General features: G+C 54.3%; 51 protein-coding genes (1 of these 51 running past the window's edge). 8 read left to right on the top strand and 43 right to left on the bottom strand.

What is annotated here, in order from left to right:
* On the bottom strand, nt 1-191 hold the 5' end (the start) of the coding sequence (locus U8T64_RS10830; protein WP_322183432.1) for a hypothetical protein. The gene continues 544 nt to the left of window position 1, outside the view; the window shows 191 of its 735 coding nt (coding positions 1-191); its start codon is at nt 189-191; its stop codon lies off the left edge, out of view.
* Nucleotides 192-206: 15 nt separating this feature from the next.
* Complete coding sequence (locus U8T64_RS10825; protein WP_322183431.1) at nt 207-1550, bottom strand: S-layer homology domain-containing protein; 1344 nt, start codon at nt 1548-1550, stop codon at nt 207-209.
* 176 nt (nt 1551-1726) lie between these two features.
* Between U8T64_RS10825 and U8T64_RS10820 the strand changes: the two genes are divergently transcribed.
* Nucleotides 1727-2452: a hypothetical protein gene (locus tag U8T64_RS10820; protein WP_322183430.1), complete on the top strand. Its 726-nt coding sequence runs from the start codon at nt 1727-1729 to the stop codon at nt 2450-2452.
* 365 nt (nt 2453-2817) lie between these two features.
* Here U8T64_RS10820 and U8T64_RS10815 read toward each other — a convergent pair whose 3' ends face one another.
* Together U8T64_RS10815 and U8T64_RS10810 are read right to left on the bottom strand one after the other, a co-directional pair.
* Nucleotides 2818-5403 carry an S-layer homology domain-containing protein gene (locus U8T64_RS10815; protein ID WP_322183429.1) on the bottom strand — a complete coding sequence of 862 codons (2586 nt, stop codon included), beginning with the start codon at nt 5401-5403 and terminating at the stop codon, nt 2818-2820.
* A 164-nt stretch (nt 5404-5567) separates the two neighbouring features.
* Nucleotides 5568-6776 (bottom strand): acetate/propionate family kinase, encoded by a 1209-nt coding sequence (locus U8T64_RS10810; RefSeq protein WP_322183428.1) that lies wholly within the window; start codon nt 6774-6776, stop codon nt 5568-5570.
* Between the two features lie 59 nt (nt 6777-6835).
* Here U8T64_RS10810 and U8T64_RS10805 point away from each other — a divergent pair, with 59 nt between their 5' ends.
* Together U8T64_RS10805 and U8T64_RS10800 are read left to right on the top strand one after the other, a co-directional pair.
* Nucleotides 6836-7033: a hypothetical protein gene (locus U8T64_RS10805; RefSeq protein WP_322183427.1), complete on the top strand. Its 198-nt coding sequence runs from the start codon at nt 6836-6838 to the stop codon at nt 7031-7033.
* Nucleotides 6991-8193 carry a tRNA(Met) cytidine acetate ligase gene (locus tag U8T64_RS10800; protein WP_322183426.1) on the top strand — a complete coding sequence of 401 codons (1203 nt, stop codon included), beginning with the start codon at nt 6991-6993 and terminating at the stop codon, nt 8191-8193. Before U8T64_RS10805 ends, U8T64_RS10800 begins: the two co-directional genes overlap by 43 nt.
* Nucleotides 8194-8983: 790 nt before the next feature.
* Here the strand turns inward: U8T64_RS10800 and U8T64_RS10795 are convergent.
* Entirely contained in the window at nt 8984-10309 is a 1326-nt protein-coding gene (locus U8T64_RS10795) for an RsmF rRNA methyltransferase first C-terminal domain-containing protein (RefSeq protein WP_322183425.1), read from the bottom strand.
* Nucleotides 10310-10404: 95 nt separating this feature from the next.
* Between U8T64_RS10795 and U8T64_RS10790 the strand changes: the two genes are divergently transcribed.
* Entirely contained in the window at nt 10405-10533 is a 129-nt protein-coding gene (locus U8T64_RS10790) for a hypothetical protein (RefSeq protein ID WP_322183424.1), read from the top strand.
* A gap of 215 nt (nt 10534-10748) precedes the next feature.
* Here the strand turns inward: U8T64_RS10790 and U8T64_RS10785 are convergent, their stop codons facing one another.
* The 9 genes from U8T64_RS10785 to U8T64_RS10745 all read right to left on the bottom strand — a co-directional run bounded on the left by U8T64_RS10785 (nt 10749) and on the right by U8T64_RS10745 (nt 16968).
* Nucleotides 10749-11672, bottom strand: a complete 924-nt coding sequence (locus U8T64_RS10785) for a YitT family protein (protein WP_322183423.1) — start codon at nt 11670-11672, stop codon at nt 10749-10751.
* A gap of 4 nt (nt 11673-11676) precedes the next feature.
* Entirely contained in the window at nt 11677-12081 is a 405-nt protein-coding gene (locus U8T64_RS10780; protein ID WP_322183422.1) for a Mini-ribonuclease 3, read from the bottom strand.
* Between the two features lie 12 nt (nt 12082-12093).
* The gene (gene obgE, locus U8T64_RS10775; protein ID WP_322183421.1) at nt 12094-13365 is read right to left on the bottom strand and encodes a GTPase ObgE; all 1272 of its coding nucleotides are present in this window, start codon (nt 13363-13365) and stop codon (nt 12094-12096) included.
* Between the two features lie 31 nt (nt 13366-13396).
* Nucleotides 13397-13855, bottom strand: coding sequence for a hypothetical protein (locus tag U8T64_RS10770; RefSeq protein WP_367575419.1), 459 nt, complete (start codon nt 13853-13855; stop codon nt 13397-13399).
* 163 nt (nt 13856-14018) lie between these two features.
* Nucleotides 14019-14303 carry a 50S ribosomal protein L27 gene (gene rpmA / locus U8T64_RS10765; protein WP_322183419.1) on the bottom strand — a complete coding sequence of 95 codons (285 nt, stop codon included), beginning with the start codon at nt 14301-14303 and terminating at the stop codon, nt 14019-14021.
* Between the two features lie 27 nt (nt 14304-14330).
* Nucleotides 14331-14654 (bottom strand): ribosomal-processing cysteine protease Prp, encoded by a 324-nt coding sequence (locus U8T64_RS10760; RefSeq protein ID WP_322183418.1) that lies wholly within the window; start codon nt 14652-14654, stop codon nt 14331-14333.
* 5 nt (nt 14655-14659) lie between these two features.
* Entirely contained in the window at nt 14660-14968 is a 309-nt protein-coding gene (gene rplU, locus U8T64_RS10755) for a 50S ribosomal protein L21 (RefSeq protein WP_322183417.1), read from the bottom strand.
* A 737-nt stretch (nt 14969-15705) separates the two neighbouring features.
* Nucleotides 15706-16395: a class I SAM-dependent methyltransferase gene (locus U8T64_RS10750; RefSeq protein ID WP_322183416.1), complete on the bottom strand. Its 690-nt coding sequence runs from the start codon at nt 16393-16395 to the stop codon at nt 15706-15708.
* A 3-nt stretch (nt 16396-16398) separates the two neighbouring features.
* Nucleotides 16399-16968 carry a TetR/AcrR family transcriptional regulator gene (locus U8T64_RS10745; RefSeq protein ID WP_322183415.1) on the bottom strand — a complete coding sequence of 190 codons (570 nt, stop codon included), beginning with the start codon at nt 16966-16968 and terminating at the stop codon, nt 16399-16401.
* Nucleotides 16969-17217: 249 nt separating this feature from the next.
* Between U8T64_RS10745 and csaB the strand changes: the two genes are divergently transcribed.
* Nucleotides 17218-19452, top strand: coding sequence for a polysaccharide pyruvyl transferase CsaB (gene csaB / locus U8T64_RS10740; protein ID WP_322183414.1), 2235 nt, complete (start codon nt 17218-17220; stop codon nt 19450-19452).
* 593 nt (nt 19453-20045) lie between these two features.
* Here csaB and U8T64_RS10735 read toward each other — a convergent pair.
* The 24 genes from U8T64_RS10735 to U8T64_RS10620 form a co-directional block, all read right to left on the bottom strand.
* Entirely contained in the window at nt 20046-20729 is a 684-nt protein-coding gene (locus tag U8T64_RS10735) for a class I SAM-dependent methyltransferase (protein ID WP_322183413.1), read from the bottom strand.
* Nucleotides 20726-21049, bottom strand: a complete 324-nt coding sequence (hisE, locus tag U8T64_RS10730; protein WP_322183412.1) for a phosphoribosyl-ATP diphosphatase — start codon at nt 21047-21049, stop codon at nt 20726-20728. Before hisE ends, U8T64_RS10735 begins: the two co-directional genes overlap by 4 nt.
* On the bottom strand, nt 21046-22146 hold the full coding sequence (gene hisA / locus U8T64_RS10725) for a 1-(5-phosphoribosyl)-5-[(5-phosphoribosylamino)methylideneamino]imidazole-4-carboxamide isomerase (protein ID WP_322183411.1): 1101 nt from the start codon (nt 22144-22146) through the stop codon (nt 21046-21048). Before hisA ends, hisE begins: the two co-directional genes overlap by 4 nt.
* 19 nt (nt 22147-22165) lie before the next feature.
* Nucleotides 22166-22750 carry an imidazoleglycerol-phosphate dehydratase HisB gene (hisB, locus tag U8T64_RS10720; protein ID WP_322183410.1) on the bottom strand — a complete coding sequence of 195 codons (585 nt, stop codon included), beginning with the start codon at nt 22748-22750 and terminating at the stop codon, nt 22166-22168.
* Nucleotides 22751-22770: 20 nt separating this feature from the next.
* Nucleotides 22771-23823 carry a pyridoxal phosphate-dependent aminotransferase gene (locus tag U8T64_RS10715; RefSeq protein ID WP_322183409.1) on the bottom strand — a complete coding sequence of 351 codons (1053 nt, stop codon included), beginning with the start codon at nt 23821-23823 and terminating at the stop codon, nt 22771-22773.
* Nucleotides 23824-23839: 16 nt separating this feature from the next.
* Nucleotides 23840-25132 carry a histidinol dehydrogenase gene (gene hisD, locus U8T64_RS10710; protein ID WP_322183408.1) on the bottom strand — a complete coding sequence of 431 codons (1293 nt, stop codon included), beginning with the start codon at nt 25130-25132 and terminating at the stop codon, nt 23840-23842.
* The gene (gene hisG / locus U8T64_RS10705) at nt 25129-25788 is read right to left on the bottom strand and encodes an ATP phosphoribosyltransferase (protein ID WP_322183407.1); all 660 of its coding nucleotides are present in this window, start codon (nt 25786-25788) and stop codon (nt 25129-25131) included. Before hisG ends, hisD begins: the two co-directional genes overlap by 4 nt.
* Complete coding sequence (gene hisZ / locus U8T64_RS10700) at nt 25785-26990, bottom strand: ATP phosphoribosyltransferase regulatory subunit (protein ID WP_322183406.1); 1206 nt, start codon at nt 26988-26990, stop codon at nt 25785-25787. Before hisZ ends, hisG begins: the two co-directional genes overlap by 4 nt.
* Nucleotides 26991-27443: 453 nt before the next feature.
* On the bottom strand, nt 27444-28460 hold the full coding sequence (locus U8T64_RS10695; protein WP_322183405.1) for a S66 family peptidase: 1017 nt from the start codon (nt 28458-28460) through the stop codon (nt 27444-27446).
* A 31-nt stretch (nt 28461-28491) separates the two neighbouring features.
* The gene (locus U8T64_RS10690; RefSeq protein ID WP_322183404.1) at nt 28492-32841 is read right to left on the bottom strand and encodes a PolC-type DNA polymerase III; all 4350 of its coding nucleotides are present in this window, start codon (nt 32839-32841) and stop codon (nt 28492-28494) included.
* Between the two features lie 42 nt (nt 32842-32883).
* Nucleotides 32884-33936: a flavodoxin-dependent (E)-4-hydroxy-3-methylbut-2-enyl-diphosphate synthase gene (gene ispG / locus U8T64_RS10685; RefSeq protein ID WP_322183403.1), complete on the bottom strand. Its 1053-nt coding sequence runs from the start codon at nt 33934-33936 to the stop codon at nt 32884-32886.
* 64 nt (nt 33937-34000) lie between these two features.
* On the bottom strand, nt 34001-35068 hold the full coding sequence (locus U8T64_RS10680) for a M50 family metallopeptidase (RefSeq protein ID WP_322183402.1): 1068 nt from the start codon (nt 35066-35068) through the stop codon (nt 34001-34003).
* Nucleotides 35069-35079: 11 nt separating this feature from the next.
* Complete coding sequence (locus U8T64_RS10675; protein ID WP_322183401.1) at nt 35080-35445, bottom strand: hypothetical protein; 366 nt, start codon at nt 35443-35445, stop codon at nt 35080-35082.
* A 15-nt stretch (nt 35446-35460) separates the two neighbouring features.
* Nucleotides 35461-36618, bottom strand: a complete 1158-nt coding sequence (locus U8T64_RS10670) for a 1-deoxy-D-xylulose-5-phosphate reductoisomerase (RefSeq protein WP_322183400.1) — start codon at nt 36616-36618, stop codon at nt 35461-35463.
* Between the two features lie 190 nt (nt 36619-36808).
* Nucleotides 36809-37630 (bottom strand): phosphatidate cytidylyltransferase, encoded by an 822-nt coding sequence (locus U8T64_RS10665; RefSeq protein ID WP_322183399.1) that lies wholly within the window; start codon nt 37628-37630, stop codon nt 36809-36811.
* Between the two features lie 48 nt (nt 37631-37678).
* Nucleotides 37679-38422 (bottom strand): undecaprenyl pyrophosphate synthase, encoded by a 744-nt coding sequence (uppS, locus tag U8T64_RS10660; protein WP_322183398.1) that lies wholly within the window; start codon nt 38420-38422, stop codon nt 37679-37681.
* Nucleotides 38423-38477: 55 nt separating this feature from the next.
* A complete protein-coding gene (gene frr, locus U8T64_RS10655) occupies nt 38478-39032 on the bottom strand; it encodes a ribosome recycling factor (protein ID WP_322183539.1) in 555 nt (184 codons plus the stop codon).
* Nucleotides 39033-39087: 55 nt separating this feature from the next.
* The gene (pyrH, locus tag U8T64_RS10650) at nt 39088-39792 is read right to left on the bottom strand and encodes a UMP kinase (RefSeq protein WP_322183397.1); all 705 of its coding nucleotides are present in this window, start codon (nt 39790-39792) and stop codon (nt 39088-39090) included.
* Between the two features lie 256 nt (nt 39793-40048).
* The gene (locus tag U8T64_RS10645) at nt 40049-40195 is read right to left on the bottom strand and encodes a hypothetical protein (protein WP_322183396.1); all 147 of its coding nucleotides are present in this window, start codon (nt 40193-40195) and stop codon (nt 40049-40051) included.
* Between the two features lie 78 nt (nt 40196-40273).
* On the bottom strand, nt 40274-42067 hold the full coding sequence (locus U8T64_RS10640; protein ID WP_322183395.1) for a vWA domain-containing protein: 1794 nt from the start codon (nt 42065-42067) through the stop codon (nt 40274-40276).
* 1122 nt (nt 42068-43189) lie between these two features.
* Nucleotides 43190-43657: a hypothetical protein gene (locus tag U8T64_RS10635; protein ID WP_322183394.1), complete on the bottom strand. Its 468-nt coding sequence runs from the start codon at nt 43655-43657 to the stop codon at nt 43190-43192.
* 68 nt (nt 43658-43725) lie between these two features.
* Nucleotides 43726-44310, bottom strand: a complete 585-nt coding sequence (locus U8T64_RS10630) for a hypothetical protein (RefSeq protein WP_322183393.1) — start codon at nt 44308-44310, stop codon at nt 43726-43728.
* A gap of 73 nt (nt 44311-44383) precedes the next feature.
* On the bottom strand, nt 44384-45607 hold the full coding sequence (locus U8T64_RS10625; RefSeq protein ID WP_322183392.1) for a hypothetical protein: 1224 nt from the start codon (nt 45605-45607) through the stop codon (nt 44384-44386).
* Between the two features lie 53 nt (nt 45608-45660).
* Nucleotides 45661-47580, bottom strand: a complete 1920-nt coding sequence (locus tag U8T64_RS10620) for an S-layer homology domain-containing protein (protein WP_322183391.1) — start codon at nt 47578-47580, stop codon at nt 45661-45663.
* A 331-nt stretch (nt 47581-47911) separates the two neighbouring features.
* Here U8T64_RS10620 and U8T64_RS10615 point away from each other — a divergent pair, with 331 nt between their 5' ends.
* Nucleotides 47912-49513, top strand: coding sequence for a peptide chain release factor 3 (locus U8T64_RS10615; protein ID WP_322183390.1), 1602 nt, complete (start codon nt 47912-47914; stop codon nt 49511-49513).
* Nucleotides 49514-50147: 634 nt separating this feature from the next.
* Here U8T64_RS10615 and U8T64_RS10610 read toward each other — a convergent pair.
* From U8T64_RS10610 to U8T64_RS10590, 5 genes are all read right to left on the bottom strand, one after another.
* Nucleotides 50148-51389, bottom strand: coding sequence for a hypothetical protein (locus tag U8T64_RS10610; protein WP_322183389.1), 1242 nt, complete (start codon nt 51387-51389; stop codon nt 50148-50150).
* A gap of 1 nt (nt 51390) precedes the next feature.
* A complete protein-coding gene (locus U8T64_RS10605) occupies nt 51391-52497 on the bottom strand; it encodes a DUF58 domain-containing protein (protein ID WP_322183388.1) in 1107 nt (368 codons plus the stop codon).
* Nucleotides 52497-53435 (bottom strand): AAA family ATPase, encoded by a 939-nt coding sequence (locus U8T64_RS10600; protein WP_322183387.1) that lies wholly within the window; start codon nt 53433-53435, stop codon nt 52497-52499. The genes U8T64_RS10605 and U8T64_RS10600 overlap by 1 nt, the downstream gene beginning before the upstream one ends.
* Nucleotides 53436-53599: 164 nt before the next feature.
* A complete protein-coding gene (locus U8T64_RS10595) occupies nt 53600-54163 on the bottom strand; it encodes a dipicolinate synthase subunit B (RefSeq protein ID WP_322183386.1) in 564 nt (187 codons plus the stop codon).
* A 198-nt stretch (nt 54164-54361) separates the two neighbouring features.
* On the bottom strand, nt 54362-55219 hold the full coding sequence (locus U8T64_RS10590) for a dipicolinate synthase subunit DpsA (RefSeq protein ID WP_322183385.1): 858 nt from the start codon (nt 55217-55219) through the stop codon (nt 54362-54364).
* A gap of 249 nt (nt 55220-55468) precedes the next feature.
* Here U8T64_RS10590 and murC point away from each other — a divergent pair, with 249 nt between their 5' ends.
* Entirely contained in the window at nt 55469-56857 is a 1389-nt protein-coding gene (gene murC / locus U8T64_RS10585) for a UDP-N-acetylmuramate--L-alanine ligase (protein WP_322183384.1), read from the top strand.
* Between the two features lie 72 nt (nt 56858-56929).
* A complete protein-coding gene (locus tag U8T64_RS10580) occupies nt 56930-57304 on the top strand; it encodes a DUF6483 family protein (protein ID WP_322183537.1) in 375 nt (124 codons plus the stop codon).
* The last annotated feature ends 367 nt before the right edge of the window (nt 57305-57671 follow it).

Here is a 57671-nt window from a genome sequence, read left to right as displayed (position 1 = left end):
ATAGCATACTCACCGAGGTCTGGATCTTCTGTATCAAAGGAAGTATCACAAACTGTTTTATAGGACTGTGCGGCAACTTGAAAAGCTTTCATGGTATCGGTTTCTGCGCCATTGGCAGAAAATATTGCAACAGAAATACAAATTGAAAAAACAAGAATTAAACTAATTGTAAGTAATATTTTCTTTTTCATAATAATCCACCTCTCTTAATTAAGTGTTACAGATGCTCCCTTTCCATAATACTGTCCGGAAGTCCATGTTATAGTGGCAGTAACATAATTTTCGTTATCGAAGCCCGCTGCCCTGCCTGCGGTATTAAATAGGTAAAGTATATTAGCAGCCATATCCAACATACTGTGAGATATGTCATCGTAATCATACTCTCCCGTATTATCGGCTTTCCAGTCATAATAATCCTTCAAATAAATCTTTACCTTCGCCGTATACCTTGTTCCAGATTTAGTGATACTCGTTGTTTGGGTGGCAACGCGAGTATTGCCAAGTGAACGAAATATGTCTTCATCCATATATCTTGTTGTAAAGGAGTGCTCATAGCTTAGTGAAAAAGTTTTTCCAGCTCCATAACACTGAGCAGCAAGGATAATGTCGTTGATTAAGTAATTGTAATTTGTTTTTGCCTTGCCTGGATCATCGTCATTCAGAGAATTTAAAACTGTTTTCACAGGAAAAGTGGTATACTTTTTGCCAGAGTTACCTAAATAGTGACCAAGCAGTTTCGCGGCATTAGGCCAATCTTTAGATTTAGCAGCAACACCCGCCTGTGCCATAACGTACAATCTATTTAAATCACTTTCCATAGCTGCTTTCTGTACAGGAGACATGGAGTTGTGTTTTTTCATAAATGCTTCTTTGTTTGCTTTTGCCGTGCTCTCCATCGTTGTAATAAATACCCCGCTTCCAAACCGCTTTAGGGCATAAATTTTGCACAGCACAGTAGCGACCTGTGCTCTTGTCAATGGATTTGTGGGATTAAATTTATTATTATCCCCCAGCATTATGCCAGCGCGTCCCAGTCTTTCAACGGCGGCTAAGTAAGTTGATCCAATGGAGGATTTGTCGCTATAATATGGGGTAGGAAGGTTATTGGGTATCTTGGAGCTAAGATACTTGTTTAAATATCTGTAAACAATAACCGCAAATTGTTGCCTGGTAACTGCTTTGTCTGGAGAAAAAGTAGTACTGCTTGTCCCGTTGACAAAGCCATTATTCACTGCCCATGCCACATAGCCGGTATAATATCGCCCGGAGGACACATCTGTGAATTTAGTGCTTACATTGTTATTGACGGTAATTCCTTGTAAACGACCTAAAAATACAACCACTTGTGCTCGTGTTGTATTGGTGTTTGGAGAAAACTTTGTGGGACTCGTACCAGAGATAATGCCAGCATCTGTCATTCGGTTAATGTAATACTCACCCCAGTGACCGGATATATCAGAAAAATTTGCGGCAGATGCGGTTATGGTAGCTGTACTAGAAAAGAGAATGCATACCACAAGTAGAACGGCTAGAAATTTCTTCTTTTTCATAATAACACCCTTTCACTTAAATGTTTTTGCCGAAATCTAAGAGCAATACATCCTAGATTATTTATAATGATACAGTAAAAACTACAGAATGTCAAAAACATCTTTGTGTTTTCTTGTTGACGTGGCCAAATTTCTTTGCTATACTTTATTTGTTTTTGGGGAAAGGAGCAATACGCATGGAAAAGAAGCGGGATTGGGTGGCTGTACTGTGGGAAGCTATCTGCTGGATCGCACTGATAGGCGCTGAATTTTTCTTTTTTTTCAGCTTTCTTCCTTGGAAATTTTTATGGATATTTCTGTTCCAGACGCTGTTTGTCCTTGCCTTTGCATTGGCCAGACGCAAACTGTCAAGGAAAAAGTTTTTTCTGCGCATAGCAGGCGCTATTCTAGCGGCCTTTACGTTAGCTACAGGTTGGATCTGCTTCTCCGATGCCTCTCTAGCATTTGGAAATTTATGGTGTACTGAAGACCTTGCCCACTATGATCACTTGAAAGGGGGACCCTTTCCTACAGAGGAAAGCAAGTGGGATATTTTCCCTTACCCAATCCCGGAATATGCTTCCGAAATTAAATTTCAACACAGCCCTCATATTTTGCAAGGTGGCAGTATACTTTCTTTAGAGTTCCGTGCTCCCCGGAAAGAGATAGAAAAATGGGAATCTTTTTTTAAGGAAAAGGCAGACTATCCCGGCTCTTATCTAAATCAAGGACTTACGGCCCATGATATGACAATTTCGCTCAGGTTCCCCTCCGAGTACAAAACCTATGTGATTTATGCCCAATATCCTCTTGGGGGCGACAACCCGCCTTTAGATGGTTATCCCTGGAATCACGGACAGATTTATTATGGGGCAATCAATCCAGTTACAAATCGAGTGTATTTTTACGAATCCAACTGGTAACTGTTCAGTAAAGCTTCATTTTTATCCTTCTGTACCCGAAAAAACAACTGACTTTCAGGTGTTGTGAGACTGGTTTTTTGTGTCCCAGCTTCCAAGTGTTGATAAATAGATTTGCAAAGCTGGGCCCACATAATCATTGACGATTTTTTGTCTTTCTTCCCAAGCGTTTGTGGCGGTATCAATGTTACCAACCTTCATCAATTTCGGAAGCATACTATAGGCGGATTTTAATCTTATAGAAAAGCAGGACAGAAAGCAACTTTGCTTCCTGTCCTGCTTTTCTAATACTTTGATGTAGATAGGCTTTAGATTACTTCCCAATCCGGCCTTGGGTTCCTAGCCCCGCTTCCTCTTTCTTTTCCGCTTTATTCGTACCGTTTGCAGCAATCCGGGTACACAAAGCCATAGGTGTTATCTCCATAATTGGAGCTGGAATGGTATGCGTCCGCATAATTGCCGAAGAAGAACACCTTGCATTCCGCCAAGCGGCGGGTCAAAAGGCCATAGATACAGGTGCTTCCGGATTTGTGCCATTGCAGGAAGTTATTGGAAAGGGTGGCGGCATCGGCATAGGCTAAGTCCCTGGTCAATCCGGTAGCGCTGAGCGTCACCTTACCGGCAGGCATCCAGCCGGTTTGACTGCCGTACTTCACCTGATACCAGGCCTGTTTTTTCTCAGGAACAAGCTTGTGGCCGACCACACTGACAGATGCTCCGTCACTCACCTTTGTAAGAACCGCACTGGATAGGTTAGCGTCTTTGTAAACGGCGGAGGAGCCCACATTTAATTTGCCGGTATAAGGTCTTCCCGCTGATAAATCGGAAGGCGGAACCACCGCGTTCAGCATGACCTTGGGCGTGTCGTACTCGCTGGGATCCAGGGTGCCGGTGCCGCAGTTCCAAACAAAGCTCAAAAGCGCGTCAAACTGCGCCTGGCTCATTTTGACGCCGTTATTTCTCAGGAACCGGTTCACACCGCCGGTATAACCGCCGTTATTTGCTTTATCCACCAGCATGGCAAAGGCTTCCGACTTGGTCAGGTTATTGTAGAAGGCCGTGTTTTTCGGCACCACATAGCCATAGCCCACGGTAGGATTACCGGAAGCGATGGCATCGTCTTCGATTTCAGGCACATAGCCCTCAAAATTGGCGATGACATTCAAGCCCTCCGTGCTTCCCCGGCGCTCACCGGAAACGGAAGCGGTCGCGCTTTCTTCCGCGGAGCGCACAAACACTTCAAAATCCTGGAAATCAGAGGCTCCGGCCGCGACAGCCCGAACGGTATAAGTGCCCGCCGCCTGGAAGGCCACGGATTTTTTGAACACTCTGACTGTGTTGGCAGGCAGGCCGTAGCCGGAATTTCTGGATTCCGTGGTATAGCTGTTGGTGGTGTAGGCACCCTTGGCGGGCCCAGCGGTAATGGTAAAAGTCACGGAGCTTCGGCTGGGGTCTGTGACGGCCACCAGATCAAAGCTTTTGCCCTTTACCGCTGAATTTTCACCGGCATAGGCATAACGGACCGATTCCGGCGCGGTGACAGTGACCGTACAGGAAGCCTTGTTCTGCCCGCTTGCGTCGGAGAAGGTCAAGGTAGCGGTGCCGGGCTTTTTGCCGTATACCATAGCGCCGTGCTCCCGGCTGCCATAGCTGACGGTATAGCCTACCACAGCCACAGAGGGATCAGAGCTGGACCAGCTCATGGCGTTCATACCGGAAGAAACAGAAGCGTCCAGTCGGGCCGTTTGATACTGGTGCAGGGAAAGACTGGAAGCGGAAAGCTTCGCCCCGGAAGCCGCGCCGGGCGTATAGACCACCACATAGGGATCATCGGAAGAACCGGAGTGCACAAACCCGGAGGTTCCATTGGCTGTTTTTACCCCCAGCCAGGGCAGCCCGGAAATATCTGTAACGGTCAGGATCGTGCCCGAGGTCAAAACCGTGATCACGGAAGAATCCGTATTGCTTTGAGAGCGGAGATTCAGCCCGCCGCTGGCTACTACCTGTACCGACTGCCCCACCGCAAAGTCAGTGGGACCCGGCGCGGGAGATGGCGAGGGCGAGGGAGGATCTCCCGCCACCGGCTCAGCCGCTTCCGTGATCTGCAAATAAGCCCAGTGATTTTTTGGGACATCCCGGAATTTCTGAGTCTCCCGGTCCGCGGCAAAGCCGTCTCCTGTACGGCCCAAGGCAAAATTCATCACAGTTACCGCCTCGCAGCGTTTGATGGGATCGTTGGGGCGAAAACGGCCTGTGCCGGTATCGCCATGGATCCAGCCCATGGAGGAAGCGGCAATGATATATTTTTCCGCCCAATGATTCGCCGTATCGGAGAAAGGGGCTTCTCCGCCGTTGTCTTTTATGGAAAAGCACTGTGCAAGCGCCGTGACAAATTCTGCCCTGGTAATGGTTTTATTCGGGAGGAAAGTCCCGTCCTTATAGCCTGCCAGAACCCCCGCCTTTGCCAGGGAATTGACCGCCGTGCCATACCACCTGCTGAGTACCACGTCACTGAATTGCGATTCTGTTACGGCAGGCTTTGAGGCCAGCAAATTATACAGCATCTGTGCCACCTCAGCCCGGATCATATAGGCCTCAGGCTTGAACAGCGCGCCTTTATAGCCGTTCATATAGGTCTTATGCCCTCCCAGCACCAGCAGAGAACCGGCCGCGGCCTGTGTTTCTTCATTTTCCTCCAGACCGGCTTCTCCTTCCTTCTCTTCCTTTTCCGCGGGAGCCTCTGAAGGAACCGGCGTTATAGAAGGCTCCGGAGAAGGTTCTTCCGGCGCAGGAAGTTCTTCCTCCGGCAAAGAAGAAAGCAATTCGCCCTCCTCCGGGAAGGACGAAACCTCCCCTTCCTCCGCAAAAGCGCCTACCGGAACAACAAGGCATAAAAGAAGAGAAAACAGCAGTGCCATCGCTTTTTTTCCGAATTGTTTCAGGAATCGTTTCACAGTATCCCTCCAAAAAATCATAGACGTTTACATAAAACATAGTTATTATACAGGAACTATGACAAAATTGCAATCTTTTCCCGGAATTTCACAAAAAAAGGAAGACCCAAAGCCAAAAGAGAACTTCTTTAGGCTTCGGGTCTTTCCATCAGCTTATTGGGAAATTACATTTTTTCAACAAGCGCCTTGGTATCTCTGGCAATGACCAGTTCTTCGTTGGTGGGGATCACATAAACCTCAATGGAGGAATCGGGAGTGGAGATCTTGCCTTCCTTCCCGTGGATCATTTCCTCGTTGAGCTTTTCATCGAGCTTTACGCCCATAAAGCCCAGCGCCTTGCCTACGGCAGAGCGATGGCGGGGCTGGTTTTCACCGATCCCGGCGGTAAAGACGATGGCGTCGCAGCCGCCCAGGGTAACAAGATAGCTGCCCACAAACTTGGAGATCTGATATTCCAGAATATCCTGGGCCAGCTTCGCCCTGGGGTTGCCGGAATTCGCCGCCTCCGTCACGTCGCGGTCGTCGCTGGAAACACCGGAAACGCCCAGCAGGCCGGATTTCTTATTGAGCACCTGATCCATCTCGGCGGGAGAAAGATGCTCCTTCTCCATGATAAAGGTGACCACAGAGGGGTCCAGCGCGCCGGTGCGGGTACCCATCATAAAGCCGTCCAGCGGGGTAAGGCCCATGCTGGTATCCACGCACTTGCCGTGATCCACGGCGGAAATGGAAGAGCCGTTGCCCAGGTGGCAGGTGATGATCTTCAGCTCCTGGGGCTTTTTTCCCATCAGCTCCGCACAGCGGGCGCTCACATAGCGGTGAGAGGTGCCATGGGCTCCATAGCGGCGCACGCCGTATTTTTCATAGTACTCATAGGGAACATTGAACATAAAGGCCTTGGGGGGCATGGTGGAATGGAAAGAGGTGTCGAACACCACCGCTTCCGGCACCTTATCGCCAAACAGGTTCCGGCAGGCGCGAATGCCCTGCACGTGGGCCTTGTTGTGCAGCGGCGCCAGGGGGATCAGGCTTTCGATGCCCTCGATCACCTTTTCGTCTACCAGCACGGACTCGCTGAACAGCGCCCCGCCCTGCACCACGCGGTGGCCGATGGCGGATACCTCGTCCAGGCTTTTCAGCACGCCGTACTGAGGATCGATCAAAGCGTCCTTGACCTGCTGGAAGGCGGCGGTATGATCCTGCATATCCACGTCCTTATGCAACTCTCTGCCGTCCTCCGTTTTGTGGGTGAACACACCCGCCTCCATGCCGATCCTTTCACAGTTTCCCTTGCACAGCATCTTTTCGGTATCCATATCGATCAGCTGATACTTCAGAGAAGAGCTGCCTGCGTTGATTACGAGAATTTTCATGTCCTGCCTCTTCCTTTCCAAAATCATAGCCGGGCTTTTCTCCCGGAAGGATCAAATTTTTGCGCGATCCCTTGCCATTGGGGACCGATTGCGGTAAGATAGCTGATAAGGAACGCTCTTTTTCAGCGTTACCCCCCGGCATTTTCCGGGTTTTGGAAAACGCCGTGTTTATTTTAGTACATTTCAAAGCCAAATTCAAGGAGTTTCCGGGAAAATGCCAGAGAAAACAGGAAAAAAACAGAGAATTGCCGCCGTGATCTGCGAATTGAACCCCCTCCACTTCGGGCACGAGGCGCTGTTCCGGCAGGCAAAGCGGCACGCCCAGGGGCTGGTGTGTATTCTCAGCGGCAATTTTGTACAGCGGGGAGAACCCGCCGTTTTGGATAAATGGGCCCGCTGCCGCCTGGCGCTGGGGGCTGGGGCTGATCTGGTGCTGGAGCTTCCCCTGCCCTGGGCCTGCGCCAGGGCGGAGCGCTTTGCCGCCGGAGGCGTTCATTTGGCCGCCGCCCTGGGAAATGTAGACTTTCTTGTGTTCGGCAGTGAACTTGACGATGGGCCTATGCTGAAACGAATCGCGGAAATGCTGCTTTCCCCGGAATTTTCGCAGGGGCTTTCCGCCCTGCCCGACAGGGGCGAGCCCTTTGCCCGCCGCCGGGAAATGGTTCTCACCGATCTGCTGGGGCCGGAGGTTCTGCCGTTTCTCCGCTCTCCCAACGCTGTGCTCGGCATTGAATATCAAAAGGCACTGCTGCGGGAAAAAAGTGAGATCAAGCCTCTGATTTTTCCCAGGCAGGGCGCGGGACACGATCGGGAAGGGCGGGAAGGAGAATTCTTTTCCGCCGGCCAGCTGCGGGAGCTGCTGCGGGCCGGAAAAGAGCTAACCGGTCTTGTTCCCGATCACACCGCCGATCTGTTGCGGGAGCAAGAGGCCCTGGGCCTTTGCCCTCTTCGGCCGGAGCTTTTGGAGCGTTCTGTTTTATGTAAACTTCGCTCCATGAGACGAGAGGAGTTTTCCCTGCTGCCGGATCTCAGCGAGGGCTTGGAAAACCGGCTGTTTGAAGCCTCTCGCCGGGCCGGAAGCCTGGAAGAGCTTTACAGCCTGGTAAAATCGAAGCGATATTCTCACGCCCGGATCCGCCGTCTGGTTTTGTCCGCTTTTTTAGGGATCACAAACGACCTTCCGGCCCTTCCCCCTTATCTGCGGGTATTGGGCATGAAGAAAGCCGGGGAAGGGATCTTAAAGGAAGCCTCCCTCACGCTTCCCCTTGCAGCGCGCCCCGCCGAGTTTCAAAAAACAGGCGGCGACGCCCTGCGGCTGTTTCAGCTGGAAGCCGCGGCAGACGACCTTTGCGGCCTTGCGGCCCCCACCCTCTGGCCCTGCGGCAGGGACTATACGGAGAAGGTTTTGAAGCTGTGAACAAGAGCGGAGGAGGCAATGAGCAATGAAGAGCAAGCCTAGCCTTCGGCAGGAAGGCTAGGCTTGCTTTGTTTTTGTTCAGTAATGATAATTGGAAGCAGGCGAGAAAGGCAAGGGGTTACTGCTGTTCGTTAATTGGGATAAATTGCGGTTCGGCGGTGTCCTTAGGCTCCACTTATTTATAAGGGGAGCTGTCACGGCGAAGCCGTGACTGAGGGGATTGTAACTGGCAGCTCTATGGCAGTTTCTGCGTGCGCCCGATCCCTTCCACCGCCATACGGCGGTCCTCCTCCCCTTGTGAAACAAGGGGAGGCTAAGAGTTTGCACAGAATTTGCGGTTTAGCACTTACCTCTTGGCTCCCCTGAAAGGGGTGCTGGTCTCCGATGGAGACCAGCACCGACCGGAGCGAAGCGGAGAAAGCTGTCACGGCTTCGCCGCGCTGCCGAAATCTGCTCAAAGAGCAGATTTTCCCCTTCTCAGGGGTGAGCGCGTCCCGGTGGGGGGGAAGGTCTCCAGTGGAGAACTCAGCTGTCGCTTCAGACATTGCTGAACGTGCCCCACCGGGGCACAGCAACCGCTCTGACCCGTTCTCGTTTGTCAACTCGGTCGTTGCTGGACGTGTGCCACCGGCACACAGCAACCGAGCCGACAGGCGAGAAAGCCAAGGGGTTTCTGCTGTTTGTTGGCCCGCCCAATTTCAATTTATTGAACTGGGACTTTCGCCCTTAATTGCTCATTGCTCATTCCTAATTTCTCATTATCCTTACACTCTTTTTCGGTATCCGGCAGCTAGGGCGTGTTCCTCAGCCCCTTTGGGTAGCGGTTTTTCAGTTTGCCGCCGGAGGCTTTACCGAAACCAGTGACTACGCCGTTGATACATACCGCCGTGTAGCCGGTTTCTTCACAGTCAATTTCTTCGCCTCTCAGGAAGGCCGCGAGGGTCGGGCTGTCAGATGGGAAATCGAGACTGCGGCGGCATTCCTCCTTTTTGCGGCTCATAAAGAGGCCATGGGCGGGCTCGATCCGTTTTCCCCTCTGCTCTCCCAGTTCCACCCCTGCCCGAAGGACTCCCAAGCCGCCGAGCGCCGGAAGCTCCTCCGGCAGGAGTAAGAGCTTTTCTCCAAAGGAAGCAAGCCTCTGGGGGCACGGCCCGAAAAACAGACTTTCAAAAAATTCCTCCGCCTGCTTTTTCTCCCGAAGCGCGGAAAAAGAGGCCGCCTTTACCCGGCAGGGATTTTCCCCGGTTCTCCGAAGCTTCGCGACAAAATGGCCTTCCCCACCGTCCATGGGAAAAATTCGGCGGGCGGAAGAGCCATCCAACGCGGGCCTGCCGAACTCCGCTTCTATGGGAACCGGTTCAAATTCCGGGTGATGCTCCAAAAAAGCCTGTACCGTGCCTTCGTTTTCCTCCGTGGAAAAGGTGCAGGTAGAGTAGACTAAGATGCCGCCCTCCCGGACAGCCAGCGCAGCGGAATCCAAAATCGCCTGCTGGCGCTGGGCACAGGCTGCGGGGCTTTCCGGAGTCCATTCCCCCACGGCGGCGGGATCTCTGCGGAACATACCCTCCCCAGAGCAGGGGGCGTCCACCAGCACACGGTCAAAATATCCCCGCAGCGCTTCACAGAGCTTTTGGGGGTAGCAGGAGGAGATCACGGCGTTTTGCGCGCCCATGCGCTCCAGGTTGGAAAGCAGGATCATCGCCCTGCTTTTCACAATTTCATTGGCCCAAAGCAGCCCTCTGCCCTGCAGAAGCCCTGCGATCTGCGTGGATTTCCCCCCGGGAGCGGCGCAGAGATCCAATATTTTTTCTCCCGGTTGAGGATCCAGGGCGGTGACCGCCGAGGAAGCGGAAGGCTCCTGAGAATAGAACATGCCCGCATGGTGCGCCGGAAGCAGGCCGGGCTTTTCGAGCCCCTCGCCGTAACGGCAAAGAGGGGAAAACGGCGTGGGAGAAAGCTTGCAGGAGAGACTTTTTTCCAAAATATCCCAATTACATTTTAGCGAATTTAGGCGTATCCCCTTTTTTGCCGGTCGATCCATACAGGCAAGAAAGGCTTCGTATTCTTTTCCCAGCATCGCTTTCATTCTATCTAAAAAGCTTTGAGGCAATTCCATGCTTTTCCGCTCTCCTTTCCAAAAAGCTGAAAAATTTTTCTGCATAATCGTCTGCTTTCCGCCCACACTAAAGAACGGAAAGGAGCGATAAGCTTATGTGCAACAATCAAAACAACCAGAACAATCAGCAGAACCAGAATTCTCAGAAGAACCAGAAAAACCAGAAGCAGAACAATTCTCAGAATTCTAAGAACAACAAGAACCAGCAGGAGCAGCAGTTCTAAAAACCGCCGTACCTTCTGCGGAACGGCCCGGTAAGCCTTCTCGGTTTACCGGGCCGTTTTCCTTTTCCGGTCAAAAAAGCGTTGTCTCGCAGCCTGCGTATGGCCCCCTCCGACACTTCTTGAAGGGCAAGACGGCATTTTAAGTCTTTGCCGGGATTTGCGAGGTACTGCCTAAAGGCAATACCACACAAGTTGTTGTATTGAGAGGGGCTGCCTTAGGCATTTTTTCGATTCTTCAAGCCCTGCAAAAGCTCTTTTAGCGGCTTATCATCGGAACGCACCGGGCGAAAGCCCTCGCCGGTGATCTCTCCGGCGTCGCCCACGATCACAAAGGCGTCCCGATCCTCTTCCCGAATGATGCTCTGGATCTGATACACCTCAAAGCGGCGAACCGCGCAGATCATGGTCTCTCCCGGCTCCTTGGTATAGCCGCCGTGAGAATCCAGATAGGTCACGGTGCGATCCAGCTCCTTGATAATGCGGTCTCCCATGGAGCGTACCTTGGGAGACATGACGAAAAACAGCTTGCCGGTACCGGAATCCGTGCCGTACAGGATCGCATCGATGATCTTAGTGGAAACAAAAATCACGATGCAGGCGTACATGGCATTTTCAATGCTTCCGTAGACAAAGGCGGAAATCACCACGATTACCCCGTCAATAACAAGCATCAGCTTTCCCATGGACAAGTGGGGCAGCCTGCGGCCCAAAAGCCTTGCCAGCATATCTGTACCGCCGGTGGTGGCGCCCCGAATAAAGGTCAGGGAAAGCCCCACGCCCTCGCAAATTCCGGCAAACAGGGCTACCAAAAGCATATCTCCCCGATAAGCGGGAATGAAGTAGGAAAACAAATCGATCATCAAGGAGGAAACTACGATCGCTATCATGGTTTTTATTACCAGCTTATAGCCAATCTCCAAGATGGCCCAGAGAATGATGGGAATATTGATGAAAAAAGCCATCAGTCCAATCGGTGTTCCAAACACATAATTGATCAGTGTAGATAAGCCTGTAACACCGCCTGGGGCAATACGGTTGGGGGAGGTAAAGGCATTGACGGAAAGGGCGTAGACCACAGACCCGGCCAAAATAAAAAGAAAATCCAGCAGCGCCTCTTTTACCTTTTTTCTTTTTTCCAAAAAATCACCCTATCCCTTCTAAAATCACGGCAAACAGCTCTCGAAGCCGCTCGATCTCTCCCTTGAGATACAAATAGCCAAACAGTGTTTCCAGCGCTGTGGCCCCATGGTAATCGGACACCTCCGCGTTTTTCGGCACGTGGCCCACATGGGCGTTGCGCCCCCGCAAGGCCGCGGCCTGCTCCTCTTCTGTTAAAAGAGGCCACAGCTTTTCCGAAAGGGCCCGGGCCTGGGCCTCGCACCGCACCAGCTCCACCGCCCTGCTGTGGAGCTTTTTCACCGGGCAGCTTCCCTTGTTTACCAGGTATTCCCGAACAAACAACTCATATACGCCGTCCCCGAGAAATGCCAGGGTCAAGGGGCTCATTTCCTTCAGGGGAGGCGCTTCCCCGCCGTATAACCGTTCCAAGGGCCTCGCTCCTTACTCAATAAAGTCAAATTCCAGATCGTACAGGTCCACCGTATCTCCCTCCTGCACGCCGGCTTCCCGCAAAGCGTCGATCACGCCGGTCTGGATCAGCACGCGCTGGAAATACTGGAGAGAATCGGTCTCGTCAAAATTCACGGTATTCATGATCTTCAGCAGCCAAGGCGCCTTTACGAAGTACACACCGTCCTCGCAGGTGATCTCCACCTTGCCGCGGCTCAAGGCTTCCACAGGCTCCAGCACAGGCGGCTCCGCCTCATACCGAAGAATGGGCGGAAGCTGGGAAAGCCGGGCCAAAACCGCGTTCATCAGCTCGTCTACGCCCTGGCGAATAGGGGCCATAATGGGGAAAAACTCATACCCCTGCTCTTCTGTAAACCGGCGGAACGTCTCGATCTGCTCCTCTGTAGCGAGATCGCATTTATTGCCCGCCACCAGCATGGGCCGCCGCGCCAGCTCCGGATTAAATTTCTGAAGCTCTTCGTTGATGACCCGGAAATCCTCCTCGGGCTCTCTGCCCTCGCTGCCCGCCACATCTACTATATGCACCAATAGGCGGCAGCGCTCTACATGGCGCAAAAACTGGTGCCCCAGCCCCACGCCCTGCCAGGCCCCTTCGATCAGGCCGGGAATGTCTGCCATCACAAAAGATTTCCCCTCCTGCATGCGCACCACGCCCAGCACCGGGGTTAGGGTGGTAAAATGGTAATTGGCAATATTGGGCTTTGCCTCACTGACCACGGAAACCAGCGTGGATTTTCCCACATTGGGAAAGCCTACCAGACCCACGTCTGCCAAAAGCTTTAATTCCAGCTGGATCTCCAGCTCTTCGCCGGGGGTGCCAGGCTTCGCGAACCGGGGCGTCTGCCTGGTAGGCGTGGCAAAATGGGAATTTCCCCAGCCGCCTCTGCCACCCTTGGCGATCACCTGGGGCTCGTCCCCGGAAAGATCCGCCAGCACCCGGCCTGTTTCCGCATCCTTGATCAGGGTTCCTCTGGGAACCTTAACTACCAGATCGGGCGCGCTTTTTCCAAAGCAGCGGTTTCCCCGGCCGTTTTCCCCACGCTGGGCCACATATTTCCGCTTGTAGCGAAAATCCGCCAGGGTAGACAGATTATCGTCCACCTGGAAGACCACGCTGCCGCCCCGGCCGCCATCACCGCCGTCCGGCCCGCCGGAGGCCACATACTTTTCCCGGTGGAATGCCACGGCGCCATCGCCGCCGTCCCCGGCCTTTACCTTGATTTTCGCAATATCGATAAACATAAGAAAGCTCCTTTTCAGGCAATGCAGCCTGCTAATAGACCTCGATCACACCGGGATATTTTTTCGCCCGCTCCAGAAGCGGCCCCTTCGCGCCCATGGTAAAGGCAATATTGCTGCTGCGAATGGAAAGCAGCTCCATTCCCGGAGTCAGCTCAAGAACCGCCAGCATCTTTTCTGTCAGACGGATACTCCCTGTTTCCGAAATACTCACCCAGCAATATTTTCTTCCCTTATAGGCCGAAAATTCCCCCTCCGGCCGGGTAAACTCCCGCAGGTCGGGAGATTCCCACAGAATATTTCCAAGCCGGGAGGGAAGCAGAAGGCCCCTTCTGGTCACGCAAAAGCCGCCGGTGGCCCTTGCCCCCGTAAACAGATAAACCCTTCCCTCAGAGCAAGCAGCATATTCCCGAACCGCCTGGGGAGGGAACTGAAGCTGCAGATCCTCACGAATCAGAGATTTTCCAAAGATGAATTTTCCGCCTTTATTCATTTGCGGCACAGCATTCTCCCCCTCATCCAATCGACCAAAACAAAAAACTTCCTCAGACGCTGCCCGAGGAAGTTTTTGCTTTACTTTCTATTTCGGGACAACCGGGGAGAACGCCTACCGCAACCGGCAGCGTTTCCTTAAAGTATCCCCATCTTTTGGAAGATTACTGCTCGATGGCATAAACGCTGACCTTCTTGCGGTCCGCGCCCATGCGCTCGAACTTTACATGACCGTCGATCAGGGCGAACAGGGTATCGTCAGAGCCGCGGCCCACATTGGTGCCGGGGTGGATCTTGGTGCCCCGCTGCTTGACCAGAATGTTGCCGGCCAGCACAAACTGACCGTCAGCCCGCTTCACACCCAGGCGCTTCGATTCGGAATCGCGGCCGTTCTTGGTGGAACCCATTCCTTTTTTATGAGCGAAAAGCTGGATATTTACCTTCAGCATGAAAACCTCTCCTTTTTGAAATCGGTGTTAAACTTCCAGATATTCCACCCGAAGGCAGCCGGAATATTGTTCCTCCAGCTGTGTCAGGTGGAGCTTCAGCCCTGCCAGAAGCTCCCGGCAGGCAGGTTCGTCTTTCTGCTCGATTCGAAAGAACAGCTCTCCTTCCTCTACCCGCAGCGCCAGCGGCGCCACATGGAGAAACTCGGTAATGGTGTTTACCGTGAGATAGGCGGCGGAAGAAACTGCCGCGCATACAATGTCCTCTCCCTCTTCCCCGTATCCGGCATGGCCCTCCATGGAAAAACCCAGAAGTCCGCCGCTGGGAAGCGTCAGAAAGTCGATTCGGATCATATGCCTCAGCCCTTTACCGCCTCGATCTGCACCTTGGTGTAGGGCTGGCGGTGGCCCAGCTTACGCTTGGAATTCTTCTTGGGCTTATAGGTGAACACAGTGATCTTTTTGGCTTTGCCGGACTTTACGACCTTGCCGGTCACGGAAGCGCCCTTCACATAGGGAGCGCCCACCTTGGTCTCCCCCTCGCCGAACAAAGCGATTACAGGGAATTCCACGGTCTCATTGTCGGCGGCGTTCAGCTTTTCCACGTAGATCACATCGCCGTACTGAACCTTGTACTGCTTTCCGCCGGTCTCAATTACTGCAAACATTTCTTTTCCTGCCTTTACTATAGTCTCGCTACGAATACAGGTGAAGCGTTTCCGCTTACTTCCGCGAAAAGGGCATACCACCCCGCAACCTGCCATATGCGGCTTTCTTACTATACCACAGAGGAAGGAAAAAAGTCAAGAAAAAAATCCGGGCAGGCGATTCACTTCCCATCTGTCATTCTGAGCCGCAGGCGGAGAATCTCGTCTTCCATTTCCTGAGTGAAAGGGAAATGGACGAGATTCTTCGTCACTTCGTTCCTCAGAATGACAAAGGAGGGAGCTTGTTCTTCTCCAACGGCTAGTTCGTTAAATTATAATTTAGCGATGATCCGCTCACTTCCCACCTGTCATCCTGAGCAGAAAGCAAAGCGAGCTTTGCTTTCTCAGCGAAGGATCTCGTCCTTGACCTTTTCCAGAGAATGAAGAGCGAGATTCTTCGTCAAGAAAGCTATGGCTTTCTGCGTTCCTCAGAATGACAGAAGGACGGTTAGTACGCTGAATTCATCTCAACTAACAAACAGTAGTAACCTCTTGCCTCCCCTTGTTCCACAAGAGGAGGTGGCATGCGTAAGCATGCCGGAAGGGATCTAGCACACGCAGAGACTACCATAGAATCGCCAGCTCCTGATCCCCTCAGTCAGCCTATCGGCGACAGCTCCCCTTGCTTTGCAAGGGGAGCCTAAGGGCGTTGCTAAACCATAATTTACCGCTTGCCCTTCTTTCTAAATTTCTAATTGCTAATTACTAATTGCTTTTTTCGCTGTCAGCACCACGGTGCTTTCCTTTCGCCAGACCTCTTTTACTTCCCGGAAGCCGGCGGCCAGCAGCATTTTCTTTTGGTTTTCCACCGTACAGGGGGTGTCGTAGTGATATTCCTTTTCCCTGTCCAGGCCCTGCTCCCGCTTTAAGCGCTCATATTCCGCGAAGAAGAAATCCTCTGTGCCCTGGGGGTCCTCCACCTCTTCCGCCGGGATCATATAATCGCATTCCACATAGACGCCGCCCGGCTTTAAGGAGCGAAGGATCCGGCGGTACAGCTCTGTTTTCACCTGGTGGGTATAGTGGTGCAGCGTCATCACCGTAAGAGCGCCGTCGTACCGGTTTTCTCCCATGTCGAAATCAAAGTAGCTCATCCGGTGTAAAAGAAGCTTCTTATCGGGGTATTTCTTTCGGAGCAGGCCCAGCATTTCCCCGGAAAGATCGATCCCCGTTACCCGCACCTCGGGGAAACGCTGAAAGACAGTTTCCAGCTCCAATCCCGTACCGATCCCCAGATCCAGGAGCTCCTTACACCCCTCCGGCAGATACAGCGCCGGAACGTGTTTGCTTTCCAGTCCGCCGCCGATATGCCCGGTGTGCACCTCGTCATAGCTTTTACTGCGGGCGTCGAAAAATGCTCCCATTTCTTCCAGTCTCTGCTCTTCCATACTCTATTCCTTTTCCTTTCTTTCCTGTGCGAGAAAAGCCGCGAAGGCCTTTCTCAGCAGCTCCTCCGCCTTCTCCCGCGGCAGATCTATTTCATTTGATAAGACCTGGGAAGCGATCCCGTGAGAATACAGCCAGAAATTCAGGAAAAGGTTTTCGGCCCCTTCCTCCGGCAGCCCGGTGACCCGCCCGGCGTTTTCTATGGTTTCCCTGTTCCATTCCGCCCGGGCGATATCCTTCAGGCTGCTTCCCGCCATATTGCGAACCAGAAACAGCGCCCGAAACACCTCTTTTTCCGCCCTCGCGAATTCCACATAGGCCATTCCCTGAGTGAGAAGCCGGTTTTCCGGCTTCATTCTGGCGTTCATAAACTCATCGTACACCCGGTCCATGGCAAGCCGCAATTCCTGCTTCAGGGCCTCCATATTTTCATACAGGCGAAACAGCGGCTGGGTGGAGCGCCCCAGCTTTTTGGCGAGAGTCCGGGCATTCACGCCCTCTATTCCCTGCTCCCGCACCAATGCCAGCGCCGCTTCCATGACCTGCTCCCGTGTGATCTTCGACTTCGGCGGCATAGCGAGCCCTCCTTTTTTAAAATAACATTCGTTACGTAACTTATGTTATTTATTATAACTGCGTTTCTTCCCTTTGTCAAGGTAAACTCTGCCCAGTTAAAAAAGGTTGGAAGACACTGCTTCGGGAGCCTTTGAAACGCAGGGCTTTTCAGAGGTCTGTTTTAGATTTTCGCAGGAAAAGCGCCCCCTTTCTTGACCCTGAGCGAAAGAATGGATATAATAAAAAGAAAAACGGTTTGGAGCGGCTTTATGAAAGTGATCCATTTGATCGGCGGCGGGGATTCCGGCGGCGCAAAGACCCACGTGCTCAATCTGCTGAGAGAGCTGAACAATTTCATCGACGCGCGGCTGGTGTGCTTTCGGAAGGGAGATTTTTCCGAGGACGCGGAGCGTATGGGAATTCCCATCGATGTGATCGAATCCGGCAACCCCGTTGTGGGCCTGCGGGAGCTGAAAAAGCTGATCGGCAAGGAAAAAATCGATATTATCCACTGCCACGGCGCCAGGGGGAACCTGATGGGGAACCTGATCAAAAAGCACCTGGGAGCTCCGGTGGTCACCACGGTACACAGCGACTACCGTCTGGACTATTTGGGCCGGCCGGTGGCCAGGCTTTCCTATGGCACCACCAACATGCTGGCTTTGCGCCGGGTAAATTACTATATCGGCGTATCCGACCCCATGACGGATATTCTCATTGAGCGGGATTTTCCCGCCGACCGCATTTACACCATTTATAACGGCATCGATTTCAAAACGCCGATTTCCACCGTGCCGAAGGAGGAGTATCTGCGCTCTTTGGGGGTGGATTACCGGGAAGGCGATGTGGTAGCGGGCATTGCCGCCCGGCTGAACCCCGTGAAGGATTACCCCACCCTTTTGCGGGCCATGAAGCTTGCCATCGCCAAAAACCCCCATCTTCGCCTGGTGGCCGCCGGAGACGGCGAGGACCTGGAAACGCTCACAAAGCTGGCGGAAGCCTTGGGAATCAAGGACCGGGTGTGCTTTGCCGGATGGGTAAAGGACATGAATTCCTTTTACCACGCCATCGATATCAACCTTCTGACCTCCCTCTCCGAGACCTTCCCCTATGCGCTGACAGAGGGAGCCAGAATGCACCGGGCCACCATCGCCTCCCGGGTAGGCGGTGTTCCGGTGCTGATCGACGATGGAAAAAACGGGCTGATCTTCACCCCCGGCGACGAAAACCAGCTGGCAAGCTGCCTCATTCAGCTGGCAAATGACAAGGCTCTCCGGGATGAAATGGGAGAGCGGCTGTATCAAAAGGCCTCCACTGAATTTTCCATTGACCGCATGGTAGAGCACCAGCTGGAGATCTATGAAAGCATCTTGGAGAGGGAACAGAGAAAGCGGGAAATGCAGGGAAAGCGGGACGGCGTGATCATCTGCGGCGCATACGGCCACGGAAACGCCGGAGACGACGCCATTTTGAAATCCATTATCCAATCGGTGCAAAGACTGGACCGGCATATTCCCATTACCGTGCTGGCAAAAAATACAGAAAGCATTAAAAAGCGTTACCGGGTCGATTCCATTCACACGCTGAATGTACCGAAAATGCTGCTTGCCATGCGAAAATCGAGACTCTATATCAACGGCGGCGGTACTCTGATCCAAAACGCCACCAGCCACCGAAGCCTGTGGTACTACCTTTTCACCCTGCGGGCGGCAAAGCTTTTGGGGAACAGGGTGGATATGTACGGCTGCGGCATTGGCCCTGTTACCGGGAAAAAGGATATTACCCTGGTCAAAAAGGTGCTGGAGCGCTCTGCCGACATTATCACCCTGCGGGAGCGGGATTCCATGGAGGAGCTGCAAAGCTTCGGCGTGAAAAATCCCGAGATCCTTTTGAGCTCCGATCCCGCCCTGGCACTGGATCAGTGCTCCCCGGAGGACACGGAGCTTTACCTGAAAAAGCATGGCTTGACCTCTCAGGGACATTATCTCTGCTTTATGCTGCGCACCTGGTACGGCTTTGCGGAAAAGGCGGAGGCCTTCGCGAAATGCGCCCAGTACGCCTATGATCTGTACGGCCTGACCCCCGTGTTCCTTTCCCTGAATATCTACCACGACACCGCCGCTGCGTTACAGGTGATCGAACATTTGGGCTGTCCCTATCATATTCTGGACGACGGCACGGAGCCGGAAATGCTGATCTCCGCCCTTTCCCACATGGACGTGGTGGTCTCCATGCGGCTGCACGGGCTGATCCTTTCCTCCCTGAGCGGGATCCCGCTGGTGGGCGTTTCCTATGATCCGAAAATCGGCTCCTTCCTGAAATATTTGGGCTATGGAAGCTGTACCCAGCTTTCTGAGGTGACGGAGGAGGGCCTGCTTGCCGATTTGGACGAGGCGGTAAAGCAGATCCCGCAAAAGGAAGATCTGCGAAAGCATGCCGCCCGGCTGCAGGCAGTGGAAAAGAGAAACAGTGAGGCCGTTGAGAAGCTTTTGAACAACGAGTAAGCTATAAAGATACTGAACAGTAGTGACGCCTTCGGTGCAATGAAGGAAGGACGAGATTCTTCCAAAAAACAAAGCTTGCTTTGTTTTTTTGTTCAGGCAATGACAGGTGGAGAGTAAACGAGAGACCACTAAATTATAGTTTAGGGGTTTCCGCTATTCGTCAGCCCGCCAAATTCCAATTTGCCGCACAGTTCCCTCGTGTCATCCTGAGGAACGAAGAATCTCGACCTGAAAGCCCTTAAAAAAGATTCAAAGGGCAAGATTCTTCGCGGCAGCAAAGCTTGCTTTGCCAGAAAAGCGAGGCTGGCTTCGCTTTTTGCTCAGGAATGACAGACGGAGAGTGAGTACCTCGCCGTTGGTCGGGTCGGAAACCAGTCTCCTGCACCAAACAGCTTCTCGAGTGGGTGCAGCGGCACAAGCGTTGTAACCAACGCTGCAAATTCCTATTTACCGGCTGTTTCTCTTTTCTCTTCCTCGCGCCACTATGTGGTATTTTCGCTGTCTGGCATCTACTATCCAATATTCTGGCTTTCAAGGAATATAAAACAAAGAAAAAGCCCGCCGCCTTCGGAAATGAACCAAAGCGGCGGGTCTTATTTCTTTTTTGCGATGATCAGGAAATGGTGCTCTGTATTTTCCGCAAAACCACGTTTCTGAAGTTCCTCTTCGTACCAGTGAAAATCGCTTTCCATACGATCCGAAAAACTTCCGAAACGCTTTTTTGCATAGCCCCGCAATGCTTCCTCTGAGAAAAAGCGCACATTAGGATACGCCTGGTTCCGATACATGATCCGAAACCCGGCCTTCGAAAATTTCGGCGCCTGGTTTTCCAGGTTCCAGTCTATTCTGATATCACTTTCCCCCGGCAGCAGGCGCCGGCGCAGAAGGGCGCTGTCTTGTCCGCCTCTTTGCTGAGTGAGAAAAAAACCGCTTTTTTTCAGCACCCTGTGCACTTCCGACAGTTCATAAGGCCCGCCGTTATCAAGAAGCAGATCAAAGCTGTTATCGGGAAACGGCAAAGAAGCAGGATTTTCCTGCCGCTTTACTTTCACGCCGGAAGAAACCAGCCGTTTTATCGCATCTTCCGGCTGCCCCTGCCCACACGCCGCAAAGCAAAGCTCTCGGGGGTGGCGCAGAGACAACAGGAATTCACCATCGCCTGGCGACAGATCCAGCAGGTGATCCCCCGGCTTCAGAAAATCCAATACCTTTTCCCGCCAGCTCCAAGGCAGCGGCTCCTGTTTCCAGGAGGATACGTTCCAAGAAAGATCGCTCATGTGTTTTTGTCCACCTGATGAAAGGTTTTCAGGTTGCCCTGCTTTTGGCTTCGGCGGGCAAGCTCCGCTTCCACAGCCTCCAAGGGAATATTTTCATTCACCATCAGCACGGTAAGGTGATAGAGCAGGTCGCTGAGCTCCAGCACCGTTTCCTTGGGGTCGCCGTTTTTGGCAGCAATGATGGTTTCGCTGCATTCCTCGCCGCATTTCTTCAAAATCTTATCCAGCCCCTGCTCAAACAGGTAGCAAGTGTAGGAGCCCTCTGCTTTTTCCGATTTCCGGGAAAGGACGGTCTCATATAATTCCCGCAATACGTTCATACGCTCTGTTCCTCTTTTCGTTCGGGGTCCGGGGTAAGCCGCTGGAAGAAGCAGCTGTGGTTCCCGGTATGACAGGCCGCGCCGGTTTGCTTGACCCGCAGCAGCAGAGTATCGTCGTCGCAGTCGGTATAGGCGCTGACGATCTTTTGAATATGGCCGGAGGTTTCTCCCTTGTGCCACAGCTGCTTTCGGCTGCGGCTGTAGAACCAGGTTTCTCCCGTCTCGAAGGATCTTTTCAGGGATTCCCGGTTCATATAGGCCAGCATCAGCACCTCATCGGTTTCGTCCTCCTGCACGATCACCGGCAGCAGCTCGGATTTTTGAAAGTAGCGGTCGATTTCATCGTCTACGGCGGAAGCCGTTTTCGGGCGCTTCTGGGAAACCTTGTGGCAGGCAATGATCGCCGCCCGCAGATCCAGAGCGCCGTTATAGACAGAGCGCCCGGCAATGGCGCCGTAAAGTCCCAGGTCGTGCAGCGCCACAAGATCCAGCAGGCTGCTGACGCCGCCGCTGGCAATGATATTGCAGCTTACCGCCTGGTTCAGCTTATCCAGCATGACCAGGTTCGGGCCGTTCATCATGCCATCATGAGAAATATCAGTAAAGATGATATAGGAAACGCCCGCGTCCTCCATGCGTCTGGCAAGCTCCAGATATCCAATTTCGCTTTGCTCCGTCCAGCCCTCGGCGGCAGCTTTTCCGTCCAGGGCGTCGATCCCCACGGCGATCCTTTTCCCATAGGCCTTTACCGCTTCCCGCACAAAGCTTGGGTCCCGCAGGGCCACAGAGCCCAGCACCACCCGGCTGACTCCCTGCTCCAGATACCGCTCCACCGTTTCCCGGGTCCGAATGCCTCCACCCACTTGAATGTGAACGTCGGTATTTTGCAGCACCTGTAAGATGGAATCCGTGTTTTTGGGCTTTCCGTCCTTCGCGCCGTCCAGGTCCACCATGTGGATCCAGTGAGCGCCCTGCTCCTGGAACCGGCAGGCGGTGGAAACGGGATCGGGCGCCACCACTTCAGCGGTACTGTAATCTCCCTGATACAGCCGGACGCATTTTCCGTCCTTCAGATCAATGGCCGGTAACACGATCATAGCTTCTCCCCCCCTTTTTTTACAAAACGCCCTTGGACGACAGAACCGCGCTTTGATCCCCGGACAGGCTGATGGCGTCCTTCAGGGCATGGGCCGCGGCTTTAAACAGCGCTTCGATCATGTGATGGGAGTTTTTGCCGTATTTGCACTCCAAATGCAGGGTAAGCCCCGCGTTTACGGCAAAGGCGCGGAAAAACTCCTCTGTCATACAGGTATCGAAATCTCCCACCCTTTCCTGGGGGAACTCGCCCCGGAATACCAGGTAGGACCTGCCGCTGAAGTCCGCCGCCGCGAAGGCCAGCGCCTCGTCCATGGGGATAAAGGCGCTGCCGTACCGGCAGATCCCCTGCTTGTTTCCGAGAGCCGCCCTAAAGGCCTGCCCCAGCACAATGCCGGTATCTTCAATGGTATGGTGGCAGTCCACCGCCCAATCGCCCACCGTCTTCACGGTAAGGCCCAGACCGCCGTGAACCGCCAAGGCGGTGAGCATATGGTCAAAAAAACCTACTCCCGTGGAAATTTTGCTTTCGCCGCCGTCTAAGGACAGCGTAACGGAAACCTCGGTTTCCTTTGTTTCCCGGTGAAGCTCCGCATACCGTTCCATACCGGTTTCCTTCTTTCTGTTTATTTTTGCAGCCAGCGCTCCAGCGCGGCACAAAAGGCCTTGTTTTCTTCCGTTTTACCGCAGGTGACCCGCAAAAGGCCCCCTGTGTACCGCACGGCAATGCCCTGCTCCCACAAAAAGCGGTACAGGGCCTCCCCCTCCAGCAGTACAAGCGCTGCGAAATTCGTTTCTCCCGGCAGCAAGCGGAAACGGCCCGAAAACCGCTTTTCCAGCTGCTTCAGATCCGATACCAGCGCATTTTGAGAGCGCAGGATCTCCCGCCGCGCCCGCTTTAAAGCGTCCTTCCGGCGGAGAACGGCGGTTCCCAAAAGCTGAGAGACCGTATTCACATTATAGGGGGATTTTACCGCCCGCACCGCGCTTATCAGCTCTTTCCGGGCCACGGCAAAGCCCAGCCGCAGCGCCGCCATGCCGATGGCCTTGGAGCAGGTGCGAAGGATCACCAGGTTCTCGTATTCCTGAACCTCCGGCAGCAGGCTTTGGCCGGAAAAATCCATATAGGCCTCGTCCAGCACCACCAGTGCCTTTACGCCCCGCACCAGCCGCCTGAGCTCCTCCCTGGGGCATACCACTGAGGTGGGATTGCAGGGATTGCTGAAGATCAAAAGCTTTACTTCTTCATTGTTGCAGGTTTCAATGAGCTTGTCAATATCCAGCTGAAAATCCGCTGTTTTTTGAAGGGCAACATGGCGGGCCTCCTGCACGAAGCCGTTGAAGGAATACATGGAAAAATCCGGCTCCACGGTGGCGTAGGCCTCTCCCTTTTGCAGAAAGCCGGAAAAAAGCACGGTGATAAGCTCATCGGAGCCGTTTCCCGCCGCCACACATTCCGCCGGGACCCCGTAATATTCCGCGAAGGCCTTACACAGCTCCTTCGCCGCGGGATCGGGATAGCGGTTGAATTCCACCCGGCTCAAGGCCTCCCCCACCTCCCGCAGGGCGTCCTCCGGCAGGGGCAGGAAGGATTCGTTGGCGTCCAGGCGGATCATTCCCTCCGCCTCCGCCGGGGCATAGGGCGTGAGCGCTTTCAGCTTTTCATTGAATTCGTACATAGAACAGCCTCCGATCCTATTGCTTTTCCAGCCTGACCTTGATGGAATTGGCGTGGGCGGTCAACTCCTCTGTTTCCGCCAGCCGGATAATGTGGTCGGCGGCCTTCAGCAGCTCTTCCCTGGGATAGTAGATAAAGCTGGATTTCTTGATAAAATCGTCTACGGACAAGGGGGAGAAAAACCGGGCCGTACCCCCTGTAGGCAGCACATGATTGGCCCCGGCAAAATAATCTCCCAGGGGCTCCGGGGAGTAGTTTCCCAAAAAGACAGAGCCGGCGTTATCCAGCCTTCCGAGATATCCGAAGGGGTTTTCACAGCAGACCTCCAAATGCTCCGGGGCAAGGTCGTTGGCAAACTGTATCGCCTCCTTCATGGTATCACAGACGATCACCGCGCCGAAGCTGTCTAAAGACTTTTCGATGATCTCCTTCCGGGAAAGCCCTTCCAGCTGGCGGTACAGGGCGCTTACCGTGCGCTCCGCCAGGGACTGGGAATCGGTAATGAGGATCGCGGAGGCCATGGGATCGTGCTCCGCCTGGCTCATCAGATCCGCCGCCAGGTACTCCGGGTCGGCGGTATTGTCGGCAAGGATCAGAATTTCACTGGGCCCGGCGATCATATCGATATCCACCACGCCGTAAAGCTGCTTTTTGGCCGTGGCTACAAAGATATTGCCCGGGCCTACGATCTTATCCACCCTGGGCACCGTTTCCGTGCCATAGGCCAGCGCCGCCACAGCCTGAGCGCCTCCCATCAAAAACACCCTGTCCACCCCGGCGATGAGCGCGGCGGCAAGGATATTGGCGTCCGGTCTTCCAGCCCGGCCGGGAGGCGTGGCCATGACGATCTCCCCCACCTCCGCCACCTTGGCGGGAATCACATTCATCAGCACCGAGGAGGGGTAGCCCGCCGTGCCGCCGGGAACATACACGCCCACCCGGTGCAGCCCCCGCACCCGCTGGCCGGTGATCACGCCGTTTGCCATGGGATCGATACGGCTCTGCTGCTTCTGGCGCAGATGGAAAGCCCGAATATTTTCCGCCGCCAGCTTCAGCGAATCCAAAAAAGCCGGGTCGCACTCCTTGGAGAGCTTCTCCATTTCCGGGCGGGTCAGCTCCAGGGCTTCCGGCGTCCAGCCATCGAACTTTCTGGAATATTCCTTGACAGCTTCCTCCCCCCGCTGCCGCACCGCTTCCACAATTTCCGCCACAGACTGCTCCACAGCAGGGCTTGCCTGACCCGCCCGCCGCTTCAGCTCCTCCAAAAAGGCCATGCAGGCTTCCCTGCCGCCTGTTACTGTTTTGATCATCGCTTTGCTTCCTCCCTTGCTTTTTCCCGTTCCAAACGGGCGGCCAGCTCTTCTATTTCCCCTTTCCGCAGCTTCATGGCGGCGGGGTTGACAATCAGCCGGGCGGAGATCTCCGAAATGCGCTCCACCACCTCCAGGCCGTTTTCCCGAAGGGTAGCTCCCGTTTCCACAATATCCACGATCCCGTCCGCCAGGCCCAAAAGGGGCGCAAGCTCCACAGAGCCTTCGATCTTGATGATGCGCACGTCCATGGCCTTGCTTTCAAAAAAGCGCCTTGCCACATTGGGATATTTTGTGGCAACGGTCTTGCTTTGATACCCGTGAAAAAAGTCCGCCCCCCTGGGGCAGGCCAAGGCAAAGCCGCACCTGCCGAAGCCCAGGTCCAAAATTTCAAAAAAGCGGCCTCCATGCTCCTGGATCACATCTTTTCCCACCACGCCCAGCTCGCAGACCCCATGCTCCACATAGGTCAGCACATCGGGAGCCTTGGAGAGGACCACCTCCAGCTCCGGGACGCTTTCCGGCCCGCCCACCGGCAGGATCAGCCTTCTGCCCTTTTCCCGCAGACTGCCGCAGTTCATGCCGGAGGCTTCCAGCAGCGCTACCGTGGCCTGCTCCAGCCTGCCCTTTGTCAGGGCCATTCGCAGCGGCTTCATGGCTTTCTCCCCTTTCCCACCGGCAGCTCCCGTGTGGTTTCTCCCACACAGAGCACCTTTGCAATGCCGGTTTTTTCCGCATAGTCCACGGCTTCCTCCAGTGTATCGAACACAGAGCACTCGCAGGGTATGCCCTGGGAAAGGAAGGAATCCGCCAGCTGCAACGCCGTTATCTCATAGCCTGCTTCCCCGTGAATCAACACTTCGGGCGGCTGAGCTTCCCCCTGAAACTCCGGCAGCAGGGCAGCGGCCGCGTCCAGATCCAGGGCAAAGCCCACCGCCGGCATGGGCATGCCGAATTTCCCACAGAGCTCATCGTACCGGCCGCCGGAAAGAATGGCGTCCCCATGCTCCTGCACATAGGCGCTGAACACCGCCCCGGTGTAATAATCCCGGGACTGTACCAGGCCCAGATCCACCATCAGCCTGTCTCCCAGCCCCAGCTCCTTCAGGGAAGCGTACAGGGCTTTGAGAGAGCTCAGGGTTTCCCGGCTTTCCGCGTCGGTGCACCAGCGCTCCGCCTCCCGCAAAACCTCTTCCCCGCCGAAAAGCCGGGGCAATCGCTTCATGCTCTCCACCGCGGGGCTGTCTCCCAGGGGATCCAGCAGGGCGCTGAGCATTCCGTAATTTTTGGACTCGATGGCGTCCCGCAGCTCTTCCCGCTTTTCCTCCGGCAGGGGCAGCCTGCTTGCCAGGGCCGGAAACAGCCTGGCGTGACCGATCTCCACCCGAAAATCCCTCACGCAGGTGGAAAGGGCCGCCACCGCCAGGGAAATGGCCTCCAGATCGGCCCGAAGGCCGGAGGCCCCCAGCAGTTCAATGCCCATTTGAGTGCATTCATCGCTGCGCCCGGAAAGATCGGGGCGGTTGCGGTAGATCCGCTGGCTGTAAAACAGCCGCAGGGGCCTGGGGCTGTTTTGCAGCCGGGAAGCGGCCATTCTGGCAATGGGCAGAGTGGAATCGGGCCGCACCACCAAAAGCCTGCCGTGATTATCCGTGGTCTTATACATTTCCTGCTGGGACAGCGCCGCCCCGGGCAAGCGAAACACATCGTAATATTCCAGCCCGGGCGTGAGCACCTCGTGATAGCCCCGCAGCGTAAAAACCCGGGAGACCCGCCTCTGTACCTCCCGCTGAGCCCGGCATTCTCCCAAAAGAATATCCCGGGTCCCCTCCGGCGTGAGCTTGCTGTAGGTTTTCATGGGCGCCCTCCTTCTGCTTTAGCATGCTACTATAATAAATCGCCGGAGCCTATTTGTCAAGCCCCGGCAAACAAATTGTAGTAAGAGCCTATCCTGAAATAAGATGTTCGCAGATTGCGCCGTCAGATTTTCAGCCAGACAAGGCAGTTTTTTGCGGACGGGCTATCGCCCGGCTAGGAAAACCAACGATGTATGGTTGAAAATATGCAAGCAAGATGTGCAGCTTCACTTAACAGGGGGAAACACGGTTTTGCGGGAACACCTCCTGCTCCCGCAAAACTCCTTCGGACCTCAGGGGACCTCAAAGGGTGTGATGGCAAGGCTGCAATCCGCAGGGGGGCTGTCGCCCGGCAAGGACGAAAACGTGCCAGCGCGCCCTTTGAGGCCCCATGAGGCGTGTTTACCCTTGTCAAGTGAAGCTACCGATTATTTTTGGAAGAGGCTCTAAAACTATCAGGCTGTACCGCTCTCCAATATGGCAAAGGCGGCTTTTTCGCAGTTTATCTCCGCCAGGGCGCCCAAGGGCAGCACCGTCATTGGCGTGCGGTGCCCAAAATCCACATTGGTCAGCACAGGCAGCTCCTCCCGGTGAACCTCAAATTTCAGCACCTTCAGAAGGATCTCTTTTTCCTCCTCGTTCATGGCCGTGGTGACGATGCCGGCACATTTTTCCAGCGCGCCGCAAGCTGCCAGCGCCCGCCAGCCGTGAAGCCCGGCCAAAGCGCTTCCGTAGGGAGAGCCGTTTTCCAGAAAGAGAATGCAGCCTTCCCAGTCCTCCGCTTTCGGAAAAACTTTTGTACCCATGATCTGCTGCAAGGGGCCCAAGCAGCCGCCCAGCAGCCTTCCCGTAACGCTTCCCTGTCCCTGAAGAAGCTGATAGCCGGGATTTTCCTGCCAAACGATCTCTGTTTCCGGTTTATTCCGCCATTCGATCTGTGTATAGCGGGAGCAGGGCTCTACCGGCCCGATCGGTTCACCGGAAAACAGCGCCTTGCGAATGGCGGCCTCGGTATAGCGATCCAGACTGCCCGGCTGAGCCACAGGCGTGAGCACATTCGGGCCGTAATAGCTCATCACACCCGCCTGAGTAAAGCATGCGCAGGTGGTCGTGATATCTGAATAGCCAAGAAATACTTTTGGGTTATCGTGTATTGCCTGAAGGTCGAGATAGGGCAGCAGCCGGTAAGAATCGTCACCGCCCATATTAGCGATGATCCCTTTTATCCGCGGGTTTTTCAGGGCCCAGAGCAAGTCCTCCGCGCGGGCTTCGGGGTTTTGGTACAGATAGTCGCTGCCCGCAAGGGCATGAGGGGTTTCCACCACATGCAGGCCAAAGCACTCCTCCAGGCGCTTTTTCCCCAATTCATAGCGCCAGCGCATATCCTCGTCTCCGGCGCGACCGCCGGAAACAGAGATAGCCGCTACGGTATCTCCCTGCCGCAGCCTTGCGGGTTTGATCAATTCCGTCATGGAAGCACCTCAATTCTTATCAGGATCGCCGTTAAAACAGCGTTGTCTGGCTGCTTTCCGGCATGCCGCTCAAAGCCCCTACGCTGCGCAGAGTTTCAATGACAGCGCTGGACACCTTAGCCCGGGACTGCAGGTCGTCGATGGAAATATACTCTCCCCCGGTTTTTCTCGCTTCCATCAGGCTGATGGCTGCCGCGCCTCCTACGCCGCCCAGAGAAGAGAAGGGAAGCCGGATCTTTCCGTCCTCCACCAGAAATTTCGTGGCGTCGGACCGATAGAGATCCACAGGAAGCAGTTCGATCTTTCTGGCCAGCATTTCATTGATGATCTGCAGAGTGCCGAATTCGCCCTCTTCCTTGGCGCTGGCCTCCCGGTTTTTGATCTTTGTATCCAGCTCCCGCATTTTACGGGAAACGGCGTCCTTGCCCCCGATGGCGGAAACGCCGTCAAAATCATCGCTGCGCACGGTAAAATACGCGGCGTAAAATTCCAGGGGCCTGTGCACCTTATACCACCCCAGCCGCAAAGCCGCGATCATGTAGGCCGCGGCGTGGGCCTTGGGGAACATGTATTTGATCTTAAAGCAGGAATCGATATACCACTGAGGCACATTGTGCTCCTTCATGGCGGCAATATGCTCTTCTGTCAATAGCTTCGTGGCCTTGCCCTTTCGGACGATCTCCATAATCTTAAAGGCCATTTTGGGGTCCAGCCCCTTATTGAGCAGATAGACCATGATCTGGTCGCGTGTTCCGATCACCTCGGAAATGGTGCAAGTGCCGTCACGGATCAGCTCCTGAGCGTTTCCGAGCCACACGTCCGTGCCGTGAGACAAGCCGGAGATCTGCAAAAAGTCGGAGAACCTGGTGGGCTTGCACTCCTCCAGCATGCCGCGCACAAAGGGAGTTCCCAGCTCCGGCAGGGACAGGGTGCCTGTACGCACGCCGCCCAGGTCCTCTGGGGTAACACCCAGGGCCTTGGGAGACTCGAACAGGCTCATCACCTCCGGATCGCTCATGGAAACCTTCATGACCGGAATGCCGGTATAATCCTCCAAATAGCGGTAGATGGTAGGCACATCATGGCCCAGCTCGTCCAGCTTGCACACGTTGTCGTGAATGGAGTGGAAATCGAAGTGGGTGGTGATGTTGTCGGATTTCTGGTCGTTTGCGGGGTGCTGTACCGGGCAGAAATCGTAAACCTCCATACCCCGGGGAATGACGATCATGCCGCCGGGGTGCTGGCCTGTGGTGCGCTTGATACCCGTACAGCCCAAAGCCAGCCGTTTTTCCTCCGCCTTGTGGAAGGTCATGTTCCGTTCCTCGGCGTATTTTCGCACATAGCCGATGGCGGTTTTATCCGCCACGGTGGCAATGGTACCGGCTTTGAACACATTGTCTCTGCCGAACAGCTCTTCCGTATAGCGGTGGGAATCGCTCTGGTATTCGCCGGAAAAATTCAGGTCGATATCGGGCACCTTGTCCCCATCGAAGCCCAGGAAGGTTTCAAAAGGAATGGTGTGGCCGTCCCGCTCCATGGCCGTACCGCAGTGGGGACAATCCTTGGGCGGCAGATCGAAGCCGGAATCATAGCTGCCGTCCGTAATAAACTCGCTGTACTTGCAGCTTGGGCAGACATAGTGGGGCTCCAGGGGATTTACCTCAGAAATACCGGACATGCTGGCTACAAAGGAAGAGCCCACCGATCCACGGGAGCCAACCAGATAGCCGTGAGCCTCAGAATTCGCCACCAGCTTTTGGGCGGTCATGTAGAGCACGGAGAAACCGTGCTTATTGATGGAGCCCAGCTCCTTTTCCAGCCGCTTTTCCACGATCTCGGGCAAGGGATCGCCGTATTTCTCCTTGGCCCGCTGCCAGGTGATGGAATTCAGCTGTTCCTCGGCGCCATCGATAAAGGGCGGGAAATTCCCCATGGGAACCGGGCGGATATAATCGATCATATCCGCGATCTTACTGGGGTTTGTGACCACTACCTCAAAGGCCTTTTCTTCACCTAAATAGGAAAATTCCTTCAGCATTTCCGCCGTGGTACGCATATACAGCGGGGCCTGATCCTCCGCGTCAGTAAAGCCCCGGCCCGCCATGAGGATCTTACGGAAATCCGCGTCTCTGGGGTCCTTAAAATGCACATCACAGGTAGCTACCACCGGCTTTTTGAGCTTTTCGCCGAGCTTTACCACCATGCGGTTATATTCCTTCAGCCCCTCCAGATCCGTTTTGCCTTCCCGCACCAGAAACATATTGTTGCCGGTTGGCTGGATCTCCAGATAATCGTAATATTCGGCAATTTTGCAGAGGTTTTCAAAAGGTTCTCCCCGCACGATGGCTCGAAACAGCTCGCCCGCCTCACAGGCGCTGCCGATGATCAGACCCTCCCGGTACTTGTTCAAAAGGCTTTTGGGCGTGCGCGGATTTCGATAAAAATAGCGCAGGTGTCCTTCTGAAATCAACCGGTACAGGTTTTTCAGGCCCGTGTGATTTTTGACCAGAATGATCTGATGATAGGCAGGAAGCTTTTTGGGGTCGCTGCCCGCCAGGGCGGTGTTGATATCCGCTACCTTTTCCGCACCGCAGTCCTCCTTCAGGCGGCTGATGAGGTTCAGGAAGATCTCTCCCAGCACTGCGGCATCGTCGTCCGCCCGGTGGTGCTGGAAGGGCTTGAGCTTCAAATAATCCGCCACCGTATCCAGCTTGCAATTTTTGATATCCTTCAAAAGAGAACGGCAGATGGGCACGGAATCGATATACGGGTGAGAAAAGGGAATGCCCGTCCGCTCTCCCGCCGCCCGGAGGAAGGAGGTATCAAAGCCCGCGTTGTGGGCCACCAGCACGATCTCGCTGTCTCCGCAGAACTCGTAAAAGGCCTTTAGGGCCTCCGCTTCCTTTGGCGCGCCCGCCACCATTTCATCGGTAATACTGGTGAGCTCTGTGATCTTTTGGGGAATGGGCCGCTCCGGGTCTACAAAGGTATCGAAGTGATCTGTCACCTCACCGCCCCGAATTCTCACAGCGCCGATCTCCGTAATGCGGTCCTTTGCCGCGGAAAGGCCGGTAGTTTCCAAGTCGAAGCAGATAAAATCCTCGCTGAGGGAACGGCCGCTTTCCCCTGTTACCGCCGGAACAAGGTCGTTTACAAAATAGGCCTCCATGCCGTAGATCACCTTGAACTCCGGGTCCTCCTTGCGAATGGATTCCACCGTGTTCATGGCTTCCGGGAAGGCCTGGGCTACGCCGTGGTCGGTAATGGCCACCGCCTTTTGGCCCCATTTGTAGGCCTGACGGATCAACTGAGCCGGGGGCGTCATGCCGTCCATATCGGACATGCTGGTATGTAAATGCAGCTCCACCCGCTTTTGCGGCGCGTCGTCCACGATCTCCACCTGATCCACCGTGGCGATGGCCCTGGGGCGCATGACGTTTTCCCTATCGTATTTATCGTATTCCAAAGCGCCGCGCACCAAAAGGGATTGCCCGGCCTTCAGCTTGTCCAGCTCCTTGCATTCCCCGATGTTTTGCAGCAGCTTTAAGGTGACGGAACCGCTGTAATCGGTGATATCAATGCTGTAAATTTTTCGGGCCTTGTCCCTGGTCTCCTTGGATTCCACGGAGAAGATCTCGCCCCAGACCACGATATTTCCCAAATCGATGGCAGCCTCCCGCAGGGGGGTAAGCTTTCCCTTGGGCACCGTGCCCAGCACCGGCCTTGCCGTTTCGGGAATGATGGTGGGCAGAAGGGTTTCTCCTTCCCGAATGCTGAGCTTTCTGCGGCTGGCCCGCTCCTGCAGGGCTTCCTCATATTCCTCCATTTCCTGAATGGCCGCTTCCCGCCGGCGCTTGGTCTCTTCCGTGCGCACCTGCTCCAGCAGGGAGCCCTCCCCCTCCTTGACCGCAAGCTTTCCGGTGAATTCCACGGCGCAATCAACGCCGAACCATTCCCGCACCAGCTCCTTGAGCTTCAGGTCGGTATTGTGGGCCGCCAGCAGATCATAACCACCGTGGGCCAGGCGAATGGAAAGCTTCCCTTCCCGGTATTCCGCCTCCGCCTGCTTGAAGGTGCCGTTCAAGGTGGCGTCCAGCTCCTTCAGCGCCAGCACCAGAGAGGTGACGCATTTCGCGGAAAAGGCTTCTCCCGGAAACCGGGGCAGAAGCTTTACGGTGCTCAGCCCAAAGGCCGGGCCCTCCAGCGCCTCGGAAAGACGCAGCAGCTCCGCGTACTCCACAAACTCCGAAAACCGGGCGGATATTTTCACCGCCCGGTCTCCCCGGTTCACAGAGAAATTTGTGATCTCTCCGTCCAGCAAAACAGTGGGAAAGGTTTTGCCCTCCAGTTCTTTTTGAAAAAATTTCCCCAGCGTGTTCAAGTGACTTCCCCTTTCCCTTTCCGATATAGAGCAACTGTCCGGCTAGTCCAGCTTGTCCACCTCCAGAAGCAACTCTTCCAGCAAGCGGCTTTCCGGAACCTTTCGCAAAATTTTCCCCTTCTTAAAAAGCAGGCCCTCTCCCTGGCCGCCCGCTATGCCGAGATCCGCCTCCCTGGCTTCTCCCGGCCCGTTGACCGCGCAGCCCATAACGGCCACGGTGATATTTTTTTTACAGCCCGCCAAAGCGGCTTCCGCTCGATTGGCCAAAGAGATCAAATCGATGCGGGTGCGCCCGCAGGTAGGGCAGGAAACGAGCTTCACCCCGCCCCGCATCTCTAAGGCGTGGAGCAGGTCGAGCCCGGCTTTGACCTCCTCCACCGGGTCGGCGGTAAGAGAGACCCGTATCGTATCACCGATCCCCCTTTGCAAAAGGCTGCCGATGCCGACAGCGGACTTCATCAGCCCCATGCGGAGAGTTCCCGCTTCCGTTACCCCCAAATGCAGCGGGTAGGGGCACCGCTCCGCCACCAGCTCATAAGCACGGATCATGGTATCCACAGAGGAAGCCTTCAGGGAAATGACAAGATCGGTAAAATCGAATTTTTCCAAAAGCCCCACATGATACAAAGCGCTTTCGCAGAGAGCCTCCGGCGTGGGGCCGCCGTACTTTGCCAGGATATGCTTTTCCACCGAGCCGGAATTCACCCCCACGCGAATGGGGATCTTCCGGGCGCGGCAGGCATCCGCCACGGCCTTTACATGGGATTCCTCTCCGATATTTCCGGGATTGATGCGGATCTTGTCGATCCCGGCGGCCGCCGCCTCCAAGGCCAGTTTATAATCGAAATGGATATCCGCCACCAGCGGGAGCTTTACCTGCTTTTTGATGGCGGGGATCAGCTTTATGGCGGCCATATCGGGAATGGCTGCGCGCAGGATCTCACAGCCCGCCTGCTCCAAACGCACCGCCTGCCGCACGCTGCCCTCCACATCGGTAGAGGGCACGCTGAGCATAGACTGCACCGTGACCGGCGCGTTTCCGCCTATGGGAACGTTTCCCGCCATAACACGAACCGATTCTCTTCTTTTCTCCATTCCCGCTCTCCTTTTACACTTTCCCCGTTTTCCGCTTCGCAACAGGCCCTTTTCAGCCCTGTTTTCAGCCCCGTATGATCCGCAGGATATCGCTGAAGGTGATCACCGCCATCAACCCCATCAGCAGGAAAAAGCCTGCCGCGTGAACATAGCCCTCATATTTTTGGGGCACCGGCTTCCGAGTGATCCCCTCCCACAGAAGGAACAGCAGCCTGCCGCCGTCCAGCGCGGGCAGGGGCAGAAGGTTCACAACACCCAGGTTCACGGTGATCATAATGATCATCAGCACAATGTTGTTTACCGCCGGCAGAAAGCCCTGCTGAAGCCCCGCTCCCGCCGCCTGGGAAATGGCCTGGGCGGTGCCTACCGGGCCCGCCACATCGTTTAAGCCGAACCTTCCGGTCACGATCCCCTTCAGGCTTTCTATGACCATACGGGCCATGGAAAAGGTATCCGCCGCCGAGCGGCCCACAAGCCCCAGAAAGGTACGCCGCTCCGGCTGTACCCAAAAATCCATGGATACCACTCGCTTGCCGCCTTCGATCTCCTGGGCGTTCAGCATAAACGTTCCAAGATCCACCCTTTGGCCCTCCCGCTCCACCTTCATGGAAACGGAATCCGGGTCAGCTAAAGCCAGAGCAAAGGAAAGATCTCTGTCCGTGTAAATAGCGTAGCCGTCAATTTCGGTGATCTTATCCCCCACCTGGGCCCCGGCAAGCTCCAGCCGGGAATTTTCCGCGAATTTCGCGATCTCGGTGGTGGCGTAGGTATCCTGCTGGCCCAACACGAGCAGCATCAGGAAGAAGCCCAGAATGATGTTAAAGAGCCCGCCGGCGATCACCACTAAGATTCGCCGCCATACCGGCTTATTGGAAAAAGCGCGCTCATCGGCGCTTTCCTCGTCTTCCCCCTCCATGGCGCAATACCCTCCAATGGGAAACAGCCGCAGGGAATACCGGGTCTCTCCTCTTCCGAAGCTCAACAGCTTCGGCCCCATGCCCAAGGCAAATTCATTGACCCGGATCCCGGAGGCCTTCGCCATAAGAAAATGGCCCAGTTCGTGAAAAAAGATCATAAACCCGAACAGCAGAACTCCTATGATAATAAGCAAAGCAACTGTCAGCGCGTGCAAAAAATCATCTCCTAAAAGAATGCCTGCCGCTCAGGCGGCGGTTGTTCTGACGGGATAGTAACAGCTTTTCCAAATTCCCTCTCAGTTAGCCAGACGGCATGAATTTGAACCACGGTTTTGCCGGGCGTATTTTCGTCCGCCCATCGATTAGAAATACAACGCTTTTGCCCAAGTCGGACAAAAATCCACTCCGGAAAAACTTCTTCAAACTGAAAACTGGTGAGATATTGTCGATTTTCGGTACGAAAAGCTTGCTTCGCAAGCTCCGGACGACAGCAGACGAATGCTTCGCTTGTGGAACATTCGCGCCTTTTGCCTGGGACGATAAGCCGAAAAGCGGCAATATATCGCTTGCTGCCACTATTCAGCGGGTTCAAATTTGAACCTGCTGGCTAACAACAGCTCTCCACAAACTGCCTTGCCCGGAGATCCGCCTCCAGCACCGCCTCCAGAGAAGCCGCCGGAGCGTCCGGCTGGTTTTCCACTGCGGCGAAAACCAGCTGCCCGATCTCCAAAAAGGATATTTTTTTCGATAAAAACAGCTCCACCGCCTTTTCATTTGCCCCGTTGGCGGCGGCAGGGGCCAGCCCCCCGCGCTTCAAGGCGCCAATGCACACGGGCAGGCAGCGAAAGGTTTCCAGATCCGGCGGGAAAAAGGTCAGATTTCCCTGCTTCCACAGCTCCAGCCGCTTTACCGGCGAGGGAAACCTTTGCGGATAGGTCAGGGCGTACTGAATAGGAATGCGCATATCCGGCTGGCCCAGCTGGGCCAGCACGGAATGATCCCGATATTCGATCAGGGAATGAACGATGCTCTCCCGGTGGACCACCACCTCGATCTGCTCCGGCGGCACCCCGAACAGCCAGGAGGCCTCGATTACCTCCAGCCCCTTGTTCATCAGGGTGGCGGAATCGATGGTGACCTTTGCCCCCATCTCCCAATTCGGATGGCGCAGGGCCTGCTCCGGCGTGATCTCCCGCAGCTCTTCCCGGCTTTTCCCGAAAAAGGGACCGCCGGAAGCGGTAAGGATCAGCCGGTTCAGCGCCTCGGGGCTGGGACAGCCCTGAAGGCACTGGAAAATGGCGGAATGCTCGCTGTCTACCGGAAGAATTTTCACACCGTTTTCCCGGGCCGCCTCCATCACAAGGCTTCCCCCCGCCACCAGGGTCTCCTTATTGGCAAGGGCCAGTGTTTTTTTGGCGCTGATGGCCGCCAGTGTAGGCCGCAGCCCCACCATGCCCACCACGGCGTTCAATGTGATATCTGCCGTTTCCCAGGCCGCCGCCTCACACAGGCCATCCATACCCTCCAGCACGGTGATATCCAGATCCCGCACGCGGGTCCGCAGCTCCCGGGCCGCATCAGGATCGAATACAGCTGCTGCTGCGGGGCGGAACTCCCGGATCTGCTCCTCCAGCAGCCGGATATTGGAACGAGCCGCCAGCACTTCGATTTTAACGGGACACCGGGACTTTTCCAGCCCACGAACCACCTCAAGAGTCTGGGTGCCGATGGAGCCGGTAGAGCCCAGCAAAGCCAAACGCTTCATATTTATGACCCTTTTCCTTTCTTTAGGGCAATACTGCATAATTCTAAGTGGCATATGACGAAAAAATAGCCCGTCAGATGCCCTTAAGGCGAGAGCCGTGAATTGTGCAGTGTTGCCCTAAAGCCTTTTTCCTCTTTCAACGTGTGTGGCGAGAGGTAAAACCAGCTCTCAGAACTGCCAAAGCCCTTCTTCAGCCCGTTACCAGCGGCAGCCAGCGCACCAGCAGATAGACAAAGGGCGCTGTGAAGATCACGCTGTCGAACCGGTCCAGGATCCCGCCGTGACCAGGGATCACCGAGCCGAAATCCTTAATGTGGCAGCTTCGCTTGATCAGGGAAAAGCTAAGGTCCCCCAAGATGGAAATGGGAGAGCCGAAAAAGCCGATCAAAAACAGGGGCAGGTAATGGGCCTGCACCTGTCCGTGATACATGCCCTGCGAAAGCGCCAAGCCACTGAGCAGCATAAAGGCCACGTTGACGACCATGCCGCCAATGGCCCCTTCCACCGTCTTTTTGGGACTGATCTCCGGGCAAAGCTTGTGCTTCCCAAAAAAGGTGCCCGCGAAATACGCGCCCGCATCCGCCACCCAGGCGGAAAACACCGCAATGAGCACATAATACATACCATGGGCGGGGTTTAAGTCCCGCAGGGCCACCAGGCACTGCAAGCCGGAGGGAATGAGCACCGCCATGCTGTACAGCACCCCCACCTCCTTGAAGGTGGTCTCCTGATGATACAGGATCATGGCGGAGAACACCAACGCCGTGAAAAGGCAGTATACAAGAAGCTGCAGGTCTCCATCGGTAAAGGGCACCGCCGCTCCCACCGCCAGGGAGGGAAGGCACAAAAACCATTTTTTCTGAAGCCCCATGGCCTTTATGATCTCGTGCATGGCGATCACGGAAATCAAGGCCACAGCAATATTCAACGCCAGTGGGAAAGAGGTGTTGAACACAATGATTGCCGCGCAAAACAACACCAGCACGGCACCGGACAAAACACGCTGCTTCATTTCTATACTTCCTTTGTTTTCTTCATAAATTTCCTTGGAAGGAGCCCCTTATACACCGCCGAACCGCCTCTGACGCCGGGAATAGATCTGAATCGCCTCATCAAGATCCCGTGGCTTAAAATCGGGCCACAGGATATCGAAATAGACAAACTCCGCGTAAGCGCTCTGCCACAGCAGGAAATTGGAGATCCGCTCTTCCCCGCTGGGGCGAATGATCAAGTCGGGGTCGGGCTGGCCCGCCGTGTAGAAATACCGGGAAAACCCCTCCTCCGAAAGCTCCTCTGGAACAGCTTTTCCCTCCAACGCTTCGCGGGCATACCGCCGGGCCGCGCGGACGATCTCCGCCCGGCCGCCGTAATTCATGGCAAGGTTCAGCACCATACCGGTTTTCGGGGCGGAGGCCTCCTCCACCTCGTGGATCAGGGCCTGAAGCTCCGGAGAAAAAGCGGAAATATCACCGATAAAGCGAACCCGGATATTTTCTTCCATGAAATCCCGCAGGGCTTCCTCCAGATAGTCGTGAAAAAGGCCCATGAGGGCATTCACTTCCTCCGCGGGCCTGGACCAGTTTTCGGTGGAAAAGGCATACAGCGTCAGATATTTTATCCCCACCTTCTTCGCGTAGCGGGTAATAGTGCGGAAATTTTCCGCACCGGCCTTATGCCCGGCAGAACGAGGCAGACGGCGCTGCTTCGCCCACCTGCCGTTGCCGTCCATAATGATCCCCACATGGGCGGGGATCACCGCCGCCCCGGGGAATTCTTTTAACGCCTTCTTTTTTCGGAAAAACATAGCCGCTCCTTCCGGAAACAGGATCGCAAAACTCTTTGCAGAACATCAGCCAGGATCAGATCTCCATGATCTCCTTTTCCTTGCGCTGGAAACTCGCATCCACGTTCTTTACATACTTATCCGTCAGATCCTGAATTTTCTTTTCTCCCTGCTTCTGGTCGTCCTCGGTGATATCGCCGTTTTTCTTCATATCCTTCAGCTTTTCAATGGCGTCCCGACGAATGGCGCGCACCGCCACCTTGGCCTCCTCCGCCATTTTGCTGATCTCCTTGGCCAGCTCCCGGCGGCGCTCCTCATTGAGGGGAGGGAACACCAGGCGAATAATCTTACCATCGTTTTGCGGGTTCACACCCAGATCGGAGGTTTGAATGGCCTTTTCAATGCCCCGCAGCACGGAAACATCCCAGGGCTGAATGGTAAGCACCCTGGCTTCCGACACCGCCACCGCCGCCAGCTGATTGATAGGCGTGGGGGTATCGTAATAATCAACCATGATCTTATCCAGCACGGCGGGGTTGGCGCGGCCTGCGCGCACAGCGGCGTACTCCTCTTCCAAATGCTCTATGGACTTGCCCATTTTACGCTCTGCTTTTTCAAATACTTCCTTCATTTCTGCCATGTGAATATCTTCCTTTCTGATCGCTTCTTCAGCGGTTTGCTTTTATTTATTGAACCAGCGTGCCCACATTCTCCCCTGTCACTGCCCGAACGATATTCTGCGGGTCTTCAATGCTGAATACCAGGAAGGGAATATCCCTGTCCTTGCAGAAGGAGGCCGCCGTCATATCCATCACGCCCAGGTTCTGGTTCAACACATCCATGTAGGAAAGCGCCTCGTATTTTACAGCCTCCGGATTTTTCTTGGGGTCGCTGTCGTACACGCCGTCTACCATAGTGGCCTTCAGGATCACGTCTGCGTCGATCTCGGCGGCCCGCAGGGCGGCACCGGTATCTGTGGAAAAGAAGGGATTTCCCGTGCCGCAGCCAAATACCACCACCCGGCCCTTTTCCAGGTGGCGCACCGCCCGGTTGCGAATGTAGGGCTCCGCCACCTCCTGCATGGCAATGGCCGTTTGCACCCGCACGTCCAGGCCCAGCTGCTCCAGACCGTCCGCCACGCCCAGGGCGTTGATGACAGTGGCCAGCATACCCATGTGGTCGGCTCTGGTACGGTCCATCTGCCCGCTGCTGCGGCCCCGCCAGAAATTGCCGCCGCCCACTACAATGGCCACCTCCGCGCCCATATCCACACACTGTTTCACGGGCTTGCAGATCTCCATCACGGTATCAAAATCAATGCCGTGCCCCTGCTTTCCCGCCAACGATTCCCCGCTGAGCTTTAGCAGGACTCTCTTATATTTCGGTACCATTTTTATCGCTCCGTTCCCGGAAGCCGGGCATACCCGCAAAAACAGCCTATGCGGTCTGCGCGGCATCCTTTTTTATACTTGCCTCTATTTTACATGATATCCCAATCTTTGTAAAGGCGAAAATCCCCTTCTTCGGAAAGAAAAGGGAAACTCTTTCTCTTTGGTCTGGAAAAGGCCGGAAGGGATTTTTCACTCTCCTTCCGGCCTTTTGCTTTTCAAATTAATCTTTCTGAAAGCTATTACCGCAGTTTGCAGCCTAAAGCTTATCCACCGGGCTTTTTTCTTTTTCTTTCCCGCGGCTTCGTCGGCTTCCCCGCAGTGCTAAAAGCCAGCAGATCCCCACCGTCAATATCACATAGGCCAAAATGATCGCAAGATACATAGCGTTCCCTTCCTCAAGCATCCGATACTTTCTCCTTCTGATCGGCGGCAGCTGACTTCAGGCGCCGCCTCATAAATTTTACTGTTTTCCTCTTTGTCCCTATGAATGATTTTTCCGGGAGTCTTTCCAAAACGACGCACGCTTCAGGGTAAAGTGTACCTGGGCTTCTGCGCGGTCCGTGCTTATGGTATCGTCCTCCTCCCATACGCCCAGTCGGCAGACCTGAAAGCTTTCCGTGCATTCCAGTCCATTTCCGAACGTGGGGATCACAGTATATACGCCGAAGGGCAGACCGGAAAGCTCCCCCTCCAGAGACAGCTTTCCTCCCTCCGGATCCGCTTCCAGAAAAGCGGTGCGGTAAAAGGTTTCCCCGGTGTCACGCTCCAGCCGAAACTGCATGGAGGAATTTCTGTCCAGCTCCACATCGGTTCCCGCCCGGGCCTTGATCCGTATTTTCCCCGTTTTCAGTTTTACGCGGTATAGGGCGGCTTTTTCCGTGACCTTCACCGGAGAACCGGCGGAAAGCACCCCTTCCGAATAAGGGTGATAGGTCACCTTCAGGCGGTAAACCGTGTCAGACGCGGGCCGCAACGTGTTTAACTGCTTCAGGGAGCCGATGGGGCTCCCCTCTTCTGTTTCCCAGAAATAAGAAAAGCTGCCTGTTTTTCCCTTTCCAAACCAGGCAGGCTGAGGGGAGGCCGTCAGGGCTTCCTCCACACTTTTCCCCTGATACCAGGTTTTGACCTTTTCTCCGGAAAAAAGCTCAGTTTCCAAGTCGGCCAACACTAAAGAAAGAGGCACATTCACAGTGGTTCGGGTCAGCGGGGCGATCTCTTCGCCCGCACGGTAGATACCGCTGCCTTCCCCATCTGTCACGATATCATTGCCGCCGGGAAACTCCTCTCTGGCCTGAAAGGTCAGGGCAGCCGTCCAGGCGGAGCTTTTATTTCGGGGCAGCGGCACCTCCCAGGAGATTTCCCAGGCGCCGTCCGGCCCGGCCAGCAGATGAGCTCCTTCTTCCCGAAGCCTTTTCTGCTCTGTTTCACTCAGGGTAAACCGGGGATCCAGCCGCTGAACCACCTCCACCGAAAGCACCGCCGCGATATCCCGCTGGATCTGCTTCAAATATCCGCCGGGCTCTCCCGCGCTTACATAGTGGTGGGTGGAAAGAGGCGCCGAAGACATGGACTGCCAAAATTCTTCCGCTGTCTCAGGCGGGTCGCCGCACAGGGAAACAGTGTAGCTCCGCGCCCCGCTCTTGCGAAGCTCCTGGAGTTGTGCCAGCGCCTCTGTTCCTTCCTCCGCCCAATCTCCGGCAGTCACCGTGACCAGATACAGTGGGCGATCATTCTGCTTTCTCCCGGCCTCCGCCATAGCCTGAGCCCGTTCCAGAGCCTCCGCATATTCCAGCGTTTCCGTGTTGGAAGCTTTTTGCTCCGCTACGGCTTCCCGCAGCGCTTTTCGGCCCAGACTGTTCAAGGCTGTCAGCTCCGTCTGCCCCTTACCGCCTCCGAAAAACACCAGGCCCGCCCGGGAATTTGGAGAAAGCTCTCCCAGCCCCTCCAAAAACTCCGCCGCATCTGCCCGCAGCCGCTCCAGCCGGGTCTCGTTTCCCTTTTGGACGGACGCTGTTTCTTTCATTCGGGAGGAGTATTCCAGCAGCAGGATCACATCACAGGGCGCGGCCTCCCGGCCTACCCAATCCTCCGACCACACCTGATATTCCATTTGAAAGGATCTTACTGTTTCCTTCCGCGCCGAAACGCTTTTGCTGCTCCTGACCCCGGATTCATAGTCCAGCGCTTTTCCGGGGGCCCCGCCCCCAAAAAGAAACCCTGCCGCCAACAAAAGCAGGGCCGCGCCTTTTTTCAGCCAATTTCGCTTCGCCTTCATACCGGCCTCCTTTCCCCTGTTTCCTCCAGTATACTCCGGGAAAAACCGGAATTCTGTCAAAGCATGGGCAGAAGAAGGAGTCTTTTTCACAGGAAGGCTTTTCGAGTGGCAATGAGGAATGAGAAATTAGCAATGAGCATTTATTTGAGATCAAGAGCGAAAAGACTGCAAGCAGCATCTTCGCTGTTTGCAGCCTTTTCTAAATTGGGATTTATCTACCCTCAGCCTCCCCTTGTTTACAAGGGGAGGTGGCATGCGTAAGCATGACGGAAGGGATCGGGCTTACGCAGAAAGCCTCATCAAATCGCTGGCTTCCCATCCTCTCAGTCAGCCTTCGGCTGACAGCTCCCCTTGCAAGCAAGGGGAGCCTAAGGACGATAAACTATAATTTAGCGGTTACCTGCTCACTTTCCGTCTGTCATTACTGAACAGAAAGCAAGGAAGCCTTGCTTTCTCGGTGAAGAATCTCGCCCTTGACCTTTTTCAGGGAATTAAGGGCGAGATTCTTCGTCAAGAAAGCTATAGCTTTCTTGACGAAGAATGACAAAGAAGGGAGCTTATTCTTCTCTAACGACTAATGGCTAACAACTAACGACTGATATGCTAAACTATAATTTACCACTCTGCCCTTTCATTGCTAATTGCACATTCCTCATTGCATCTAGCACCTAAAAACCGCTGTACTGCCAAGGTCGCCAGCAGCGCGCAAATCAGAACGCTCCAGGGAGACAGGGGCTTTGTCCAGAAAAATGTGCCCACAAAAGCGGAAACGGTACAGAGAACCCCCAAAACGCAGGTCAGCCGTTTTAAGGCTTTACGGCGCCGCAATCGCAGGAGAGTAAGCGCAAGCCAAATCACAGAGGTGACTGACGCAATCAGAGCGGGAAAACAAGCATACGCCAAATGATATCTCAAAGAAAACCACGACAATCTCCAAAGCAGCAGCCGCGCGCCGTCCGGTGAAACAAAAGTATAAAGGCAACAGAGCGCGGCATACCGCCAAAGGGAAAAGCTCTTTTTACTGCCGGAGTTGCAATTCAGTGATTTTTCTTTCATGCGCTTCTCCTTTGTTCCGGGAGCCTTTTGCAAATTTTCCTGACCTCCCCGCACCGTTTAGAAACTTTATTCAAAATACCCTTCAATTTTAGCATAGTACCCTTCAACAAGAAATTGCTCCTGTACCCACCCGTAGCACTCCCTGGTCATGCTTTGCTCCGCAAAGCATGCGGCTATTTCTATGTTTTTCAGAAGTCCGCTGCTTTTCGCCCAGGAAACATATCTGCTGTAAAACCGTTCCCCGGCTGTCTGCGGAAGCTTTTTCCCGGAAACGCTTTCGTGAACGCGACCCAAAATTGTGATTATTTCCCCCCAGGTGATCTTTCGATCCGGAGAAACGGTAGATTCAGAAGTGCCGAACAAAAGGGAGTGCTTCACCGCGCATATCAAATATTCTGTGTAACACCCGCTCTGGGAGAATCCAATATCGGTAAATCGGTAGACGCTTCCATGGGTGCGCTCTGTCCCAAAACCGCAGAGCAGAACGCTGACGCACAACAAAATTCCGAAAAAACGGTATGACAGCTTTTTCATAAGGTTCCTCCAAACGAGGGGCTCCGCATACTGTAAAATAAAATGAAAGTTGATAATCCGGCAGCCATCTAGAATTCTTTCATCTCTAAAGTACCATTCTGATTTTCAATCAGTACCTTTTGCTCAGCATGCCCTTTCAGCTTTTGCTGGGTTGCTTCCTCCCCGGAACCGACTGTAACCTCAAAGTCAAGATTTTCTCCTTCCAGTATGATACTTGTTCCTTCAAGCCTGATATTTTTTAAGCCTCCGCTTGCAATGCGGATATGTCTGTCAGAATCAATAAGGGAAAACTGAAAGCGCTCACCGAATCCTGAAGCTTCTATTTCAAAAATTTCACTAAAGGAAACCGTAACCAAAAGCCGCGCCGCGTATTGCGCGCCGCCCACAAGAAACTGCCGCTTTTCTATTTCCATGGTACCGGTCAATTCGCCGTGCTCTATATCCCAGGAAGCAGTCTCGCCATGCTCATTTTGAATGGTGAACCGTTCCGGAATATCCAACAGGAAAGTACTGTACGTTTCCTTACGAGAAGCACAGGATGTCCCGATACTCCCAACCCCTTTCGGGGAAAAAGCGATACTTCCCGCCGCACTTCCCGAAAAAGTGAGCAATATAGTAATCAGCAAAACCAGTATTGCAAAACGAGCCTTCATTTTCGATGGTCCTCCGTTGAAAAAGCAAAGATTTTTGAAAGTTTTTCTCCCCTCCCCGCACTGTTTAGAAATCTTATTCAAAATACCCAGTAGTGGGAACAATATACTCTTGCACCCAGTGGTACGGCTCCAAAGTTCCCTGGGTCACCGTTTTGGGAACGGCTACCAGATAGAGATCACGTATGTGGCAAGGATAAACGTAATCATTATAATGCTCTTCCTGTGCAGAATTCGAAACAGAAATCATTTTTACGGTATTCTCCGAGATTTCGCAGGCAAGTTCTCCCTGTTGGCCATAATAACCTCCCGTATTAAACAAAACCGCCGCTATATTGCAGCTTTCAAAAAAATGTTCGTCTATTACCAGAGGAGCACCCTCCACTTCCTGCTCTGCATACACAATGCGCTTTCCCTCCCCGTTCAAAAACGGATAATACTTCTTCCCGTCTTCCCTGATCTCAGGCTTCGGCAGCATATTTAAATATTCGCCGTACTCCTGAAAGCTGGTAAAGAAAACAACTTTTCCAGCAGGAGTAAGTGGCAGCCATTTCTCAAATGTCGTGTAATAATCACCGTCCAGATAGAACGAGTATTTTACACGCCGGGTTTCCCGATCTATGGGACAGATCAGCTTTTGGTAAAAGCGCACCAGCATACCCACGGCCTCCTGCCGGGTAACAGGCATTTGAGGGAACACTTCCTTCCACTCGCCATAAGGATTCAGGACATCAAAAACCTGAAAGCCTTCCAGCCGCCCAATAGCCGCCGCAGCGATCGGGGACGCTTCACCTAGATCACGGTAAACGGTTTCGGAACGGACGGGAAATTCCCGCCAAAGCCCAAAACAGTCCAGGTAATTACAAATCAGTATGGCCGTTTGCTCCCTGGTTACGCTTTGCTCCGCCAGGTCGGCGGTTGCCTCAATATTTTTCAGAAGCCCGCTGCTTTTCGCCCAGGAAACATACCGACTGTAAAACCGTTTCCCGGCTGTCTGCGGAAGCTTTTTCCTGGAAACGCTTTCGTGAACGCGGCCCAGAATTGTGATCATTTCCCCCCAGGTGATCCTTCGATCCGGTGAAAAAACAAATTCAGAAGTGCCGAACACAAAGGCATGCTCCAGCGCGTAATCCAGATACTCTGTATACGCCCCGCCCAAATCATAGCCAATATCTGTAAATTGATTGATTTTTTTCGATGCCCCGCGGGCGGGCTCCGCCGTAAAACCGCAGAGCAGAACGCTGACGCACAACAAAATTCCAAAAAAAGGTATGATGGCTTTTTCATAAGGTTCCTCCAACCGGGATTTTCTATCGGATAAAGGGAAATACCTCCTCAAACAAGGGAAAGTATTTACTGCAAAAGCTCAAAAATGGGAACCGTTTCTTCCCCACGGACTTCCGAGGCGTCAGCCACCTGTTCCGCCTTCACAGATCCTTCACAGGTATCTATGCTTCGCACCGTGTATTCCCCGGTAAGCCCTTCGGCTTTTATTTCGTTTTCCCCATATTCCACTTTGACTTTTTCTGTTCCGCTGCCCTCCAGCGTAAACAGAATCGATGAATCCTGAGCCAAGGAGCCCATTGGCAGATAGGCCGCTCCAAAATCCAGCTGCTCTCCTTCCAATTCGATCACACCGTCCGCCTTCAGAACCGCTTTTTCCAGTCCGCTGCCGCTGATACGGGCATAGCGCAAGGAATCCGATACAGAAAACCAAACCTTTTCTGAAGATTTGGTTTCAAAAGTGAAATTTTCAGACGCTGGAACATACAGCAGCATTTCAGCGGGAGCAGACTCGCCGTTGGCAATCATTACAGAATCAAGAATCGGCATTGTTCCGTTCAAGCCGGATTCATTCCAGGACAAATACTGATTTTCGGAATTCCATATGGTATAGTTTCCTGCTAATTTTATCTCTAACACAGAACAGGGCTCCGAAAAGAAAGGTTCAGCGGAATACTCTTCTTTGGCTTTAACCTGAGAGGCCGCGTAGCTATATCCCGAGTCAACATTCGTCTCCCCGTCAATATCCACATTCTTATATTCGTCTTTAGGAAATATGCTCTTTGCCGCCAACTCTGCCAATGTAATCTTTCCTGTGGGAGTTGTAAGAACCCGGGCTGAATTCAGGGTCATAGTCTGCTCTGCCGTAGCATTCGGATTTATCACTTTCAGTGTATAAACCCCATTAGATAGTGTGCAGGAATTCACAACCACTGTATGCCCATGCCTAACAGTTTTCCCGCCTGTTATCTCGTTCCACCAATAGCTGAACAGAATTGGGCCTTCTGCGTTTCTACAAATGTCCATCACGCTGGACACAGAGGTTCCTGACGTTCCATATTTGAGATAGCGTTGGCAATCATGATAGTAATTGATGGCACTTTCCCGGGCAGTTCCCCCCAAAGCAGTAACTCCATACATGGTATTTGAAGTAAAATAGTTTTCATTAAACGCTATTTTACCGAGCTTATCTAAAATTGCCACGGTTGACATGCCGTAGCAGGAGCCTCCCCATCGTTGTGCCGTATTATTGATTCTATCCGCTAAGCCAGCAGCAAGCTCGGGTTTATCGCAATTATACTTATAGGCGTTGCTCAATTTTGAATAATGGCTGGAAGTCATAAAATATTTTGTCGTTGTAAAATTGGAAGAAGAATTGGTGAACCCCAAATTATCACGTTTGGCAATAATTCTCTCCACGTTGGAGCCAAAGTTCGTGATCGATACCGCCAGCCCCTCTCGGGTCATGGGGCTTTTCGGGTACAGCTTCCCGGCTATGGTACTGAGCACCTTATTTCCTATCGCCCACCTCATCGCGTCTTGCGCGTAACCGGAAACGCTTCCGTAATCAGAATAACCGGTTATGGTTGCCATTTTGCTTGAATAAGTTTTCGTTGTTTTGGAATACCGGTACAAAAAGCACATGCCATCCTGCCGGATCACGTTTGAGTTAGGAGAAAAAGTGGTAGCGCTGGTTCCGCTAACGATCCCGTTTTGAGTAGCCCAGCTGACTGCCCTCGCATAATAAGAGTTGGAGGGCACATCTGTAAAAGTATTGGTAAGGGAAACTGAAGGCGAGCCTGCTTTCCGATACAGTACTGCTACCACCATGGCTCGGGTCAAAGAATCAGTTGGACCGAAACGGGTAGCACTCGTTCCTACCATAATGTTATTATCCGAAACATAATTCACTGCGTCGATATTACCATAGGTAGATGGGATATCAGAAAAACCGATTGCTTCAGCAGGAAGTGAAACCATGCTGATCATAAGCGCTGCTACTAGCTGCTACTAAAAATACTGCCAGAAAATTCCTCCACTTTTTCATTCCGGTCCTCTCGCTTTCACAAAATATTTCAATCTCTATATTGAAATTTATACATACAATATCTCAATTCCTTTTAAATGTCAATAAAACTTCCCAATTCATTCACATTCGCAAGACATTTGTTTTTGCGGAAATTCCAAGGACTGTCTGCTTGCTTAAAAAGCGGGGGTATGCTATAATGGCGAAGTTGTCTTTTCAAAAATATACCCGCGGCCTGAATTTTGGGCGGGCAGGCGTACTTTGCTATGAAAAATTCACAAGGAGCTGACTTTTTTGGCTGACTATAAAAACGAGATCGAACGGCGCAGGACCTTTGCCATTATCTCTCACCCGGACGCGGGCAAAACCACCTTGACGGAGAAATTTCTGCTGTACGGCGGGGCGATTTCTCTGGCGGGCATGGTAAAGGGGAAGCGCAATTCCCGCCATGCCGTATCGGACTGGATGGAAATTGAAAAGCAGAGGGGCATTTCCGTGACCTCCTCTGTGATGCAGTTTGAATACCAGGGCTTTTGCATCAATATTCTGGACACCCCCGGCCACCAGGATTTTTCCGAGGACACCTACCGCACCCTGATGGCGGCGGATTCCGCCGTGATGGTGATTGACGCCAGCAAGGGCGTAGAGGCGCAGACCAGAAAGCTTTTTAAGGTCTGTGTAATGCGGGATATCCCCATTTTCACCTTTATCAACAAAATGGATCGGGATTCCCGCAGCCCTTACGACCTGCTGGACGAGATCGAGAAGGAGCTGGGCATCGGCACCTATCCCATGAACTGGCCCATCGGCTCCGGACGGGACTTTAAGGGCGTGTACGACCGGGAGGCTCAGGAGATCCTCATGTTTGAGCCTGAAGAGGAAAACGCCGGGCGCAAAGAGGTAAAGGAAATGAAATACGCCCTGGATTCCGATGATCTGCGGCGGGAAATCGGGGAACCCCTTTACAGCACCTTGACAGACGATGTGGAGCTCTTGGACGGCGCGGGCTATGAATTTGATCTGGAAAAGGTGCGCCACGGCAAGCTCTCCCCCGTGTTTTTCGGCTCTGCCCTGACGAATTTCGGTGTAGAGCCCTTTTTGGAAAGCTTTTTGAGATTGACACCCCCGCCCCTGTCCCGAAGCACGGCCCAGGGAGTGGTGGATCCCTTTGCTGAGGATTTTTCCGCTTTTGTCTTTAAGATTCAGGCCAACATGAACAAGGCCCACCGGGACCGCATTGCCTTTCTCCGCATTTGCAGCGGCAAATTCGAGAAAGGCATGGAGGTGGAGCATGTGCAGGGCGGCAGGAAGCTGAAGCTTTCTCAGCCCCAGCAAATGATGGCGCAAAGCCGGGAGATCATTGAGGAAGCCTATGCGGGGGACATTATCGGCGTGTTTGACCCCGGTGTGTTCTCCATTGGAGACACCCTGTGCGCCCCCGGAAGAAAGCTTGCCTTCGAGGGGATTCCCACCTTCGCGCCGGAGCTTTTCAGCCTGGTGCGGCAGAAGGACACCATGAAGCGCAAGCAGTTTGTAAAGGGCGCTACCCAGATCGCCCAGGAGGGTGCTATTCAGATCTTCCAGGAGATCAATTCCGGCATGGAGGAGGTCATCGTGGGGGTGGTGGGCACCCTGCAGTTCGATGTGTTCCAGTACCGCATGGAAAACGAATACAACGTGGATATTCACATGAGCAGCCTTCCCTATTCCCATATCCGCTGGATCGATAACACCTTTGAGGAAAGCGACCTGAAAAAGCTGAACCTGACCTCCGACACCAGAAAAGTGCAGGACATGAAGGGGCGGTACCTACTGCTGTTTTCCAACCAGTGGAGCATCGATTGGGCGTTGGAGCACAACGAGGGTCTGCTGCTTTCGGAATTCTCCCGGGGCTAGTGAGACAACGACTTTATGAGGATAAAAAGCCAAAGCAGCAGCTGCTGCTTTGGCTTTTTTAGATGCTGGGCAAGGATACAATGAGAAATGAGGAATGAGAAATGAGGAATGAGAAATGAGGAATTAGCAATGAAAGGGCAAGGGCACAGGCGTTGTAAATTGTAGTTTAACACACATCCCTTGGCTCTCCTGAAAGGGGAACTGGCAGCCGCAAACTGACTGAGGGGTTCCGACAGTGCAGCAGAAAAGTTAGGTTTTATGCGAATCGGCAGCGAGCTGAACCTCTCCACCACCTGACGGTGGTCCCAGAAGGTTGCAAAGCAACCTTCTTCCCCTATTCAGGGTGAGCGCGTCCCGGTGGGGGGAAGGTCTCCAGTGGAGACCGCTCTGACCCGACCGAGCCGACAGGCGAGACCGCTGGTGCGAACCGTTCTCAGCTGTCGCTTCGGTCGTTGCTGGGCGTGCCCCACCGGGGTACAGCAACCGAGCCGACAGGCGAGAAAGGCAAGGGTTTTCTGCTGGTCGCTAGTCTGCTAAATTCCAATTTATCGAGCTCTATCACTTATCTTTCATTGCTCATTCCTAATTGCTCATTTTTCTCAGCCAGCGGCTGAGCGGCGTTTCCTGATTGCGATTACAGCTTCTCATGCTTTTTGGTGCTTTCCCTTATCCTGCGAACGTCCTCCGGTGTGCAGGGGACGGCGCTGTAGCGGGCTTTTTCATAGAGGCGGTGGAGCTGGGCGTTGTTCAGTCCGGCGGCAGCTTCAAGCTCCGCAGGGGACTGCCAGCTCTTCGGCGGCTCCGGGGAAGCGCGCAGCACCTGTTTTCGGTAGTGGCGGCGGATCAGGGCGCCAGGGGAGCGGTCCAGCCGCCGAAGGCGCTCCCTGCGCTGCTTTATAAAGGGAGCCGCCTCGTCGGTATCGCCGTCCAGATACTGCACCACGTCCCGGTTGTCCCGAAAAGCGGAACGGAAATGACGGGAAATGGCGTATACGGCATAGAGCACCACCGCCGATACGCAAACAACAGCAATCGCGGTGAAAAGATAGTTCACCCATTGGGGCATGACCGGCGCGGGGCCGTACAGATCATCGAACAATTCCCCCAGGTTCCCCGCCGCTCCGAGGTCAGTTTCCGGAAGCTCCGGCGGCGTATAGCTTCCGGAAGTATGCCTTCTTCCGGAAAGATCGATGCGAAAATCCCCCTGCATGCCCAAGGCGGCAGGCAGCAGCAGAGCAGCCGCCAGCACTACCGCCAGCACCACTGCGCCCCCCGCCGCTCGTTCGATCCGCCGGGCGGGCAGGTTGGCCATGGAGCGGTTCAGGGTCAGGTAGCCGTCCACACGCCGCATGCCGGAATACAGAAGGCAAAGCAGCAGATAGAGCACCGCGGAGATCACAGAGCTTCGCTGAAAAGCGGAAAAGCCCCCGGCGGCGCTGATAAAAAAGGCGACGCCAAAGAAGATCAGCCCGGCAAAGTGGGGCGCGTCAAACACGGAGGTAACGGGCGTCTCCTCTTCCCCGGAGGCTATTCTCGATAGCATGCGAAGCAGGCAAAGGACCGCCGCCAGAGCCGCCCCGCCGGGATTGCCCAGCAGCAGCCAGGAAAGCGCGGCGATCCCCACAGAGGCCGGGAGATACAGCCACAGCCGCCCCAGCTTTTCCGCGGCGTGATCGCTGAGCGCCGCGGGAAAAACGAACAGCAGGCTTCTCAGAAATACCATATCCGGCGAAGGGGTGTGAAGCTCCAGCTGTGCCAGAAGCTCTGTGATCCCCGTAAGCAGTACCGCGCCCAGCAGGGCGCAGTGCACCCAGCCGCAGCCACGCAGCAGCAGCGCGCGGCGCTCCTTTTTCAGCCTGTACAGCAGCTTTCTCATGCTACACCTCCAGCCAGATCAGATCCACATTTTGGGGAACACGCAGCGCCTCGTGCTCCACCTGATAGGGCACGATCATCACGCCGCGTTCTTTTCCCACCTTTTCCGCGAAGGAATCCACCAGCTCCTGCCGCTGGCTGCGGGAAACCAGCACCAGCAGATCCTCTTCCCACTGCCCGCCTGTTTCCGGAATCAATTCGCAGACCGGCGGCAGATCGTTTTCCGCCTGTACACAGGCAAGCTTTTTCTTCATTGCCAACAGACTGCCCAGGCCGGATACCGACGGCAGCCTCCAGGTTCCGCCGTCCTTCACGTCCTGCCCGTTGCTGAAAAGGCTCAGCTCCACTCCCTCGTAAAGCAGCTTTTCACAAAGCGTGCAGGCGATCCGCACGGAGGCCTCGTTTAACAGATCGGCGTGCTGCACGCCCCTGCCCTCCAGATCCAGTAAAACCACCACCCTTTGGGACAGGGTGGAGCTGTGAAGGTCCACCAGCATTTTTCCGGCGCGGGCGGTGGCCTTCCAGTTGATATATTTCATGGGGTCACTGCGGGTATATTCCCGCAGCCCGGCAAATTCAAAGGGATCGTCATACAGCCTCCGGCGGCTCAGCACCGTACCCATTATATGAGAAAAGGGAATGTTGATTTTTTCCCCGGGCACCGGGCAGGGCAGCACATAGAAATCTGTGTGCTGGGGTTGGGAAGTGAGATACTTTTCGGTCAGGAACAGATCCTGGGCGGTGATCCCGGCGCCGCTGATCTGAAAATACCCCCGCCCGCGGCAGGAAAACTCCAGCGTGCGGGTGATCTTCTGCCGCAGAGACAGGGCAAAAATATCACGGCGATAGGTCTGGTCACTGACAGAAGAATTCTGCCCATCGGTAAAATGCAGCCGCTTGTCCATATGAAAATCCACCTCCACCGAGGGCAGAGGCAGCAGCTTATCGTTGACCACTACTTCTTTCAGAGCGGAAAGCTCTCCCTCTACGGCGTGATCGTCTTGAAACGCCAGGGTACAGGTAAGCCCCTTGTCCCAACGGCGGCGATATACCAGCCGCAGGACCAAAAACAGCAGCGCCAGGGCCAGCGCGAAAATCAGGATCTCCATTACTTTTCCCACTTCTCCGTAGGAACGGGAACCGACCGCAGCAGCTCCTCTACCGTCTGCTTTTGCGCCTGTACGGAGCCTGCACCTCCGCCCACGGTCAGGCGATGGGCCAGAACCGGGGCCGCCACGGCCTTTACGTCCTCCGGGGTCACAAAATCCCGGCCCTGAATCAGGGCATAGGCCTGCGAGGCCCGCAGCAGGGCAAGAGTGCCCCGGGGGCTGATCCCCAGCTCCACGTTACGGAAGCTTCGAGAGGCCTGGGAAACAGCGGCCATATATTCCAGCAGAGATTTGTTTACATAATTTTTTCTAACCTTCTGCTGAAGCGCCAGGATCTCTTCTCCGGAGCACACGGGCTCCAGCGCTTCCAGGGGCTCCTGCTCCCGGAAGCGCTCTAAAATAGCCACCTCCTGCTCCTTTGTAGGGGGCTCCATGGAGATCCGCAGCAAAAAGCGATCCAGCTGGGCCTCTGGCAGAGGGTACGTGCCAAGGGTTTCCACCGGGTTTTGGGTGGCGATCACAAAAAAAGGGGCTTCCAGCCTGCGCGTAACGCCGTCTATGGTGACCTGCCCCTCCGCCATGCACTCCAGCAGACTGGACTGGGTGCGGGGCGTGGCGCGGTTGATTTCATCGGCCAGCAGAATATTGCAGAACACCGGGCCGGGGCTGAACACAAATTCCGATTTCTTCTGGTCAAAAAAATTCAGCCCGGTCACATCGGAGGGCAAAAGATCCGGCGTAAACTGGATCCGCCCGAAGGAAACGCCCACCGATTTTGCCAGGGACCGGGCCAGCACGGTTTTTCCCATGCCGGGAACATCCTCTACCAAGGCATGGCCGCCGGAAAGCAGCGCGGTCAGAAGCAGCCTGGCGGTATGCTCCTGCCCGATCAAAACCTTTTCAATATTTTTCAATACCGCTGAAATGCCTGTTTCCATGGTTTCCTTCCTTTCCCCACAAGAGGCTGAAAGCCGCTTTCAGCCCCATGTACCTACTTTTTGCTGTTTGTTTTATTGTAGCAAAGCGCCTGGGGAAAAGCAAGGAATTGTACGGGAGAAAAACAAGTTTTTGCAGGTGTTTCCAAGGCCGCAAAGCGGTCCTTTCAGCGGAACACCGGCTGAAGCTGGCGCTTTTCCAGGGCCGCCTCCAGACTTTCGGGCAGCAGGGAAAAATCCGCCACCAGGGAAAAGGGCTTTTTCACGGGATCATCCTGGCTCATGGGGACAAAGAAAATATTTTTTGTGTTCATCAGCCGGGCGATATTGGCGCCGGAGGCCCCCAGGGAATCGTTGCTGGCCACGCACAGCAGCACCGGAATACCAATGCGCAGACTGGATTTTACCGCCATGGTCACGGAGGTATCTGTGATCCCTCCCGCTATTTTGGATAGCGTGTTTCCCGTGCAGGGGCACACTACCATGGCGTCCACCAGGCCCTTGGGGCCGATGGGCTCCGCCTCAACAATCGTGTGCAGCACCTGTCTGCCGGAAAGCTTTTCCGCTTTTTCAATAAACTCCCGCGCTTTTCCGAAACGGGTGTCCGTTTCATAGACATTCTGGGACATCACTGGTAAAACAGAGTATTTCTCACGCAGCTGCTCCATCTGCTCCATGGCCTTTCCCAGGGTACAGAAAGAACCGCACATGGCAAACCCCACCGTGTTCATGGAAATCATCCTTTCTCAAAGCTTAGCCGGAAGCCCCTTAGGACTGTTTGAAAATAGAGAAAATGCCGGATTTTTGTTCAGGAGCAGGTGATTCCAAGACAAAAACCGCAGAAAGCCTTCCGGTTTTCGAGGATTTTTGGCGCGGGAAGCGCCTGCTCTCGGACAATAAGACGGTGTTTTTGATTTTTCAAACAGTCCCTAGGCTTCCTCTATCATATGGTATATGGTTTCTTTGATCAGCTCTCCCGCCGCTCTGGGCGACATTCGTCCGGGCAGGGAGGGAGCGTCCAGCACCCGAAGCTTCAGCCGCCGGGCCGCCTCCAGGTCGATGCCGCCGGGCTGGGAAGCCAGCTCCAGAAACAGGGTATCCGGGCGCTGGCGGGCGAGCACCTTCGCGGTAAGCACCTGGGCGGGAACCGTGTTGAACACCACATCGTAGGGCCCGCTCAGCTCCCGGTACCGCAGGGCCCCGCAGCCCAGGGCGCGAATGGCCGTAAGATCAGCGGCGCTTCTGGCACAACAGTCCGTTTGCGCCCCCAGCTCCTTCAGCGCCAGGCACAAAGCCTTGCCGATCCTTCCAAAGCCCGTGATGAGACAGCGAGAACCGTTTAAGGCCCCCTCGTATTCCCGGATTGCCATGCCGACAGCGCCCTCCGCCGTCAGAAAGGCGTTTCCCACCATCAGCTCTTCCCGGGAATAATAATCATAAGTGGCCACGCTGCCCCACCCTTCGGAGGAGGCGTACAGCTTTTCCATCATTCCGCCGTATACGGCCTTTCCCGAAAACAGAGAGGCAAAGGAATCGTCCAGTACCACCTCTTCCCCGGAAAAAGGCGCGTTCAGCGTTTTCCCATTTCTGGTCACAGGAAGAGGAAGAACGATCACAGAGCATTTTTCCGCCAGCTCCTGTAAGCCCGCGGCGGGCAGCTCCTCAATTCCCTCTCCCTTCTCCAGGCAGGAGACCCATACCGGGTAGCCGTCCGCCGCAATGGAGCGGGCCAGGTAAATTTGTCTTTTGTCGCCGCCAAGGATCCCGAACGCACTGCTTTGAACCATCTATCATCAAACCTTTCAGGCTGGAAATACGGAAGAGAACCGCCGGCAACGTCTCCCACCCGCGGCTATTTCATTTTATGGCGGCAGGCCCCGTTTGGTTCCCAAAGAGCCTGGAATGCTTTCCCGGAAAATTTTTGAAGAAATTTTGCTTTTTTCCAAAGAAAGTATTTATTTTATCGGCGTTTCGCAATATAATAGACTGGAAGAAGTTTTCATGAAGAAAAGAAAATCTCCGAAAAGGAGCAGTCTATGAATACAACAGGCAATTTACTGGATCACATAAAAAAACTTCACTTTGTGGGGATCGGCGGCTCCGGCATGTGCCCCATGGCGGAAATTCTGCACCATAAGGGCTATCAGCTTACCGGCTCTGACATGAATGAATCCGATACCTTGGAGCGCATTCGCGGGTATGGAATTCCCGTGACCATGGGCCACAAGGCGGAAAATATCGGAGATGCGGAGGCGGTGGTTTATACCGCCGCCTGCAAGCCGGATAACCCCGAACTCACGGCCGCCAGGGAAAAGGGCATTCCCACCCTGGAGCGCTCTGTGATGCTGGGGATCCTCACGGCCCGGTTTCCTTCCTCCATCGCGGTTTCCGGCACTCACGGAAAAACTACCACTACCGGAATGCTCACGCAGATCCTGCTGGAGGACGGCAAGGACCCCAGCGCTATTATCGGCGGTAAACTGCCCCTGATCGGCGGCAACGGCAGAGTGGGAAAAAGCGACTGCATCGTCTGCGAGGCCTGTGAATATGTAGATACCTTTTTGCAGCTCCACCCTGCGGTTTCCGTTATTTTGAACATCGACGCCGACCACCTGGATTATTTTAAGACGGTGGAAAATATCGTAAAATCTTTTCACAAGTTTGCCACCCAGACCTCTCAGCTTCTGGTGGTAAACGGTGACGACGAGCGGGCCATGGAAAGCGTAAAAAACCTCTCCGGGCAGAAAATCGTGACCTTCGGCCTGAAGGCGACAAACGATTATTATCCCGCTGAGCTCAATGAAGAGGACACCGCCTGCGAGGATTTCACCCTGATGCACCACGGAAAGCCCTTGGGGCGGGTGAACCTGATCGTTCCCGGTGAGCACAATATGTTAAACGCCCTGGCGGCAGCGGCGGCGGCCCATTCCGTGGGCGCCGGCCCGGAAGCCATTTGCCGGGCCCTGGGAAAATTCGGCGGCGTGCACCGGCGCTTTGAGGTGCTGGGAAAATTCGGCGGCGTTACCGTAGCGGACGATTTCGCCCACCACCCCACGGAACTTACCGCCGTGCTCTCCTCCGCCATGCGCATGGGTTACCGGCAGGTATGGGCAATTTTTCAGCCCCACACCTATTCCCGTACTTATAATCTGCTGGAGGAGTTTGCCCGGGCCCTTTCCATTCCCGACCACCTGCTGATGACGGAAATTCTGGCGGTGCGGGAAACCAACATCTACAACATTCACACCAGCGACTTGGCGGCAAAAATTCCCGGCAGCCGGTGGTTTCAAAGCTTTGCGGAGATCGCGGAGTATGTAATGGACGCCGCGCGGCCCGGCGATCTGATTTTGACCTTGGGCGGCGGGGACATCTACAAGTGCGCGAACCTCATCGTGGAAAAATATCAGCGGCGAGAAAATCACTAAGTAAATTGCGGCCGGGCGTGAGAAGGAAGCTTTTCGCGCCCGGCTTTTTCAAAAAAGGAGGGGTGTACCACGATCACAGAGGATTACATTCTGCGCATGATCCAGGACATGGTGCGCATGGTGCTGCGCCTGGCCGGCCAGAAAACAGAAAGCCCCTATTCCCCGGAACAGCTTCTGCGCCTTCGCACCGAGGACATGCCCCCTTTTCCGGAACGGCTTCAGGTGCTGTTGGATCAGGGGCAAATCAACCAGGCTGAAAACCTGCTTTTTGAAGATACCGATTTTTCAGACCTTCGCCAGCTCCCCATGGTTTTGGCCTTTTACCAGTATTTAAACACCTTCTCCGATACCCGCCTGGAAGCCTCCGGCTTTTCCCGGGAAGAAATTCAGGAGGGGCTGCGGGATTGCGCCTGCAAATTCGGCATTGACAGAGCTCTGCTTTCCTGAAGGGGAAGAAAAACAAAGCCCAGATAACCGTCAGCCTAAAGCACCTATTATCGTCGTTAGTTATTAGTTGTTAAAGACAAGCTCTGACCTTTCTAACGACTAATTACTAACGGCTAAAGAATGGCAGACGGGAAACGAGCGGATAGTCGTCAAATTATAGTTTGGCGAACTAGTCGTTAGTTATTAGAGAAAAGTATGCCCCCCCTCCTCTGTCATTCTGAGGAACGAAGTAACGAAGAATCTCGCCCTTCACTCCCAAAAGGGCAAAGAACAAGATCCTTCACTTCGTTCAGGATAACAAGTAGAGAGTAAGCGGATAATCGCTAAATTCCGATTGAATTGATAGCTCCCTCTCTGTCATTCTGAG

Origin of the sequence: Neglectibacter caecimuris (genome assembly GCF_034335015.1) — a bacterium.
GTDB classification, from domain to species: domain Bacteria; phylum Bacillota; class Clostridia; order Oscillospirales; family Acutalibacteraceae; genus Acutalibacter; species Acutalibacter caecimuris_A.
Note: the sequence above shows the minus strand (reverse complement) of the source record. Positions and strands in the feature narration are given on the sequence as shown.

Bases quoted from the DNA above. Each gene is read 5' to 3' on its own strand.
- U8T64_RS10825 (WP_322183431.1), bottom strand. From the start codon at position 1,550: ATGAAAAAGAAGAAATTTCTAGCCGTTCTACTTGTGGTATGCATTCTC.
- U8T64_RS10820 (WP_322183430.1), top strand. From the start codon at position 1,727: ATGGAAAAGAAGCGGGATTGGGTGGCTGTACTGTGGGAAGCTATCTGC.
- U8T64_RS10810 (WP_322183428.1), bottom strand. From the start codon at position 6,776: ATGAAAATTCTCGTAATCAACGCAGGCAGCTCTTCTCTGAAGTATCAG.
- U8T64_RS10800 (WP_322183426.1), top strand. From the start codon at position 6,991: ATGCCAGAGAAAACAGGAAAAAAACAGAGAATTGCCGCCGTGATCTGC.
- U8T64_RS10795 (WP_322183425.1), bottom strand. From the start codon at position 10,309: ATGGAATTGCCTCAAAGCTTTTTAGATAGAATGAAAGCGATGCTGGGA.
- U8T64_RS10790 (WP_322183424.1), top strand. From the start codon at position 10,405: ATGTGCAACAATCAAAACAACCAGAACAATCAGCAGAACCAGAATTCT.
- obgE (WP_322183421.1), bottom strand. From the start codon at position 13,365: ATGTTTATCGATATTGCGAAAATCAAGGTAAAGGCCGGGGACGGCGGC.
- U8T64_RS10770 (WP_367575419.1), bottom strand. From the start codon at position 13,855: ATGAATAAAGGCGGAAAATTCATCTTTGGAAAATCTCTGATTCGTGAG.
- rpmA (WP_322183419.1), bottom strand. From the start codon at position 14,303: ATGCTGAAGGTAAATATCCAGCTTTTCGCTCATAAAAAAGGAATGGGT.
- U8T64_RS10760 (WP_322183418.1), bottom strand. From the start codon at position 14,654: ATGATCCGAATCGACTTTCTGACGCTTCCCAGCGGCGGACTTCTGGGT.
- rplU (WP_322183417.1), bottom strand. From the start codon at position 14,968: ATGTTTGCAGTAATTGAGACCGGCGGAAAGCAGTACAAGGTTCAGTAC.
- U8T64_RS10750 (WP_322183416.1), bottom strand. From the start codon at position 16,395: ATGGAAGAGCAGAGACTGGAAGAAATGGGAGCATTTTTCGACGCCCGC.
- U8T64_RS10745 (WP_322183415.1), bottom strand. From the start codon at position 16,968: ATGCCGCCGAAGTCGAAGATCACACGGGAGCAGGTCATGGAAGCGGCG.
- csaB (WP_322183414.1), top strand. From the start codon at position 17,218: ATGAAAGTGATCCATTTGATCGGCGGCGGGGATTCCGGCGGCGCAAAG.
- U8T64_RS10735 (WP_322183413.1), bottom strand. From the start codon at position 20,729: ATGAGCGATCTTTCTTGGAACGTATCCTCCTGGAAACAGGAGCCGCTG.
- hisE (WP_322183412.1), bottom strand. From the start codon at position 21,049: ATGAACGTATTGCGGGAATTATATGAGACCGTCCTTTCCCGGAAATCG.
- hisA (WP_322183411.1), bottom strand. From the start codon at position 22,146: ATGATCGTGTTACCGGCCATTGATCTGAAGGACGGAAAATGCGTCCGG.
- hisB (WP_322183410.1), bottom strand. From the start codon at position 22,750: ATGGAACGGTATGCGGAGCTTCACCGGGAAACAAAGGAAACCGAGGTT.
- U8T64_RS10715 (WP_322183409.1), bottom strand. From the start codon at position 23,823: ATGTACGAATTCAATGAAAAGCTGAAAGCGCTCACGCCCTATGCCCCG.
- hisD (WP_322183408.1), bottom strand. From the start codon at position 25,132: ATGATCAAAACAGTAACAGGCGGCAGGGAAGCCTGCATGGCCTTTTTG.
- hisG (WP_322183407.1), bottom strand. From the start codon at position 25,788: ATGAAGCCGCTGCGAATGGCCCTGACAAAGGGCAGGCTGGAGCAGGCC.
- hisZ (WP_322183406.1), bottom strand. From the start codon at position 26,990: ATGAAAACCTACAGCAAGCTCACGCCGGAGGGGACCCGGGATATTCTT.
- U8T64_RS10695 (WP_322183405.1), bottom strand. From the start codon at position 28,460: ATGACGGAATTGATCAAACCCGCAAGGCTGCGGCAGGGAGATACCGTA.
- ispG (WP_322183403.1), bottom strand. From the start codon at position 33,936: ATGGAGAAAAGAAGAGAATCGGTTCGTGTTATGGCGGGAAACGTTCCC.
- U8T64_RS10670 (WP_322183400.1), bottom strand. From the start codon at position 36,618: ATGAAGCGTTTGGCTTTGCTGGGCTCTACCGGCTCCATCGGCACCCAG.
- U8T64_RS10665 (WP_322183399.1), bottom strand. From the start codon at position 37,630: ATGAAGCAGCGTGTTTTGTCCGGTGCCGTGCTGGTGTTGTTTTGCGCG.
- uppS (WP_322183398.1), bottom strand. From the start codon at position 38,422: ATGTTTTTCCGAAAAAAGAAGGCGTTAAAAGAATTCCCCGGGGCGGCG.
- frr (WP_322183539.1), bottom strand. From the start codon at position 39,032: ATGAAGGAAGTATTTGAAAAAGCAGAGCGTAAAATGGGCAAGTCCATA.
- pyrH (WP_322183397.1), bottom strand. From the start codon at position 39,792: ATGGTACCGAAATATAAGAGAGTCCTGCTAAAGCTCAGCGGGGAATCG.
- U8T64_RS10645 (WP_322183396.1), bottom strand. From the start codon at position 40,195: ATGCTTGAGGAAGGGAACGCTATGTATCTTGCGATCATTTTGGCCTAT.
- U8T64_RS10640 (WP_322183395.1), bottom strand. From the start codon at position 42,067: ATGAAGGCGAAGCGAAATTGGCTGAAAAAAGGCGCGGCCCTGCTTTTG.
- U8T64_RS10635 (WP_322183394.1), bottom strand. From the start codon at position 43,657: ATGAAAAAGCTGTCATACCGTTTTTTCGGAATTTTGTTGTGCGTCAGC.
- U8T64_RS10630 (WP_322183393.1), bottom strand. From the start codon at position 44,310: ATGAAGGCTCGTTTTGCAATACTGGTTTTGCTGATTACTATATTGCTC.
- U8T64_RS10620 (WP_322183391.1), bottom strand. From the start codon at position 47,580: ATGATCAGCATGGTTTCACTTCCTGCTGAAGCAATCGGTTTTTCTGAT.
- U8T64_RS10610 (WP_322183389.1), bottom strand. From the start codon at position 51,389: ATGAGAAAGCTGCTGTACAGGCTGAAAAAGGAGCGCCGCGCGCTGCTG.
- U8T64_RS10605 (WP_322183388.1), bottom strand. From the start codon at position 52,497: ATGGAGATCCTGATTTTCGCGCTGGCCCTGGCGCTGCTGTTTTTGGTC.
- U8T64_RS10600 (WP_322183387.1), bottom strand. From the start codon at position 53,435: ATGGAAACAGGCATTTCAGCGGTATTGAAAAATATTGAAAAGGTTTTG.
- U8T64_RS10595 (WP_322183386.1), bottom strand. From the start codon at position 54,163: ATGAACACGGTGGGGTTTGCCATGTGCGGTTCTTTCTGTACCCTGGGA.
- U8T64_RS10590 (WP_322183385.1), bottom strand. From the start codon at position 55,219: ATGGTTCAAAGCAGTGCGTTCGGGATCCTTGGCGGCGACAAAAGACAA.
- murC (WP_322183384.1), top strand. From the start codon at position 55,469: ATGAATACAACAGGCAATTTACTGGATCACATAAAAAAACTTCACTTT.